The 57,431-nt window shown below is 64.7% G+C and carries 50 protein-coding genes and 1 tRNA gene (2 of these 51 cut by a window edge); 28 read left to right on the top strand and 23 right to left on the bottom strand.

Annotated features, from left to right (window positions below; translation table 11 throughout):
• Positions 1-124: the 3' portion of an anthranilate synthase component I family protein gene (locus tag ACP7BL_RS13110; protein WP_426258540.1), read on the top strand. The gene continues 1,391 nt to the left of window position 1, outside the view; the window shows 124 of its 1,515 coding nt (coding positions 1,392-1,515); its start codon lies beyond the left edge, outside the window; its stop codon occupies positions 122-124.
• A 148-nt stretch (positions 125-272) separates the two neighbouring features.
• Here ACP7BL_RS13110 and ACP7BL_RS13105 read toward each other — a convergent pair whose 3' ends face one another.
• On the bottom strand, positions 273-719 hold the full coding sequence (locus tag ACP7BL_RS13105; RefSeq protein ID WP_033966966.1) for a hypothetical protein: 447 nt from the start codon (positions 717-719) through the stop codon (positions 273-275).
• A 113-nt stretch (positions 720-832) separates the two neighbouring features.
• Here ACP7BL_RS13105 and ACP7BL_RS13100 point away from each other — a divergent pair, with 113 nt between their 5' ends.
• From ACP7BL_RS13100 to moaC, 4 genes are read left to right on the top strand one after another with little or no spacing between them, the layout of a single operon-like run.
• A complete protein-coding gene (locus ACP7BL_RS13100; RefSeq protein WP_033966964.1) occupies positions 833-1,405 on the top strand; it encodes an anthranilate synthase component II in 573 nt (190 codons plus the stop codon).
• Positions 1,402-2,397 (top strand): anthranilate phosphoribosyltransferase, encoded by a 996-nt coding sequence (gene trpD / locus ACP7BL_RS13095; protein ID WP_426258539.1) that lies wholly within the window; start codon positions 1,402-1,404, stop codon positions 2,395-2,397. Before ACP7BL_RS13100 ends, trpD begins: the two co-directional genes overlap by 4 nt.
• Complete coding sequence (trpC, locus tag ACP7BL_RS13090) at positions 2,394-3,179, top strand: indole-3-glycerol phosphate synthase TrpC (protein ID WP_126845288.1); 786 nt, start codon at positions 2,394-2,396, stop codon at positions 3,177-3,179. The genes trpD and trpC overlap by 4 nt, the downstream gene beginning before the upstream one ends.
• Positions 3,176-3,649, top strand: a complete 474-nt coding sequence (moaC, locus tag ACP7BL_RS13085) for a cyclic pyranopterin monophosphate synthase MoaC (protein WP_426258538.1) — start codon at positions 3,176-3,178, stop codon at positions 3,647-3,649. Before trpC ends, moaC begins: the two co-directional genes overlap by 4 nt.
• A 476-nt stretch (positions 3,650-4,125) precedes the next feature.
• Here the strand turns inward: moaC and ACP7BL_RS13080 are convergent, their stop codons facing one another.
• Positions 4,126-6,468 (bottom strand): TonB-dependent receptor, encoded by a 2,343-nt coding sequence (locus ACP7BL_RS13080; RefSeq protein WP_426258537.1) that lies wholly within the window; start codon positions 6,466-6,468, stop codon positions 4,126-4,128.
• A gap of 381 nt (positions 6,469-6,849) precedes the next feature.
• On the opposite strand from ACP7BL_RS13080, the gene ACP7BL_RS13075 reads away from it, so the two are divergent.
• The 5 genes from ACP7BL_RS13075 (at position 6,850) to ACP7BL_RS13055 (ending at position 10,697) form a co-directional block, all read left to right on the top strand.
• Positions 6,850-7,860, top strand: a complete 1,011-nt coding sequence (locus ACP7BL_RS13075) for a sensor histidine kinase (protein WP_426258536.1) — start codon at positions 6,850-6,852, stop codon at positions 7,858-7,860.
• Between the two features lie 30 nt (positions 7,861-7,890).
• Positions 7,891-9,075 carry a molybdopterin molybdotransferase MoeA gene (locus tag ACP7BL_RS13070; protein WP_426258535.1) on the top strand — a complete coding sequence of 395 codons (1,185 nt, stop codon included), beginning with the start codon at positions 7,891-7,893 and terminating at the stop codon, positions 9,073-9,075.
• Between the two features lie 71 nt (positions 9,076-9,146).
• Entirely contained in the window at positions 9,147-9,818 is a 672-nt protein-coding gene (lexA, locus tag ACP7BL_RS13065; protein WP_341203615.1) for a transcriptional repressor LexA, read from the top strand.
• Positions 9,819-10,000: 182 nt separating this feature from the next.
• Entirely contained in the window at positions 10,001-10,339 is a 339-nt protein-coding gene (locus ACP7BL_RS13060; protein ID WP_310066536.1) for a nuclear transport factor 2 family protein, read from the top strand.
• Between the two features lie 133 nt (positions 10,340-10,472).
• Positions 10,473-10,697: a hypothetical protein gene (locus ACP7BL_RS13055; RefSeq protein ID WP_426258534.1), complete on the top strand. Its 225-nt coding sequence runs from the start codon at positions 10,473-10,475 to the stop codon at positions 10,695-10,697.
• 154 nt (positions 10,698-10,851) lie between these two features.
• On the opposite strand, the gene ACP7BL_RS13050 is transcribed toward ACP7BL_RS13055, so the two are convergent.
• On the bottom strand, positions 10,852-13,098 hold the full coding sequence (locus ACP7BL_RS13050) for a ComEC/Rec2 family competence protein (RefSeq protein ID WP_426258533.1): 2,247 nt from the start codon (positions 13,096-13,098) through the stop codon (positions 10,852-10,854).
• Between the two features lie 28 nt (positions 13,099-13,126).
• Here ACP7BL_RS13050 and gltX point away from each other — a divergent pair, with 28 nt between their 5' ends.
• The 3 genes from gltX to ACP7BL_RS13035 are packed head-to-tail and all read left to right on the top strand — an operon-like array spanning position 13,127 to position 16,097.
• Positions 13,127-14,599, top strand: coding sequence for a glutamate--tRNA ligase (gene gltX, locus ACP7BL_RS13045; protein WP_426258532.1), 1,473 nt, complete (start codon positions 13,127-13,129; stop codon positions 14,597-14,599).
• Positions 14,600-14,619: 20 nt separating this feature from the next.
• Positions 14,620-15,906 (top strand): citrate synthase, encoded by a 1,287-nt coding sequence (locus ACP7BL_RS13040; protein WP_033967370.1) that lies wholly within the window; start codon positions 14,620-14,622, stop codon positions 15,904-15,906.
• A complete protein-coding gene (locus ACP7BL_RS13035) occupies positions 15,903-16,097 on the top strand; it encodes a hypothetical protein (RefSeq protein ID WP_126845282.1) in 195 nt (64 codons plus the stop codon). The genes ACP7BL_RS13040 and ACP7BL_RS13035 overlap by 4 nt, the downstream gene beginning before the upstream one ends.
• 30 nt (positions 16,098-16,127) lie before the next feature.
• Here the strand turns inward: ACP7BL_RS13035 and ACP7BL_RS13030 are convergent, their stop codons facing one another.
• From ACP7BL_RS13030 to ACP7BL_RS13010, 5 genes are all read right to left on the bottom strand, one after another.
• Positions 16,128-17,624: a globin-coupled sensor protein gene (locus tag ACP7BL_RS13030; RefSeq protein ID WP_126845281.1), complete on the bottom strand. Its 1,497-nt coding sequence runs from the start codon at positions 17,622-17,624 to the stop codon at positions 16,128-16,130.
• Between the two features lie 145 nt (positions 17,625-17,769).
• Entirely contained in the window at positions 17,770-19,164 is a 1,395-nt protein-coding gene (locus ACP7BL_RS13025) for a sensor histidine kinase (protein ID WP_426258531.1), read from the bottom strand.
• A complete protein-coding gene (locus ACP7BL_RS13020; RefSeq protein WP_033967369.1) occupies positions 19,161-20,276 on the bottom strand; it encodes a DUF2336 domain-containing protein in 1,116 nt (371 codons plus the stop codon). Before ACP7BL_RS13020 ends, ACP7BL_RS13025 begins: the two co-directional genes overlap by 4 nt.
• A gap of 35 nt (positions 20,277-20,311) precedes the next feature.
• A complete protein-coding gene (locus ACP7BL_RS13015) occupies positions 20,312-21,472 on the bottom strand; it encodes a hypothetical protein (RefSeq protein ID WP_137902630.1) in 1,161 nt (386 codons plus the stop codon).
• Between the two features lie 50 nt (positions 21,473-21,522).
• Positions 21,523-21,816: a hypothetical protein gene (locus tag ACP7BL_RS13010; protein ID WP_033967368.1), complete on the bottom strand. Its 294-nt coding sequence runs from the start codon at positions 21,814-21,816 to the stop codon at positions 21,523-21,525.
• An 82-nt stretch (positions 21,817-21,898) separates the two neighbouring features.
• On the opposite strand from ACP7BL_RS13010, the gene ACP7BL_RS13005 reads away from it, so the two are divergent.
• Positions 21,899-24,208, top strand: a complete 2,310-nt coding sequence (locus ACP7BL_RS13005; protein ID WP_426258530.1) for a hypothetical protein — start codon at positions 21,899-21,901, stop codon at positions 24,206-24,208.
• Between the two features lie 26 nt (positions 24,209-24,234).
• On the opposite strand, the gene ACP7BL_RS13000 is transcribed toward ACP7BL_RS13005, so the two are convergent.
• The 4 genes from ACP7BL_RS13000 to ACP7BL_RS12985 all read right to left on the bottom strand — a co-directional run bounded on the left by ACP7BL_RS13000 (position 24,235) and on the right by ACP7BL_RS12985 (position 27,853).
• Positions 24,235-24,648: an Hpt domain-containing protein gene (locus ACP7BL_RS13000; RefSeq protein ID WP_033967367.1), complete on the bottom strand. Its 414-nt coding sequence runs from the start codon at positions 24,646-24,648 to the stop codon at positions 24,235-24,237.
• 152 nt (positions 24,649-24,800) lie between these two features.
• Positions 24,801-26,198 (bottom strand): ribosome biogenesis GTPase Der, encoded by a 1,398-nt coding sequence (gene der / locus ACP7BL_RS12995; protein ID WP_033967366.1) that lies wholly within the window; start codon positions 26,196-26,198, stop codon positions 24,801-24,803.
• Positions 26,199-26,264: 66 nt separating this feature from the next.
• Complete coding sequence (locus ACP7BL_RS12990; protein WP_426258529.1) at positions 26,265-27,008, bottom strand: NUDIX hydrolase; 744 nt, start codon at positions 27,006-27,008, stop codon at positions 26,265-26,267.
• Positions 27,005-27,853: an oxygenase MpaB family protein gene (locus ACP7BL_RS12985; RefSeq protein ID WP_426258528.1), complete on the bottom strand. Its 849-nt coding sequence runs from the start codon at positions 27,851-27,853 to the stop codon at positions 27,005-27,007. The genes ACP7BL_RS12990 and ACP7BL_RS12985 overlap by 4 nt, the downstream gene beginning before the upstream one ends.
• Before the next feature lie 218 nt (positions 27,854-28,071).
• On the opposite strand from ACP7BL_RS12985, the gene ACP7BL_RS12980 reads away from it, so the two are divergent.
• Together ACP7BL_RS12980 and ACP7BL_RS12975 are read left to right on the top strand one after the other, a co-directional pair.
• Positions 28,072-29,874 (top strand): CocE/NonD family hydrolase, encoded by a 1,803-nt coding sequence (locus tag ACP7BL_RS12980; RefSeq protein WP_426258544.1) that lies wholly within the window; start codon positions 28,072-28,074, stop codon positions 29,872-29,874.
• A 64-nt stretch (positions 29,875-29,938) separates the two neighbouring features.
• Positions 29,939-32,746, top strand: a complete 2,808-nt coding sequence (locus ACP7BL_RS12975) for a bifunctional YncE family protein/alkaline phosphatase family protein (protein WP_426258527.1) — start codon at positions 29,939-29,941, stop codon at positions 32,744-32,746.
• A gap of 24 nt (positions 32,747-32,770) precedes the next feature.
• Here the strand turns inward: ACP7BL_RS12975 and ACP7BL_RS12970 are convergent.
• Positions 32,771-32,846: transfer RNA gene (locus tag ACP7BL_RS12970), tRNA-Ala, on the bottom strand.
• A gap of 155 nt (positions 32,847-33,001) precedes the next feature.
• On the opposite strand from ACP7BL_RS12970, the gene ACP7BL_RS12965 reads away from it, so the two are divergent.
• Positions 33,002-34,003 (top strand): NADP-dependent oxidoreductase, encoded by a 1,002-nt coding sequence (locus ACP7BL_RS12965; protein ID WP_426258526.1) that lies wholly within the window; start codon positions 33,002-33,004, stop codon positions 34,001-34,003.
• Positions 34,004-34,048: 45 nt separating this feature from the next.
• Here the strand turns inward: ACP7BL_RS12965 and ypfJ are convergent, their stop codons facing one another.
• Positions 34,049-34,966 (bottom strand): KPN_02809 family neutral zinc metallopeptidase, encoded by a 918-nt coding sequence (gene ypfJ, locus ACP7BL_RS12960; RefSeq protein ID WP_137902632.1) that lies wholly within the window; start codon positions 34,964-34,966, stop codon positions 34,049-34,051.
• A gap of 142 nt (positions 34,967-35,108) precedes the next feature.
• On the opposite strand from ypfJ, the gene ACP7BL_RS12955 reads away from it, so the two are divergent.
• From ACP7BL_RS12955 to ACP7BL_RS12945, 3 genes are all read left to right on the top strand, one after another.
• The gene (locus ACP7BL_RS12955; protein WP_033967362.1) at positions 35,109-36,272 is read left to right on the top strand and encodes a patatin-like phospholipase family protein; all 1,164 of its coding nucleotides are present in this window, start codon (positions 35,109-35,111) and stop codon (positions 36,270-36,272) included.
• A 20-nt stretch (positions 36,273-36,292) separates the two neighbouring features.
• A complete protein-coding gene (locus tag ACP7BL_RS12950; RefSeq protein WP_426258525.1) occupies positions 36,293-37,078 on the top strand; it encodes a 3-hydroxybutyrate dehydrogenase in 786 nt (261 codons plus the stop codon).
• 76 nt (positions 37,079-37,154) lie between these two features.
• A complete protein-coding gene (locus ACP7BL_RS12945) occupies positions 37,155-37,838 on the top strand; it encodes a DUF4893 domain-containing protein (RefSeq protein ID WP_126845270.1) in 684 nt (227 codons plus the stop codon).
• Here the strand turns inward: ACP7BL_RS12945 and ACP7BL_RS12940 are convergent.
• Positions 37,835-38,785 (bottom strand): cation diffusion facilitator family transporter, encoded by a 951-nt coding sequence (locus ACP7BL_RS12940; protein ID WP_426258524.1) that lies wholly within the window; start codon positions 38,783-38,785, stop codon positions 37,835-37,837. The two genes, ACP7BL_RS12945 and ACP7BL_RS12940, sit on opposite strands and share 4 nt — an antisense overlap.
• A gap of 324 nt (positions 38,786-39,109) precedes the next feature.
• Here ACP7BL_RS12940 and ACP7BL_RS12935 point away from each other — a divergent pair, with 324 nt between their 5' ends.
• Together ACP7BL_RS12935 and mgtA are read left to right on the top strand one after the other, a co-directional pair.
• Entirely contained in the window at positions 39,110-40,660 is a 1,551-nt protein-coding gene (locus tag ACP7BL_RS12935) for a polysaccharide lyase family 1 protein (protein ID WP_426258523.1), read from the top strand.
• Positions 40,661-40,738: 78 nt separating this feature from the next.
• Entirely contained in the window at positions 40,739-43,303 is a 2,565-nt protein-coding gene (gene mgtA / locus ACP7BL_RS12930) for a magnesium-translocating P-type ATPase (protein ID WP_426258522.1), read from the top strand.
• On the opposite strand, the gene ACP7BL_RS12925 is transcribed toward mgtA, so the two are convergent.
• The 4 genes from ACP7BL_RS12925 to ACP7BL_RS12910 form a co-directional block, all read right to left on the bottom strand.
• The gene (locus ACP7BL_RS12925) at positions 43,279-44,364 is read right to left on the bottom strand and encodes an AI-2E family transporter (protein ID WP_426258521.1); all 1,086 of its coding nucleotides are present in this window, start codon (positions 44,362-44,364) and stop codon (positions 43,279-43,281) included. The two genes, mgtA and ACP7BL_RS12925, sit on opposite strands and share 25 nt — an antisense overlap.
• A complete protein-coding gene (locus ACP7BL_RS12920) occupies positions 44,361-46,913 on the bottom strand; it encodes a cation-translocating P-type ATPase (RefSeq protein WP_426258520.1) in 2,553 nt (850 codons plus the stop codon). Before ACP7BL_RS12920 ends, ACP7BL_RS12925 begins: the two co-directional genes overlap by 4 nt.
• 179 nt (positions 46,914-47,092) lie before the next feature.
• On the bottom strand, positions 47,093-47,431 hold the full coding sequence (locus tag ACP7BL_RS12915) for a hypothetical protein (RefSeq protein ID WP_231565162.1): 339 nt from the start codon (positions 47,429-47,431) through the stop codon (positions 47,093-47,095).
• A gap of 17 nt (positions 47,432-47,448) precedes the next feature.
• Positions 47,449-48,204 (bottom strand): competence/damage-inducible protein A, encoded by a 756-nt coding sequence (locus ACP7BL_RS12910; protein WP_426258519.1) that lies wholly within the window; start codon positions 48,202-48,204, stop codon positions 47,449-47,451.
• Positions 48,205-48,267: 63 nt separating this feature from the next.
• Here ACP7BL_RS12910 and map point away from each other — a divergent pair, with 63 nt between their 5' ends.
• Positions 48,268-49,092 (top strand): type I methionyl aminopeptidase, encoded by an 825-nt coding sequence (gene map / locus ACP7BL_RS12905; protein WP_126845403.1) that lies wholly within the window; start codon positions 48,268-48,270, stop codon positions 49,090-49,092.
• An 82-nt stretch (positions 49,093-49,174) separates the two neighbouring features.
• On the opposite strand, the gene ACP7BL_RS12900 is transcribed toward map, so the two are convergent.
• Complete coding sequence (locus tag ACP7BL_RS12900; protein ID WP_426258518.1) at positions 49,175-49,570, bottom strand: DUF1842 domain-containing protein; 396 nt, start codon at positions 49,568-49,570, stop codon at positions 49,175-49,177.
• A gap of 468 nt (positions 49,571-50,038) precedes the next feature.
• Between ACP7BL_RS12900 and ACP7BL_RS12895 the strand changes: the two genes are divergently transcribed.
• From ACP7BL_RS12895 to ACP7BL_RS12880, 4 genes are all read left to right on the top strand, one after another.
• Positions 50,039-50,377 (top strand): P-II family nitrogen regulator, encoded by a 339-nt coding sequence (locus ACP7BL_RS12895; protein WP_033965448.1) that lies wholly within the window; start codon positions 50,039-50,041, stop codon positions 50,375-50,377.
• A gap of 95 nt (positions 50,378-50,472) precedes the next feature.
• On the top strand, positions 50,473-51,897 hold the full coding sequence (glnA, locus tag ACP7BL_RS12890; protein WP_033965426.1) for a type I glutamate--ammonia ligase: 1,425 nt from the start codon (positions 50,473-50,475) through the stop codon (positions 51,895-51,897).
• Positions 51,898-52,194: 297 nt separating this feature from the next.
• Positions 52,195-52,887, top strand: a complete 693-nt coding sequence (locus ACP7BL_RS12885; RefSeq protein WP_426258517.1) for a DUF4336 domain-containing protein — start codon at positions 52,195-52,197, stop codon at positions 52,885-52,887.
• A gap of 142 nt (positions 52,888-53,029) precedes the next feature.
• Positions 53,030-54,037 (top strand): alpha/beta hydrolase, encoded by a 1,008-nt coding sequence (locus tag ACP7BL_RS12880; RefSeq protein ID WP_426258516.1) that lies wholly within the window; start codon positions 53,030-53,032, stop codon positions 54,035-54,037.
• A gap of 18 nt (positions 54,038-54,055) precedes the next feature.
• Here ACP7BL_RS12880 and ACP7BL_RS12875 read toward each other — a convergent pair whose 3' ends face one another.
• A complete protein-coding gene (locus tag ACP7BL_RS12875) occupies positions 54,056-54,496 on the bottom strand; it encodes a DUF983 domain-containing protein (protein WP_426258515.1) in 441 nt (146 codons plus the stop codon).
• Between the two features lie 77 nt (positions 54,497-54,573).
• Positions 54,574-55,548 carry a quinone oxidoreductase family protein gene (locus ACP7BL_RS12870; RefSeq protein ID WP_426258514.1) on the bottom strand — a complete coding sequence of 325 codons (975 nt, stop codon included), beginning with the start codon at positions 55,546-55,548 and terminating at the stop codon, positions 54,574-54,576.
• Between the two features lie 117 nt (positions 55,549-55,665).
• On the opposite strand from ACP7BL_RS12870, the gene ACP7BL_RS12865 reads away from it, so the two are divergent.
• Complete coding sequence (locus ACP7BL_RS12865; RefSeq protein ID WP_426258513.1) at positions 55,666-57,090, top strand: aldehyde dehydrogenase family protein; 1,425 nt, start codon at positions 55,666-55,668, stop codon at positions 57,088-57,090.
• A gap of 41 nt (positions 57,091-57,131) precedes the next feature.
• Here the strand turns inward: ACP7BL_RS12865 and ACP7BL_RS12860 are convergent, their stop codons facing one another.
• Positions 57,132-57,431, bottom strand: the final stretch of a protein-coding gene (locus ACP7BL_RS12860) for a hypothetical protein (protein WP_033965428.1). 432 nt of this gene lie beyond the right edge of the window; 300 of the gene's 732 nt are visible here — the last part of the coding sequence; the start codon falls outside the window, past its right edge; it ends in the stop codon at positions 57,132-57,134.

Here is a 57,431-nt window from a genome sequence, read left to right as displayed (position 1 = left end):
GGGAATCGTTGCCGATAGCGAAGCGGCGTATGAACAACGCGAATGCGAGGCCAAAGCGGGAGCGCTTCTCGCCGCCGCGCGCGAGGCGATCGCGCGGGCGGCAGAGAGCGGGTTCGGGCAGTAATAAGCGTCAGCGCTGCGCTTACTTACCCCCCCTTTCGGGCTGAGCTCGTCGAAGCCCACCTCTCCACGGGAGCGGGCGTGCCCGTGGCGAGATGCCCTTCGACAGGCTCGGGGCGAACGGACGGGAAGCGTGTCGACGCGCCGCCTCGTTACGGAACCTGGCTCGCCTGACGCTTCGCATCGGCCTTTTCGGCGGCATATTGTTCGGCACGCAACTTGGCGCAGCCGGTCTGGCCGCCCGAGCCGGTCGGCGAGCAGGTATCGGGCAGGCCACCTGCACGGCGGCCGACATCGTCCATCAGGGCGGCGCGATTGACCCAGCTCTGGTTCTGCGCCGGGATCGGCTTGTCGTCGCGCAGCGCCTTGGGAATGCGGTAGGGTTCGCCGACGCGCGCGCACACGACGATTTCTTCATCGGGATTGTTGGACTGCGGGCATTTTTCGTTACCCGTCAGCGTGACCGAGCGAATCCGAAGCGGCGGCTTGCCCGACTCGGCCTGTTTGGCTTCGGTCGTCGAAGCCTGCGGCGCGGTCTGCGCAAACGTCGCGGTGGAGATTGTGGCCAGCAAAACGGCGACGGCGAGAGAGCGCAGCATGGGAAATTCTCCTTGGGACACGGCAACGTGTAGCACGTCTGGTTAGATCCAACCTGAACGGCGTCTTTATCACCGCGATTGTCGTATCAGCACAAACAGGTTAGCGGCGCGCCATGATCCTCGTTATCGACAATTACGACAGCTTCACCTGGAACCTGGTCCACTATCTGATGGAGTTGGGCGCGGAGGTAAAGGTCGTGCGCAACGATGCGCTGACCGCCGCCGAAGCGCTGGCCAGCAATGCGCAAGGATTCCTGATCTCCCCCGGCCCGAAGACGCCGACCGAAGCCGGCATCTCGCTCGACCTGGTCGCGGCCTGCGCCGTCGCCGGGCGACCGCTACTAGGGGTGTGTCTGGGTCATCAGGCGATCGGCCAGCATTTTGGCGGACGCGTGGTGCGCGGCGGGTTGATGCACGGCAAGACCTCGCCGGTGACGCATGACGGAACGGGCGTGTTCAAGGGGCTCCCCTCGCCCTTTACCGCGACGCGCTATCATTCGCTGATCGTCGAGGATTTGCCGGAGACGCTGCTGGTCAACGCGCGCGCGGATGACGGCTCGGTGATGGGCGTGCGCCATGCGACGCTGCCCATCCATGGCGTGCAGTTCCACCCCGAGAGCATCGCCACCGAACATGGCCATGCGATGCTCGCCAATTTCCTGGCGGATGCGGGGATTGTCGGATGACCACCCTCGCCCTCCTCCCCGATACGGCATCGCCGCTCAGCCGCGAAACCGCCGCGCAGGCGTTTGCCGACCTGCTCGACGCGCGGACGTCGGAAAGCGAAATCGAGGCCTTCCTGATCGGGCTGACCGAACGCGGCGAAACGAGCATCGAAATTGCCGAGGCAGCGCGCGCGATGCGCGCACGCCTGCTGCCGATCGATGCACCGCCGGGCACCGTCGACGTCTGCGGCACCGGCGGCGACGGGCATCATACACTCAACGTCTCGACCGCCGTCTCGATCGTCGTCGCCAGCACCGGCGTGCCGGTTGCCAAGCATGGCAATCGCGCGGCCTCGTCCAAGGCGGGCGCGGCGGATACGCTGGAGGTGCTGGGCCTCGACATGCACCGCGCCGGGTTGTGCGCGGAGGCGAGCCTGCGCGATATCGGCATCGCCTTCCTGTTCGCCGCCAATCATCATCCGGCGATGAAACGTATCACGCCAATCCGCCAGCGGCTGGGCCGCCGCACGATCTTCAACCTGATGGGTCCGCTCGCCAACCCCGCCGGGGTGACACGCCAGCTGATCGGCATCGCCCGCCCCGATTACGCAGCGACCTATGCCGCAGCGCTCGAACAGCTCGGCACCGAAGCGGCATTGGTCGTATCGGGCGAGGAAGGGCTGGACGAGTTGTCGAGTGCCGGGCGGAGCGTCGCGGTCAGCGTTGGACAGGTGGACTTGCCCGGCATCATCACGCCCGAAGACGCCGGATTGCCGCGCCACCCGGTCACCGCGATCCGCGGTGGCGACGCAGCGTATAACGCCGCCGCGCTCCGCCGCTTGCTTCAGGGCGAAGCGGGCCCGTACCGCGACGCTGTTCTCCTCAATGCCGCCGCCGCGCTGATCGTGGCGGGCACCAGCCAGAGCCTTTCCGAAGGCGTGGAGATCGCGCGCGACGCGATCGACAGCGGCGCGGCGAACGGCTTGCTCGATCGATGGATTGCCTATTCATGACCGACGTTCTCACCCGCATTCTCGAAACCAAACGCGCCGAGGTAGCCGCGCGCAAAGCGACGACGGCGATCGCCGAACTCGACGCCCGCATTGCCGCTCAAACCGCGCCGCGCGGCTTTCGCGCCGCGCTCGATGCGCGCGCCGAGACCGGCTATGCGCTGGTCGCCGAGATCAAGAAGGCCAGCCCGTCCAAGGGCCTGATCCGTGCCGATTTCGATCCGCCCGCCCATGCCGCCGCGTATCAGGCGGGCGGTGCGGCGTGCCTGTCGGTGCTGACCGACGAAGCGTGGTTCCAGGGGGCGGACAGCTATCTGACCGCCGCGCGCAATGCCTGTACACTGCCGGTGCTGCGCAAGGATTTCATGGTCGATCCGTGGCAAGTGCCCGAATCGCGTGGCCTTGGCGCTGATGCGATCCTGCTGATCATGTCGGCGCTCGACGACGGACTGCTCGCCGAGATCGAGGCGAGTGCGCTCGAATGCGGCATGGACGTGCTGGTCGAAGTGCATTCGCACAGCGAAATGGAGCGCGCGCTGAAGCTCAAGTCGCGGCTGATCGGCGTCAACAACCGCAATTTGCGCGATTTCACGGTGGATTTCGCGCGCACCTATGAACTCGTGTCCAAGGCGCCCAAGGGCTGCACCTTCGTCGCCGAAAGCGGGCTTACCACGCGCGCAGATCTCGATGCGATGGCCGAACATGACATTCGCTGCTTCCTGATCGGCGAATCGCTGATGCGCCAGAGCGACGTCGAAGCGGCAACACGCGCGCTGGTCGGATGAGCGAGCTCACCCATCTCGATGCCGCCGGTGCGGCGCATATGGTCGATGTCGGCGGCAAAACGCCGACCCGACGTGAAGCCGTGGCGACGGGGCGGATCGACATGATCCTCGAAGCCGCGCGCGCAATCCGCGACGGGACTGCGCTGAAAGGCGATGTGCTGGCGGTGGCGCGGGTCGCGGGGATCATGGCGGCCAAGCGCACCAGCGAATTGATCCCGCTGTGTCACCCGCTGCCGCTGACGCGCGTCGCGATCGATCTGGTGGTGGACGAGAGCGGCGTCACCGCGACCGCGACGGCGGCGACCGAGGGCAAGACCGGGGTCGAGATGGAAGCGCTGACCGCCGTTACGGTGACGCTGCTGACGATCTACGACATGGCCAAGGCAATCGACAAAGGCATGACGATCGGCGGCGTGCAATTGCTGACCAAGACCGGCGGAAAATCAGGCGATTGGGCGCGATTGGAGTGAGGCGCTGGCGCGCGCCTGGCCGAGCGAGTGGCTATCCAAAACCAAGTCTAATCGACGAGCAGCCGACCGCCCTGTCGCGACATGTCCACGTCTGCGTCTGGTGGTGAGCTGACGGACCGCTTACGGCCGTTTGAGCTTTGAAGCAGACATTCGCTTCCGTCGGATGATCGCCACCAAGACGAGCGGCGTAAGGTAGAACCACGCAGTGTAGATCGCCCAGACCGTCACACCCTCCACGGTGCTTTCCTCGCTGAACGAAGGCCAGAGCGGAAGCTCCAAAGTAAAAAGACTAAACATGATGACGGGGATGGCTGTCGCCAACCAGACAGCGAATACCATCCAGAACAGCCAATATTGCCACGTGAGTGATGCCCGCGCCATGCCACGGTGAATGGCGGCATTTCGGACGCAGGTCCAGATCGGTTAATGACCGAAGTTGGGCGCGGCCCGCCGTAGCAGGCCGCGCCTTCAGCCCCTTAGAACTTGCCGCTCAGCGACACGCCGATGATGCGCGGGTCGTTGAACACGGCGGCATTGTAGTTGTCGAGCACGCCCTTGAGGTTCTTCTCATTGGTCAGGTTACGCACGAACACGGCCAGTTCGTACTTGTTCTCAGGGGCGGCATAACCGGCCTTCAGGCCAGCCTCGAAGGTGCCGTCCGAGGTATACTCGACCGTCTTGTACGGCACGAAGCTGGTATAGCCCTGCAGCGTGACGTCGCCCGCGAGGAACAGCTTGCCGCCATTGCCCAGCGGATAGTCATACCGGGCATTGGCATCGAGCTGATATTTCGGCGCGTCGGGCAGGACGTTGCCATTGATCTGCGCCAGCGTCGCCGCGCCGACATTGATCGTCGGGTTGAGCACGGTGCAGGTAACGACGCCGTTGAGCTTGCAGACCGGCGCATACACGCGCGTGTCGTTGATCTCGGTGTGCAGCACGCTGCCACCCAGGCCGAGCGTGAACTCGGGCACCGGACGCCAGGTCAGCTCCGCTTCGCCGCCCCACGCCTGCGCCTGATTGGCGTTGAACAACAGGCCGTTATTGTTGGCGTCGTTGCCATTCAATTGGATGTTGTGGACCTTGTAGTAGAAGCCCGTCGCGTTGAAGCGGAGCGTGTTGCCGAACAGGTTCGACTTGATGCCGGCTTCATACGAGGTGATCGTCTCCGACGTGGCCGTCACGAAGGCCGAGCTGAACACCGCGTTACGACCCTGGATCGTCGGCCCGCGGAAACCGTGCGAAACGCGCGCGAACACGTTCACGTTCGGCTCGACCGCATAGTTGAGGCTGCCTTCCCAGCTCGGCTGGGTATCGGCCAGGCGCACATAGCTCGCGGCCGCAGCCGGGAAGGTCGACACGCCGGCTGCGTTGCGCGGCGGCGTGACGAGGCGCGTGGTCTTCTCGTCATAGGTCACGCGCACGCCGCCGGTCAGCGTCAGCTTGGGGAGCAGCTCGTAGCTCGCCTGGCCAAAACCGGCATAGGACGTGTTGACGTTGCGCAGCACGACGAAGTTGTTCGGGTTCGGGTTGGTCCCGAACGAATTGTCGAGCAGGAAGAAACCGCGCTGGTCAAATTCGGTCGTATCGCGCGATTCGAAGTAGATGCCGCCGATCTGCCACTTGAAACGCCCGGTGCCGTTGCTGGCCAGCCGCACTTCCTCGCTTAGCTGGTCGAGATCGCGCACGCGGCCCTGGCTCTCGCCGTAGAACTTGCCGCCCGCGAAATTGACCGCAGCACCGCCATCGGTGTCGCCGCGGCTATAGCCCGACGTCGATTCATACGCGGTGATCGAGGTCAGCGTGACCGCGCCGAAATCGTTCTTCGCGTTGAACGAGCCGCCATAGGTCCGGTACGCTTGTGGGTTGTTATGGCCCTCATCGAGCGCGATGCTGTCGCGCGGTTCGGCGCTGACATCATTGGTGCCGAGCTTGATCGCGCCGCGATGGAAGATCGTCGACGTGCCCGAGTAATTGCGCGCATGCGCCGAAACGATGCCGGTGAAGCCGGTTTCGGGCGGGGTCAGCATCAACTGGAGGCGGACATCCTTTTCCTCGAACCCGCCGAGCTTGTTCTTGCCGCCGACGGTGCCGTCGTCGCTCGGGCCGGTATAGCTGTTGTCGATCCAGTTATCGCGACGCTGATACAGGCCCGACACGCGGAACGAGAGCACGTCCTTCACGATCGGCCCGCCGACGCCGGCGTCGACCGACACCGTGTTGTAGCTGCCATAGGACGCCGTCGCACGGCCTTCATAATCGTTGGTCGGCTTGTTGGTGTCGAACTTGATGATGCCGGCCGTGGTGTTCCGGCCGAACAGCGTGCCCTGCGGCCCGCGCAGCACTTCGATCTGGTTCACGTCGAACACCGGGTTCGACTTCAGCACGACATGCTCGAGCACGACGTCGTCCTGGATGATCGACACGGGCTGCGACGCGCCGAGGTAGAAATCGATATTGCCGAGGCCGCGAATGTAGAAGCGCGGGAAGATCTTGCCGGTGGTCGTCTCGGCATAGAGGCCGGGGACGCGGTTGGCGAGTTCGAGCAGCGTATCGCCGCCACCCGCCGTGAAGTTGCGCAGATCGGCACCCTGCAGCACGCCGACCGAAACCGGCACCTTCTGCAGGTTCTCGCTGCGACGTTGCGCGGTGACGACGATGTCCCCGAGATTATCGTCGGCGGCGGGCGTCTGCACCGCTGCGGCTGCGGCAGGAGCATCCTGCGCGCTGGCAGCGCTGGCACCGGCAAGCGCGACAAACGCGGTGCCGAACAGGAGTGCGGACTTGGCGACGAGTGATTTGGACACGATGTTCCCCATTTGTGAGTTTAGCGTACTGCGGACATGACAACACGCGCGCAGCCCCCTTTGCGGGTGTCTGCGCGATGCGCTCTGAGCGGGCTTCGACTTGGTAAAGTCTGGTTGCTGAGGCGCGGCTAGGCCGAGATTATGTCGCGATTGTGACAGTTTGGACCGAAGGCCGGGATTGACCCACGACTGTGGTTTCCGTGCAACTACCCTGTGCGTGTGCGACCAATGGGCCCGTTTGCGGCAAGCGCGCGCCTTCGCGTAAGGAAGGACAAGCTGACCGAGGAGGATCATCCGAATCTTGATCGAGAGCACTGCGCAGCCCCGAGGGAACTGGTACCTGGCCGAATGAATCACATACGACCGAACCTGCTGGAACGATTGCCGCTCCTGATGGACCGCCCCATCGCGGCTTACGCCCTCGCTACGGTGTCGGCCGTTCTGGCGGGACTTTTACGTAGCGCGCTGAACCCGTATTTCCCGCCGGGCTTTCCGTTTCTCACCTTCTTTCCGGCGGTCATCATCTCGGCGTTCCTGTGGGGTCGGGGGCCGGGCGTGCTGTCGGCGATTCTGTGCGGGCTTATCGCCTGGTATTTCTTCATCCCGCCGCTGTTCAGCTTTCAGATCGAGGTGACAACCGCGACCGCGTTGCTCTTCTATATCGGCGTCGTCGCGGTTGATATTGCGCTGGTCGATATGATGCAAAAGGCCAACGCCCGCCTGCGCGAAGAACGCGAACGCACGCGTGAACTGGCGGCCCAGCGCCTGGATCTGGTCGAACGCAGCAATGTGCTGTTCCACGAATTGCAGCACCGCGTGTCCAATAATTTGATGATGGTCGCCGCATTGCTCAGCGTGCAGCGTCGCGCGATCGCCGATGAAGCCGCCAAACAAGTCCTCGACAACGCCGTCCACCGCGTCCAGCTGATCGGGCGAATCCAGCGGCAATTGTATGACGTGAGCGGGGGACAGGTCGCCCTTCATGCCGTGGTCACCACATTGGTCGCCGATCTCGCCGAGGCCGGCGGGAAGCCCGGAATCGCGTGTCGCGTCGACGCGCAAACCGATCTCGTGCTCGATCCCAATGCGCTGATCCCGCTGGCGTTGATCCTGGCGGAGGCCGTCGCGAACGCCTTCGAACATGGCTTTGCCGATCGCGAAACCGGGCGGATCGACGTGGTCGTACAGCGCACCGACGACACGCTCGACCTCAGCGTTACCGACGATGGTGCCGGTTTGCCCGATGGGTTCGACATGACCCGCACGACCAGCCTCGGCCTGACCATCGCCAGCACCCTGGCGCGGCAATTGGGGGGACGGTTCGATGTCGCGGCAACGCCGACTGGCGGTACGATCACCCGGCTGACGATCGAGCGGATTGCCCCACCCGCGACGACCCGCTGATACCCGCCAGCCTTACCGGAAAGCATGACGATGGCCTCTCCTCTGATCTCCGTGTCCCATGCGCAAGCGCGCCTGTTCGCGCTTGGTGCCGCAGTACCGAGCGAAACGCTTCCACTGGCCGCGGCCGCCGGACGCTGGCTGGCAAGCGAGGTCTACGCCTTGCGAACCCAGCCCTATGCCGATCTCTCGGCGATGGACGGCTATGCAGTGCGGTTCGACGATTTGCCGGGGCCGCTGCGCGTGATCGGCGAAAGCGCCGCCGGACGCCCCTTTACCGGGACGTGCGGCGCGCACGAAGCGGTGCGCATCTTTACCGGTGCCGCCGTGCCGCCGGGGGCCGATAGCGTGCTCGTTCAGGAAGAAGCCGCGCGCGAGGGCGACAGCCTTACTCTGTCCGGCGATGGCCCGGTGCGCGGCGGCAATATCCGCCGCAGGGGGCTCGATTTCGCCAGCGGTGAGGTGCTCATCGCGAAGGGCGAGCGGCTGACAGCAGCGCGCGTCGCACTGGCGGCGATCGCCGGACACGCCGAATTGACGGTCGCGCGGCGGCTGCGCGTCGCGGTCGTTGCGAGCGGGGACGAACTGGTTGCGCCGGGTGCCAGCGGGCCACCCGATGCGCTGCCCGAATCCAACAGCGTGATGCTGGCGACGTTGCTTGGTGATTTGCCTGTCGACGTCCTTCGGCTCGGCATCCTGCCCGACCGGCTCGATGCCATCGCCGCCGCCTTTGCGGCGGTGGAAGCCGACATTCTCGTCACCACCGGCGGTGCCTCGGTCGGCGACCATGACCTGATCCGTCCCGCACTGGAGGCGGCAGGCGGGAGGATCGATTTCTGGCGGATCGCGCTGCGGCCCGGCAAGCCCATGCTGGCAGGGCGTTTGCGCGGGACTACGGTGCTGGGCCTGCCCGGCAACCCGGTGTCGGCCTTCGTCACCGCGACGGTGTTCCTGCGCCCGCTGATCGCGCATCTGAGCGGCGCGCGCGATGCGATGCCGGTTTTGCGCACGGCGATCCTCGGTTCGGCGTTGCCCGCCAACGGCGTGCGGCAGGATTATCTGCGAGCGGAGACGCGCGACGGGCGGGTGTATGTCGCGCAGCGCCAGGACTCGTCGTTGTTGCGGACGCTCGCCGAGGCCGATTGCCTGATTGCCCGTGCACCGCATACGCCAGCCGCCGAGCCCGGCGACTCGGTGGAAATCCTCGCGCTCCCGTAAAGCGCGCGCTTGACGCGTGATTTTTCGTTCCGTATAGGTTCGTTGTCTGTTCCGACGAAAGGGCCCGAGCGATGCTAACGCGCAAGCAGCATGAGCTGATCTGCTTCATCAACGACCGGCTTGATGAGACCGGGGTGTCGCCGTCGTTCGAGGAAATGAAGGAAGCGCTCGACCTCAAATCCAAATCGGGCGTCCACCGCCTGATCAGCGCGCTCGAGGAACGTCAGTTCATCCGCCGCCTGCCCAATCGAGCGCGCGCGCTCGAAGTGCTGAAAATGCCCGAGCGTGGCACCAACACACCGACCAAAACCACTGCTGCGCCCGCCGCCAATCTCCGCGCGATGCCGGAGCCCGCCAATGACGTGATCGAGATCCCGCTGCACGGCCGCATCGCCGCCGGTGTACCGATTGAGGCGTTCGAGGGTGCCTCGATGCTTGCCGTACCCGCCGCCCTGCTCGGCAGTGGCGAGCATTATGCGCTGGAAGTCGCCGGGGATTCGATGGTCGAGGCCGGCATCCTCGACGGCGATTATGCGCTGATCAAGCGCCAGGAGGTCGCGCGCGACGGCGAGATCGTCGTGGCGCTGATCGAGGAAAGCGAAGCCACCCTCAAATATTTCCGCCGCGAAGGCGCGATGATCCGGTTGGACCCGGCAAACCGGGCGTATGACCCGCAGCGTTATGCGCCCGCACAAGTGCGCGTGCAGGGCAAGCTGGCGGGGATTTTGCGGCGGTACGATTGAGGGGGAGCTCTGACGGGTTTCGCCCGATGGTCACCGCTCAAGATCCTGATCAGCGGCTCGATAGCTCTCCTTCCTTTGGAAGGGCTTGAACAGGCTGAACAGTCTCGTCCCAGGGATGTTATGAACAGCCAACCGGATTAACGCGGGAGGAAATTGTGTCGGAAGCGCCAGAAGTCGATCTGTTGCACGCGAGCATCCAACGCGTCTGGAACGAGCGTGACGACGTCGTCCGGCTCGCTGCAATCGACGAGATCTACCACGCGTATGCAACAATATTCGAGCCGGCCCGCGCAGTCAGCGGCCATAAAGCCATATCCGAGGTGGTGGCAGGTGTTCTTGCCGATATGCCGCCCGGTTTCCGCTTCGAAATCGATGGGCCTGGCCTCGGCCATCACGGCGTCGCAACGGCGCGGTGGAAGGGTGGCCCGCCCGGTGAAATCACGGTGACCGGTGTCGATGTTGCCCGTGAGAAAGACGGGAAGCTGATCGAACACTATTTCTTCTTCAATCCGTCGCAGTGAGACGCCGCAGAAGCAATCTTGTCTAAGGAGAGAAAGGGGGCAGGCACGTTAAAAAGCCATCTGCTTTCCGCCAATTGCGTAGATAGCCATCTTCAAGCATTCTACTATGGGCAAGTCCGGTGGGAAACACGACTTGAAGCGCGAGATTTGGTTTAAAAAGGTTCTATGGAGCTACATGCCCTGTAATCTGACGGGCCTCTTATTAATTTGTGGACTCGTCTTTATCGGGGTTGGCGGGGTTTTTGTGGGGCAGTGGGCGCTGCGAGCCGCCGATGTAGACGGTGCGGACGACTGGCCCTTTTTGCTGATAATCCCGACCGTTATCTCTGGCTGGATCATCGCAGAACGCCATAGTTAAGTTCATAGTGAGCCGCAGTTTGAACGACCGCTTCCCACCAAAATTTGGCCGCGCCGGGCGGGGAGGATGATGTCGGGCCAATTCTATACCGGTCGGTGTTTCAGATATGCTGCCGTCCGACGGGCGCTCCGCCTTCGCGCAACCGAGAAGCCCGTCATCGACGCCCGGCCATCGCTTGATCCCTTCTCCCACTCCCACCAAAGCGTCCGTGCCGTACCCCCGGCAATACCGGCATCGTCACCCACGGATGCCGGTCGCCCGCATGGCGCACCGTGCGAACCGACGCCGTGCCAAGCGCGATCGCCACTCCCCCGCTGCGGGCCAGCGTCGCCCGGTCGAGCCGTAGCCAGCGCGGTGCGCAGCGGCGCGGCAGGCGGCGTTCGCTGATGACGATGTCGGCCTCTGCGCACGCCGCCATCAGATCGGGCGCGGGGACGAGATAGGCGCTGCGCGTCGCGAGGATGCGCCAGTCGCGGCCGCCGGCGCGGCGCGTCATCAGGCACAGGTCGCGGCTGCAGCGCGCTTCGGGCTGTTCGGACATCAGCACCGGTAGGTCCTCAATCCCGCCATTCTCCGCCAGCATGTCGGCGGTGTAATCGCCGGTACGGTCGCGCAGCAGCGCCAGATCGCCGCGTGCTGTGCGGATCGCGACGTGGCGGCCGTCGCCCGTCACCAGCACGTCTGGCGCGGGCGTCAGCAGCGCCCATACCGCGCCGACCGCGAGCGGCAGCAGCCCCAACCGCCGCCAGCGCGTGCGCCATAACGCCAGCCACAGGCCACCCACCACCATCAGGGCGTAAGCAGCACCGGGCATGGCGGGCAGCGGCGCGACCGATCCGGGAATGGCGGCGGTGGTGTGCGCGATCCACAGCAGTAGATCGAGCGAGCGCGCCGTCGCCCACCAGAACGGTGCCCCCGCGCCGATGCAATCAAAGAGCAATGCCAGCGCCTCCAGCGGCATCGTCACGAAGGTGGTGAGCGGAATCGCCACGATATTGGCGACCGCGCCGTACACCCCGGCTTTCTGAAAGTGGAACAGCGAGATCGGCAGCAGCGCCAGTTCCACGACAAGGCCCGTCAGCAACAACGAAGCGAGCTCGCGCGCCAGCTTTGCCAGCCGAGATTGCTCGCGCGGGCCGAACCAGCCGCGGACCGCGGGGTGCTCGTTGAGCGCGATGATCGAGGCGACCGCGGCGAAGGACAGCTGGAAGCTCGGCCCCGCCAGCGCCTCGGGATAGAGCAGCAACACCACCACCGCGCCCGCCGCGACCAGCCGCAGCGTCAACGCCTCGCGCCCCAGCGCCAGCGCGATCAGCACGAACAGCGCGGCGACGCACGATCGGATCGTCGGCACTTCCGCCCCGGTCAGCAGCGTGTAGCCGATCGCCGCGAGCGCCCCCGCCCCCGCTGCAATCAGCGGCAAGCGCCAGCGCAAGGCCAGCCACGGGCTGAGCGCGAGCAGCCGCATCACCAGCACCATCACTGCGCCCACCGCCGCCGTGATGTGCAAGCCGCTGACCGAGAGCAAATGCGCAAGACCAGAGCGGCGCATCGCCTCATTATCGGCCATCGGAATGCTGCCCTGGTCGCCTGTAGCCAGCGCGGCGGCAATGCCCCCAGCCCCGCCCCCGCCCGCTTGCGCCTGAATATGCTGCGACAGCCGCACGCGCAGCCCTGCCGCCGCCGCTGTACCACCGCCCGCGACGATACGGATCGGCGCGAAGCCGCGCCCGGTCGCACCGATTCCGTCAAACCAGGCGGTGCGGGCATAATCATAGGCTCCGGGCACGGCGGGTTCGGGGGGCGGCATCAGCCGCGCCGACAACAACAGCGTGGCTCCCGGCGCCAGCCCGACTGGAACATCGGCGTCGGTCAAATTGACGCGCAGATGCGCGGGGAGCGTTGGCAGCGGCTGGGGCGGCCCGCGCCGTTCGGGCACCGCCAGCACCCGGATCGGCGCGAGCCGCACACGCACGAGCCCCCGCGCCACCAGCGGCTCCACCCGCTCGACCCGCGCGGAGAAGGTTGCGATCGTCGGGCGCGCCAGCACGCCCGCCGCGACTCGCTCGGCGCGGCCCCAGATCAGTGCCAGCCCAAGCAGGACGCAAAAACCGCCGACCGCAACCACCCGCGCCGCCCGCCCATGCCGCGCGAACGCCACGCCGCCAAGCGCCACCGCCACCGCAAGACACCCCACCGCACGCCACGCCACCGGATCGGGCAGCACGAACCACAGAGCGATCCCCGCCCCCAGCGCCACCGGCACCCACAAGGCCAGTTGGTCGCGCTCCGCCTCCAGCCACCGCTCGAGTCGGGCATTGACGGCGGCAAACCCCCGAAGCACGCCGATTTGAAGCGCGGGAAGGTGCGTGCTAGGGGCGCTGAAGGCTGATCCGGCCATCCATCCTCAAGTCTGGGAGCATGCGCGATTGAGCGCAATATCTGATCCCGCCACGGCCCCCGCCGTCGGCGCCACCACCACCCCCACCGACGCCACGGTCGTCACCCGGTTCGCGCCGTCGCCGACTGGCTTCCTGCACATTGGCGGGGCGCGCACCGCCTTGTTCAACTGGCTCTATGCGCGTCACCATGGCGGCAAGTTCCTGCTGCGCATCGAAGATACCGATCGTGCGCGCTCGACCCAGCCGGCGATCGACGCGATCCTGACGTCGATGCGCTGGCTCGGGCTCGATTGGGACGGCGAGGAAGTGTTCCAGTTCGCCCGTGCGGCGCGCCATGCCGAGGTCGCTTATCAATTGCTGGCGGCGGGCCAGGCGTACAAATGCTTCGCCACCGCCGACGAGCTGACCGAAATGCGCGAGGCGCAAAAAGCGGCAGGCAAGCCGATGCGCTATGACGGCCGCTGGCGCGACCGTTCGCCCGACGAGGCCCCCGAGGGCGCGCCGTTCGTCGTGCGACTGAAGGCCCCGCGCGAGGGTGCCACCACGATCGAGGATCGCGTCCAGGGCAGCGTCACCGTGCAGAATGCCGAGCTCGACGATTTCGTCCTGCTGCGCTCGGACGGCACGCCGACCTATATGCTGGCGGTGGTGGTCGACGATCACGACATGGGCGTCACCCACATCATCCGTGGCGACGACCATCTCAACAACGCCTTCCGCCAGCTTCCCATCATGCGTGCCATGAATGCGATCGAGGGCGGCTGGCCCGACCCGGTCTATGCGCACATTCCGCTGATCCACGGGTCGGACGGTGCCAAGATGTCCAAGCGCCACGGCGCGGTCGGCGTCGAATTCTATCGCGACGAACTTGGCATTTTGCCCGAAGCATTGGAAAATTATCTGCTGCGGCTCGGCTGGGGGCATGGCGATGACGAAGTCATCAGCCGCGACCAGGCGATCGCGTGGTTCGATCTGGACGGCGTCGGCAAATCACCTGCACGTTTCGATTTGAAGAAACTCGAGAATTTGAACGGCCAGTATATTCGCCAGGCCGACGATGCGCGCCTGGCTGAGCTGGTTGCGCCACGACTCGAGGTCACGCCGAACTCGGAACAGCTCGATCTTCTGCGTCGCAGCATGGCATCGCTGAAACCGCGCGCGGCCAATCTCAATGAATTGGCCAGCGGTGCTGGCTTTCTTTTTCGCACTCGCCCCCTTGAGATGGATCACGATGCGACAGCGCTGCTGTCGGGTTCTGCCCCCGCATTGCTCGCCCAGCTGCACGCGGCGCTTGACGCGGTCGAAGACTGGGATACGGAGGCGCTCGAAGCTGCGGTTCGGCAGGTCGCCGACGATGCAGGGGTCAAGCTCGGTCAAGTCGCGCAACCGCTGCGCGCCGCACTGACCGGACGCAAGACCTCGCCTGGGATCTTCGACGTGCTCGACTTGCTCGGGCGCGACGAGAGCCTGGGGCGTATCGCCGACCAGATGGCCGCATAGACGTCACGAAAGGACGACCGATGACTGACACTGTCAAGCTGAACGCCGCGGACAAGGATCTCGATTTGAAGGTCCTGCACGGTAGCGTGGGTCCGGACGTGATCGATATTCGAAAACTCTATGCCCAGACTGGTATGTTTACCTACGATCCGGGCTTCACCTCGACCGCAAGCTGCGATTCGGCGATCACCTATATCGATGGCGATGAGGGCGTACTGCTCCACCGCGGTTACCCGATCGGGCAGTTGGCCGAACAGTCGAGCTTCATGGAGGTGTGCCACCTCCTCCTGAACGGCGAGCTGCCGACCAAGGACGAACTCGACAAGTTCACCTACACGATCAGCCGCCACACGATGCTGCACGAGCAGCTCGCGACCTTCTATCGCGGTTTCCGGCGGGACGCGCATCCGATGGCGATCATGTGCGGTGTCGTCGGCGCGCTTTCGGCCTTCTATCAGGATTCGGCCGACATCACCGATCCGCAGCAGCGCATGATCGCGAGCCACCGGTTGATCGCCAAGATGCCGACGATCGCGGCGATGGCGTATAAATATTCGATCGGCCAGCCGTTCATGAGCCCCAAGAACGACCTCAGCTACACCGGCAACTTCCTGCGCATGACCTTCGGCGTGCCCGCAGAGGAATATGTCGTCGATCCGGTGATCGAAAAGGCGATGGACCGTATCTTCATCCTCCACGCCGACCATGAGCAGAACGCGTCGACCTCGACCGTCCGCCTCGCGGGTTCGTCGGGTGCCAATCCCTTCGCGTGCATCGCGGCGGGCATCGCCTGCCTGTGGGGCCCGGCGCATGGCGGTGCCAATGAAGCCGCGCTCAACATGCTGCGCGAAATCGGCACGGTCGACCGCATCCCCGAGTACATCGCGCGCGCCAAGGACAAGAACGATCCGTTCCGCCTGATGGGCTTCGGCCATCGCGTGTACAAGAATTACGATCCGCGCGCGACCGTGATGCAGCAGACCGTGCGGGAAGTGTTCGCCGCGATGAAGGTGTCGGACCCCGTGTTCGACGTCGCGCTGAAGCTCGAGGAAATGGCGCTGAGCGACCCGTACTTCATCGAAAAGAAGCTGTTCCCGAACGTCGATTTCTATTCGGGCGTCATCCTCTCGGCGATCGGTTTCCCGACGACGATGTTCACCGCGCTGTTCGCGCTCGCGCGCACCGTCGGCTGGGTCGCGCAGTGGAACGAGATGATCGCCGATCCGGAGCAGAAGATCGGCCGTCCGCGTCAGCTCTACACGGGCCCGACGCAGCGCGATTACGTGCCGCTCGACGCCCGCTCGTGAAAGCGGTGAAGGCGCTCGCCCTGGTGGCGGGCGTCGTCCTGCTGGCCTTCGGGCTGCTGTTTGCGGGCCAGGGCCTTGGCATCATCCTGTGGCCCGCGTCGAGCTTCATGCTCGCTCAGCGCGAATGGGCGGTGTACGGCGCGCTTATCGCGCTGGCGGGCGTTGCGCTGCTGTGGTGGTCGCGGCGCTGAGCGTTGGTCGCACGCAGGCATATTCGGCGTTTATTGAACCGAAGTACTGCCTGCGGCATTAACGGCGCGGCCGTTCGCACGAGATGGGCGACGAGCGGCGGGGCGTGCCGTCTCCCCGGTATTTCCCGTCTTGAACCGCTCGGTCTGCTGCGCAAGCGATCCCACCTCGGCGGTCAGGTTGCGCGCCGCTGCCGACGTTTCCTCGACCATCGCGGCGTTCTGCTGCGTTGTGCGATCCATCGAGCTGATCGCGCTTGAGATTTCGCTGAGCGCCGACGACTGTGCGGCGGCATCGTCCGCCATCGAGCCGAGCAGATGGTGCACCTTCTCCACATCGCCCGAGATGTTGGTCAGCGACGTATCGACATTTTTCACGGCATGGACTGCGGTTCCGATATCGGCCTGAGTCACGGTCAACTGATCGCGGGCGCGCTTCGCCTCTTCCTCGGCGCGCATCGCAAGGGCCGAAACCAGATCGGCAACGACCGCGAAGCCCCGCCCGGAATCTCCGGCGCGCCCCGCTTCGACCGCCGCGTTCATGGCCAGAACGCGCGTTTGAAACGCAATCTTGTCGAGGCCTTCGATTACGGAATCGATGCCCTTGGCGCTTTCACCGACACGGATCATGGCTTGGACCGCCTGGTCTGCGGTCGCGCGACCGTTGGCGACAGTGTCGGTCGCCTGCTGCGCACGGTTGACCGTCTCGGCCGTCGCGGCGGCGGTAGCCCTGAGCCGCGAGTCGATCTGCACAAGCGATGCCGACGTCTGCTCAAGACTGGCGGCAGTGCCCTCGGTCCGCCGCGCAAGGTCTTCCGACGCGTGGGCGATTTCCGAAGAGCCGGTACGAATACCAGCGCTGCTCGCCACCACGCTACCGATCAATCCACGCAAGGACGTAAGCGCCTGGTTGAAGCTCGTCTCGATCGCGGCAAAGGCCGACGGCATGTTTGCAATGTCGTTGCTCAGATCGCCGTCGGCAAGCGCGGCCAAAGCCTGCGACAGGCTTTCGATTGCTCTGTTGCGCTCTGCTTGCGCTTCTTCGAAGTAGATCGAAACCGACAATTCCATGTCGAGTAAGGCGGCCTTGACGATCGCGCTGCTGGCATCGGCTGCGCTCGGACCGCGGAAGAGCGACAACAGGCGCCGCCACGGCGACAAATGGCGCGCGATTCCGGCGATCAGATTTTCCAGGACGAGCCCGTAGGCACCGATATACCAGCGCGGCTCAAGGCCGATGCGGGCATGGACCGCGCCGATGCGGCGGACGCTGGCGTGAAAATCCTGATCGAACGTGCCCGTCGCGATACGCGTCCAGTGGCTTTCCTGTGCCCGCTTGGCATGAGCCATATGCTGGTCGTCGCGGAAAAAAGCCGCGGTTTCCGGGGTCCTTCGGGCAGTGTGATAGAAACGGTCCAGTGCCGGACCAAGCAAAGTTCGAACTACCGGTTGTAGCTCCGCCAATACGGCCCGCTGCTGTTCGTCAATCGCCATGAAATCCAGGCGGGTTTGAACATCCTTGTCAATCATGTAGAATTGTCCCGATGTATTGGCACCGTTCGGCCCCTCATCGCTTTATAGACTACGAAATTAGACAATCGGACTCGACAGGCGCATTTTTGTGCGACCTTTCACTAGGCCAATAATGCGAGTGTCGCCAAAGTCCGCGGGTTTATCAGCGGCCCGGCAGGGTGAATACAAACCGTGCACCTTGCCCTGGGGCCGAATCCACCGTCACGTCGCCGCCCATCGCGCGCGCCAAACGGCGCGCTATGTAAAGCCCGAGCCCGCTGCCACCGACCTCGCGCGGATCGACGCGTTCGAACTTTTCAAAAATGCGGGCCTGATCCGCTAGCGCGATGCCCTTCCCCTGATCCGCGACGATCACCGCTGCAACTGTGCCTTCGCGCTCCGCGCGCACCCAGACCATCCCGTCGGTCGGCGAATAGCGAACGGCGTTGCCGATCAGATTGACCAACACTTGGAGGGCGCGACGGAATTCTCCGGTCGCGGCCAGTGTCTCGCCCAGCGACGGGCGGTCGATCCGCACCTTCGCTTCGGATGCGCGGACCTGCAGCAATCCTGCGGCGCGGCGTGCCACGTCGGCCAGGTCGATGGCTTCCTTGGCCACCACGAAATCGGGCCGCTCGATCGCCTGGAGATCCACCAGATCGTCGACCAAGCCCATCAAGTGCCGCCCGGCGCTGGCAATGTCGGCGGCATAATCGGCGTAGTCCTGCCGCAAAGGCCCTTCCGACTGGGCATGAATGCTGTCGGCATTGGCGATGATGCGATCGAGCGGCGCGCGCAGCGCTTGATCCAGCCGCATCGCAAAAGCGGTGGTGACGGCATCCGCAGCTGCGGGCGCAGCGGGCGGGATCACCGTCGGCGGAACGCTGTCGTCCAGCGCATACGCTGCACCGACAAAGCCGGAAAAGGCCCCATGGGCGTCGGTCCGTGGCGTGGCGGCAAGACGAACGCGATGCCCGGTCGCGCGAATCGTCGCCACTTGATCGTCGAAGCGTTGCTGCAACGCCAACCCGCCGAGAATCGGGAAGACCCCGCCATCCCCCTCCCCCAGTACGAACAAGCGGGTGACCGGCTGGCCCAGCATTGCTCCGGCATCGAAGCCATAACGTGCCCCGGCCGACAGCGACAGGAAGGTCAGCCGCAACGCGCTGTCGGTTTCCCACAGCCAATCGCCCTCGCTTCGCAGAAAGTCGGTGGCGCGCTCCTCGGCCGCCGCCGCCGGATGCCATGCCGCGCGACTGCGCCAGCCGGTGATGTGCAAACGGACATTGCCCGACGTCGCAGCGGATTCGGGCTCGGCCCGGACCCACAATTCCAGATCATCCGGCCCATCCGCCGCAACCACGCCGCGCGATACCAGAATACCAAGCCGCTGCGCCAACCGCGCGAGCGCGGCGATTTGGGGCACCGCCAGCGGCTGCCCGATGTCGCCACCGGCGCGCGCGTTGAGATCATGAAGGCGCTGATCCGCCTCGACCAGACGCCCGTCCCGATCGACCATGCCGCGCACCGGCGGCAACATTGGCTCACTCACGTTCATTGGTGCGTCCTCCGCCCCAGTGCCACCAGGGCCGCACGATAATCGCGATGCAGCAACAATGGGGCAAGGGCGTGGCGGGCCGTCGCGGGGGAAATCGCCAGAATGTCGTCAATCCCGTCGGCGAAACGATCGAGGTTTCGAGCCGGGTCCGCCTCGCAAAGCGCAAGCCCGATCCGCGCGATCGCCGCACGATCCAGTTCCAGCGCCCGTAACACCAGCCAGAACCGGCTGCCGTCGCGATCGAGAACGATCTCGCGCGCGTCGCTATAATCAAGCCCCAGCGCGCGCGCGAGCAACGCGATGAACAGCGAGAGACGCCGATCGGCCAGCGCCTCGACCAGGAGGATCGCCAATTCGCTCGCCTGTGGATCGAGCGCGCTGGCCAGGCGCAGCGCTGTGGCTTCCAGCCGATCGCCCTCATCATGCGCGGCGATGCTGCGAAGCGCGGCATCGACCAATGCGCGATCAAGCAGCGCTTGCGATTCGCTTTCCAGCGGCCCCATGCTCTCGCGGATCGCCGCCGCGACCCACCAGATGACTCGGTGATGCAGCTCGGCGGGAAGATCGGTAACGGCAGGCTGGCCGGGGGTGGGCGCAACCCGGCGACGGCTTTCCGCCGTCATCAAGGCGACGGCACTGGCCGAGATAACGCGATCTGCCGCACCGGCAAGACGTGGCAACAGGCTCGGACGGTCGGGATCGTCGGGCGATTCACCTGACAATGCATCGGTCAGAAGATCCTGTTGGACGCGGCCAAGCAGCTCTCGCATCAGTTCGGGATCGCGCAAAACGCCGGCTTGCGCCAGGCGCTGAAAAATCGACGGTTCCTCCGCTTCAATGGCGGCGGACAGGGGCGCTGCCTCGCGCGCCAGCAGCAAACGAGCGGCGTGGTGGCGCAACGCGCCTTCTACCGCCTGGACCAGATCGCCGAGCGTCGCCGCCATCGCGATTCGCGTGCGATCGTCCAGTCGCGCGGCATCTGCCAGGAAAAAGTCTGCAATGGCCACGCGCAGCCGATCGTCGGCGTGCGAATCCGCCGTCGCTGCCCGTGTGAGCAGTGCCGTGACGGCCCGATCGGCCGCGTCATCCTTGTCGCCACATTCATTCGACATGATCTCGGCAATAAGGGGTTGTCGTTAAAGCGAGACTAAGGCTTTTCGAGAAAGCCCTCAATGGCGACCGCCAGCGTCACGACAGCGTATAGTGCGGCAGCGCCTAGCGCGAACAGCGGCTGCCCCACCGCCAACAGCGGCAGCATAACCAGCGGATAGGCGACGGGGCTGGCCCATAAACGCCGGACCGGTGCCGATCCGGCGATCCGTTCGAGCAGAGCCGCAATGATAATGAAGGCAAATGCGAGGATCAGACCGGCCGGTCGATCTGCGCCATAGCCGACCAGCAGGGCGGCCACCGCGACAATTGCCGGGGTGGCATGCGTCGCGAGGCGCGCCACCGCGCCCTCGTCGCGGACCCAGGCCAGCGCCGCTGCGATCGCGGCGATGGCAATGGCAAGGTACGTCACTGCCATCCCGGCCGCAGCGTGCCCAAGAAAAATCGTCAACCAACCGCCAAGCGCAACGGCCACGCCCCCCGCCAGCAACGCGATCGATCCGACGCCGCGCGTCATCAGCGGTGGCAATATCAGGCGAACGAGCGGCGACAGCAAAAAGCGTTCGGCCCAACGCGCCGGTTTGCTGACCAGCGCCGCGACTGTTCCATTGCCACGCGCGGCCAGAGCCTGCGTACTGCGCTCGATACTGTGCCCGGGGGCCATATGCGGATCGAGCCGGACCTGATCCGCCGCCGCCTGCGCCGCAACCCGCAGCAAGGTCGACTGAAAATCGTAATCCCGCGGCAAGGCGGCGACTTCGGCAATGCGCTTGCAATCCAGCAAGGCGAGGCCCGCCCACGCCACATTGGCCCCGACACGTTCATAATGCGGATCCATCTGGTCGGTGACCAGCAGCGTATCCTGCGGCGCGGCGGCGATCGCCTGGACGACGTCGCCCGTGGTCACCACGCCGTCCGCGACGACAAGCACGCGCGCGAGCGGATGGAGTTTTTCCAGCACTTCGCGCGCACTGCGCACAGCGTCGACCGATACGCCGCGCCGCCCGATGCGGCTGATCGCGCCCAGCAATTCCGGCGTCATCCGCGCGACGACAAGAATGATGTGGGTCGCGCCCGCCGCCACCAATAAGCGCGCCTGGAACTCGATCAGCGTCAACCCGCCAAAAGGCAGTGTCGCCGCGAGTACACCCGCGCGATCATCGGCATCTTCGGTCGCAAAAATCAATCCAGCCAGCATCGCCTAGCTGTTAGGGGCTCGACTCGATTAAGGCAAAGCCCGCAAAACGATCACAGCCGCTCCACTGCGCGGCGCAAGCGCCGCATCAGCGCGGGGTCATGCGCAGTCGCCTCTGCCGCCTCGGTCGCGATCGCCATCAGCCGGATTGCCCCGAAACTCGCCGCGAGGCCGCGCATCCGCCATGCCGCAGCCCGCCATGCCTCGTCACCCTGTGCCGCGTCGAGCACGCCCAATCCGCGCTCGACGCTCTCCAGAAATGCGCCGCGCAGTTCCGCGATCAGGGCGGGCTCATCGCCCACCGCTGCCGCCAAGGTCGCATCGATTGCACCGGGATCATAGGCCATTGCGCCCGTCTAGCGGGGGAAGCGTTAAGACAAGGTTTCGCTATTCGCTTTGAACTGGCGACTTTCGTGATAAACAAGCATGATGAACGGGGGTTCTCGCATCATAGACCTGCGGCCGCACAGCGCCGCGCCACCCGCCGAAGCCGACGCGGAAGAAGCTGTGGCAATGGCGGAGTTTGCGCCCATGCCGGAGGATCCCATCGAACTGACCGAAGCGATTGACGATGAGCTACCGTCGCGGTCGGTGCCGTGGCTCCCGATTTTGGGGATGCTCGCATCGCTGGGGTGGATCGGCGCGATGCTGTGGTTGTCGCGGGACAGCTTGGCCACGCTGACGCCGCCTGCGCTGGTCAATTTCGTGGCCGGGCTGTGCGTGCCGCCGGCATTGATCGCGATTTTACTGGTACTGGCGCTTCGCACCAGCACCGCCGAGGCGCGTCGCTTCGGACAGACGGCACAGGCGATGCGCGCCGAGGCCGCCAGCCTCGAACGCACCGTCGCGGCCCTGGCGCACAGCATCGAGAGCAACCGCGCGAACCTGGCCGAGCAAACCGGTGCCCTGATGGCGTTGGGCGACGGAGCGGTTGCGCGGATGGCCTCGATCGGGTCGGGCCTGACCGCGCAAATCACGACCGCCGACGCCCATGCGGCAACCTTGGCTACGGCGGCCGACCAGGCGCATACGCGGCTCGAAGTGCTGCTGGCGCTGTTGCCGCGCGCGCATAACGAGACCGACGGGCTGGCGCAGTTGCTCAAGGAGACGGGCGTTACCGCGAGCGAACATGCCGCCGCGCTCGACGCCCAGCTCACCGCGCTGGCGGAGCGCGGGCGTGAGGCCGATGCCGTGGCAAACGGGGCTGCCCAGAAGCTCGCGGCGCATATCACGCGGATGGAAGTGACCAGCGAGACCGCCGGCGCGCGGCTGGAACAGGTCACCGGCGACATGTCGCATGCGGTGGACGGGCTGCTCGGTCGCACTGCCGACGCCGTCGACGAAGCTCGCAAGGGGATCGCTGCGCAGGGCGAAGCCATGCTGGCGATGCTTGGCACCAACCAGGCCGCGCTCGAGCGCGCCGCACACGACAGTGCCGAAGGCCTGGCGGCGCGCATCGCCGAGATCGAAACCCTGATCGATCGCGTCGCCGCCCGCCTCGCCGATCAACGTGCGGCCAGCGACACCATCGTCGAAGAGATCGACCAGGGACTCGTCCGCGTTTCCGAAACCTTCGAGACGCTCCATGACCGGGGTATTCAACGGACCCAGTCGCTGGCAGCATCGATCAGCGCGCTCGGCGGATCGGCCGATGCGATGACCGAAGCGCTCAAGACCGGCGACGAAATGGCGACACATGCCATCGCCTCGACCGAACATTTGCTGATGGCGCTCGATTCCGCCGCCCGCGAGATCGACGAGACCCTGCCCGAAGCGCTGGCCCGCCTCGACGACCGCCTTGGCGTCAGCCGCAAGATCGTCGGCCAGGCCAAGCCCGAATTGCTGTCGCTGGTGACGGCTGCGGAGAGCACGCACGACGCGATCGAATCGATCGCCCATGTCATCGCGCTCCAGCGCGACACCGTCAACGAACTGGCGAGCACGCTGCTCGACACGCTGTCCGACGGCAAGATCAAGGCCGATGCGCTGGGCGAAATGGTCGACGATACGATCGGGCGCACGCATCGCTTTGCCGAAGACGCCGCCCCCCGGCTGGTCGAGGCACTGCTGCGCGTTCGCGATACCGCCAGCGCCGCGGCCGACCGTGCGCGCGAAACGCTCGCAACCGTCATCCCCGAGGCGGCGCACGCTTTGGAACAGCAAAGCGCCGCCGCGATGGAACGCGCGACCCGCGTCGCGGTCGAACGTCAACTCGCCAGCATCGGAGAAGCGGGCGAAGCCGCCGCCGACGCCGCCGCGCGTGTATCCGAACGGCTTACGCAGCAAATGCTCGCCATCGCCGATTCAACCGCTTCGGTCGAAAGCCGCCTGCAGGATGCGCGCGCCGAGCGTGAAAATGCCGATCAGGAAACGCTGGCGCGCCGTGTTTCTTTGCTGATCGAATCGCTCAATTCCGCTTCGATCGACATCGCCAAGACCTTCTCCACAGACGTGTCGGACAGCGCCTGGTCAGCCTATCTCAAGGGCGATCGCGGGGTGTTCACGCGCCGCGCAGTACGCCTGCTGGATAGTGCCGAAGCGCGCGAGATTGCGCGCCTGCACGAAGAGGATCCGGCCTTCCGGGAGCAGGTCAATCGCTACATTCACGATTTCGAGGCGATGCTCCGCACGATCCTGTCGCAGCGCGATGGCTCCCCGCTTGGGGTTACGATCCTGTCGTCCGACATGGGCAAGCTGTACGTCGCGCTGGCACAGGCGATCGAACGCCTGCGTGCCTGATCTGCTCTGCCGGGCAGTCTAGGCCGTCAATTTGCCCGACGCCCAAAGGTCGGGCGGCGCTCGACCAACGGATTGGACTCCCGCTCCAGTTTCGCCAACGTCTGCTCGAACAGCGGCCGCAGCGCGACAATATCCTCGAGGGCCTCGTCGGGCGTGTCGCGGTTTTCCACGCAATCGCGCGCAATCGCTTCGATCCGCTCGGCAAGGATCGCCAGCGGCTCGGCCCCGAACTGACGCGCTTCGCCTTTCAGGGTGTGCGCCGGAATCACCATCGCTGCCGCATTGCGCGCGCGCATCGCGGTTTCGATCGCGGCGACGGACTTGACCCCGTCTTCCCGGAAATAGCCCAAAATGCGGACGAAGCCCGCACCCAGCTCGGCACGGGCCCGCGTAAACACGTTCCAGTCGATCAGGATGGTCTCATCGAGCGTCACCGTCATCTCCTCCAAGCCGCACTCTCAGTCGAAAGTACCACTTGCTTCTACGCGCGCGAAGTAAACGAGCCGTTGACGCGGGGCAGAATCATTTCGGGCGCGTGACTACCAAGTGGCTGGCGTTACGCGATAAGTCGGCTGCAGTGCCGACTCCGGGATCAGCGGTCGAACGGGTTCTTCGGTGCCCGTAAAGTTAGCCGCACCGGCACCGCACCAAAGCCCAGATCGCGGCGAATGCCGTTGATGAGATAGCGCTGATAGCTGGTCGGCAACTGGTCCACCCGCGTGCCGAACAGCACGAAGCCGGGCGGACGCGTCTTGGCCTGCGTCAGGTAGCGCAGCTTGATGCGCTTGCCACCGGGTGCGGGCGGCGGATTGGCCTCGACCGCCTTTTCGAACCAGCGGTTGAGCTCGCCGGTGCCGACGCGGCGCGACCAGGCGTCGCGCGTCTCGAACGCGACTTTCAGCAGCACGTCGATGCCCTTGCCGGTCGCGCCCGACACCGTGAGCACGGGCATGCCCTTGATCTGGCTGAGCCCTTCTTCCAGCGCGCCACGAATGCCGTTGAACAGGCTGGAGCCGTTTTCGGCGATATCCCATTTGTTGATCGCGACGATCAGCGCGCGGCCTTCCTGCAGCGCGGCATCGGCGATGCGCAGATCCTGCGATTCGAGCCCGCGCGTGGCATCGAGCAACAGCACCACGACTTCGGCAAAATCGATCGCGTGGAGCGCATCGGCGACCGACAGCTTTTCGAGCTTGTCCTGCACATTGGCGCGCTTGCGCATGCCCGCCGTGTCGATCAGGCGCACCTTGCGGGCATTTTCACCCGGCTCGCGCTCGGGATCGTGCCAAACCCAGTCGACCGCGATCGAATCGCGCGTGATCCCGGCTTCGGGACCGGTGATCAGGCGGTCTTCGCCGAGAATGCGGTTTATCAGCGTCGATTTGCCGGCATTGGGGCGGCCGATGATCGCCAACTTGAGCGGCGCTTCCGGGCTATACTCGCCCTCGTCATCCGCATTGGGGATATCGGCGCCATATTCGTCCTTGTCGGGCTCGATATAGGGCAGCAGCGCGTCGAACAGTTCGACCAGCCCCTCGCCATGTTCGGCCGACAATTCAACGGGATCGCCAAAGCCAAGCGACAGCGATTCGAGGATGCCGTCGGCCCCTGCCTTGCCCTCGGCCTTGTTGGCGACGAGGATGACGGGCGTGGTCGATCCGCGCAGCCAGCGTGCGATTTCCTCGTCGAGCGGGACGATGCCGACGCGCGAATCGAACAGGAACAAGGCGACATCGGCTTGCGCGACCGCAGCCTCGGTCTGCGCGCGCATGCGGCCGGGCAGCGACGCGGCATCCTGATCCTCATAACCCGCAGTATCGATGACGCGGAAATCGAGGCCGACCAGCGTCGCATCGCCTTCGCGGCGATCGCGTGTCACGCCGGGGCGATCGTCGACAAGCGCCAGCTTTTTGCCGACGAGACGGTTGAACAGGGTCGATTTGCCGACATTGGGCCGGCCGATAATCGCGACCACGGGAAGATTGGGCATGGCCGCTCCATACGCCAGACGGGCGCTTTCGTCACCCCCGCGCGATTCGGGGCCGGAAACGGGGTTCTAGCCGCGCATCGCTCCGGCAATCGGTTCCGAGGTGACCGGATAGCCAAGGTCGTCGGGAATGCAGAGATGCTCGCCCCCATCGCGTTGCTCGATCCACGGCGTGACCGCGCGGATTTCGTGCGCGGCGGCGTGCGCGGCAGCGGCGGCGAAGCTGTCAAATTGCGCCAGCCGCTCCAGATTTCGGCGCGTCGGGAAGATGATACGCGCGCGTCCCGCATCGGCATCGTCGAGCACGCCTTGCGCGGTCGACCAGAAGACGCGGACATTCTCGGTATCGTCGACCACCGCCTCGGGGCCATCGAGCGGAGCCTGCGCCAGATAGAAGCGCGTATCGAAAATACGCGCGGGCGCGTGCGACGGCAGCCAGCGCGCGAACGGCACGAGCTGCGCAGGGTCGAGCGCGAGATCGAGTTCGCGCAGCACCGCGCCCAGCGCCTCGCCCCGGTGGAGCGCCGCGCGCAACTCGGCAAAGATGGCGTCGGGCATCGGCGGCAAGCCGATGGGCAACCCGACTTCCTCGATCGTCTCGCGGATCGCACCGATGCGGGCGGCCATGTCCTCAGGGTCGCCGCCGAGTTCAAGCGCGAGCGCGCGGTCGCCGGGGTCGATCCGCCCGCCGGGAAAGACCAATGCGCCGCCTGCAAACACCATCGCTTTGGAGCGTTCGACGAAGAGGAGCTCCGGCACCCTCCCGCGCTGCCGGAACAGCACGAGCGTGGCGGCGGGGATAGGTGCCGTCATGCGCGGAACGCCCAGCGCAAGGTGCTGGCAATGCCGAAGGTGCCTGCGCGCAGCAACGGTCGGCCGAACTCCGGTTGGGCGAGACCATGCATCGTGCGCGCCCAGCCCGGCAGCAGGTCCACCCCCGCTTGCAACGTCATCGCCTGAAACGGCCCCGCCGCCAGCGAGGGCGCTGGCTGATCGAGCAACACGCGCGCCACCTCGCGCGTCCGGGTATCGACCCGCAATTGAGGACGCATCGCAGTCATGATCGCCTCCGCCTCGGCGCGGGTGTGCGGCACGGGCGACACGCCCAGCGGCTCGGCAATGCGGGCCATTTCGGCGACATAGCGATCCTGATCGGCACGGCTCATTGTGGGCTCGCCATAGCGAATCCAGCCGTCGAGAAAGCACAGCACCTCGCACACATGCACCCAGGCGAGCAGATCAGGGTCACTCGCCAGATAGGGCGTACCATCGGGCAAGGTTCCGCCGACATGATCGTGGATTCGCCGCACTTTGGCGAGCATCGCCCGTGCGTCGTCGGGCGCGCCAAAGGTGGTGACCGCGATGAAGCGCGCGGTGCGGCGCAAGCGCCCCTGCATGTCCTCGCGAAAGCCCGAATGGTCCCACACCCCCGCCAGCACCTTGGGATGGAGCATCTGCAGCAGCAGCGCGGCAATGCCGCCGACCAGCATCGACGTCACGTCGCCATGCACGCGCCAGGCGACCGAATCCGGCGGGAACAGCGCGTCCGGGCTACGCACAACCGGTGTTTCGCCCCGCGCCTTGTCGTTGAACAGCGCGCGCACTTGCCCGACGATGAGCCCTTTCAGCGGACGAGTCAGGCGATCGGTTGGCGACATAAGTGGCATCGTGCCTGAATGGTTGGGATGACGATAGGGTCCGTGTCGATCCACAATCGCCCTGCCCGCCCTCTTCCCGCGAAATCGCTTCCCCGGTTTCGTGGCGCGTGATTATACCGTGCCATCGTCTGTCATTTCGCGAGGCCCCATTGCGCATTCTTCCGCTCACGCTTGCCCTGCTCGCCACGCCCGCTTTGCTGTCGGCGCAAACCGCGCCGATGACACCCGACACCGTCGCGGTGTATCAACAGGTTCGCCCGCAAGCCGATTACATCCGCCGCGAAGTGATGGTGCCGATGCGCGACGGGACCAAGCTGTTCACCGTCATTGTGATGCGCAAGGGCACGCACGGCGGCCCGATCCTGCTCAGCCGCACGCCCTATGACGCCGGCAAGGCGACCTGGCGCAACCCCAGCCAGAAGATCGAGGAAATCCTGCCGATCGCCGATGCCGAATTCGTCAATGACGGCTATATCCGCGTCTATCAGGACGTGCGCGGGCTGGGCAAATCCGAAGGCGACTATGTCACGACGCGCCCCTTGCGCGGGCCGCTCAACCCGACTGCGGTCGACCATGCCACCGATGCCTATGACACGATCGACTGGCTGGTGAAGAACGTGCCCGAGACGAACGGCAAGGTCGGCATTACCGGCTCTTCCTATCTCGGTTTCACCTCGCTGATGGCGCTGATCGATCCGCATCCCGCGCTGAAGGCGGCGGTGCCGCAAAGCCCGATGGTCGATGGCTGGGTCGGCGATGACTGGTTCCACAATGGCGCGTTCCGCCAAACCAACTTCGACTACATCGTCGGCCAGACCGCCAAGAAGGGCGGCGCGATTGCCGATGGCACCGGCGACGATTACGACGCCTATCTGAAGGCGGGGTCGTCGGGCGATTTTGCCCGCGCTTATGGCATCGACATCTTCCCGGCGATCCGCAAGCTGATGGAACATCCCGCTTACGACCAATTCTGGCAGGAACAGGCGGTCGATAAACTGCTCGCCAAGCGCAAGCTGACCGTACCGACGATGGTCGTGGTCGGCGAATGGGACCAGGAAGACAGCTATGGCGCGCCTGCAGTATTCAAGGCGCTGAAGGACAAGGACCCGAATGCGCCGATTTCGCTGGTGATCGGGCCGTGGCGGCATAGCGGCGTCAATTATGATGGCACCAGTCTTGGCGCATTGCAGTTCGAGGGCGATACCGGGCTGCAATTCCGCCGCAACACGATGAAGCCCTTTCTCGACCGCTATCTGAAGGACACCCCCGCCGACACCGCGCCGACCCCGGCGGCGATCACCTATGCCAGCGGGATCAACCAATGGCAGTCCTTCACGCACTGGCCTGCGGGCAAGGCGACGCCGCTCTATCTCCAGGCGGATAACAGCCTCAGCTTCACCGCCCCGGCCACGGCTGGCCAGGAACGCTACATCTCCGATCCGGCCAAGCCCGTGCCGTTCGTCACCCAGCCGGTGCATATGAAGGATCGTTCGGTGTGGACGACGTGGCTGGTCGCCGACCAGCGCTTCGTCTCCAGCCGTCCCGACGTGCTGAGCTATCAGACCGGCGTGCTCGACAAGCCGGTGCATATTGCGGGCGCGCCGCAAGTCGATCTGTTTGCCGCCACCAGCGGCACCGACAGCGATTTCGTGGTCAAGCTGATCGACGTCTACCCGGATGAGAACAGCGCCCATCCGGCGCTGGCGGGGTATCAATTGCCGATCGGCATCGAAATCTATCGTGGGCGCTATGTGCATGGTCGCGCCACCCCCGCCGCGCTGAAGCCGGGCAAGGTTGAGAATTACAAATTCGGCCTGCCTAATGTGAATCATGTGTTCCTGCCCGGCCACCGCATCATGGTGCAGGTGCAATCCACCCTGTTCCCGCTCTACGACCGCAACCCGCAGACCTTCGTGCCCAACATCTTCAACGCCAAGCCGGGCGACTATCATGCGGCGACGCAGACGATCGTCCACGCGCCGGGTGCCGCGAGTGCAGTGTGGCTGCCGGTGGTGGAGTGAACGGCACCGCGTCTTTTTACCGTAGCATCATGTCGCTAGGCCACGCTCACTAGGAGACCCAGTAATGCGCCGCGCCCTGATCCTCGCCTCGTCCGCCCTTGCCCTGTGGGGCGCAGGGAGTGCCACGGCGCAGGATCGGGGAACGGCGCTGCCGACCGGGCAAGCGCTTACCCCGCTCGCAGCGCCCGGTGCGCGCTTCGCGCCGCTGGTGGCACGAACCGGCCCCAACCCCGCGTACATCGCCGATGGCGCAGCGGCGATTGCAGTCAGCCCCAATGGCCGCGAGATGCTGGTGCTGACCAGTGGTTTCAACCGCTATAATGGCCCCGACGGCAAGCTCGTCCTGGCCCAGTCCGGCCAATATCTGTTCCGCTACCGCATCGACGCCAAGGGCCCGACCTGGCTGCAGACGCTGACCATGCCCAACAGCTATTCGGGCGTCGCCTGGTCGCCCGATGGCACGCGCATTGTGGTGGGCGGCGGGGTGGATGATGTTGTCCATGTCTTCGAAAAGGGTGCCAGTGGCACTTTCGCCAGCGTCGGCAAACCGATCGCGCTCGGCCATAACAAGACCGGCAACGGGGCCGATGTGTTGCCGCAGGCGGCGGGCATCGCGATCAGCCCCGATGGCACGCGCGCGCTGGTCGCCAATTACTACAATGACTCGGTCAGCCTGATCGACCTGAAGCGCGGCACTGTGCTGGTCGAACAGGATCTGCGCCCCGGCAAGATCGACGCCGCGCAAGCCGGTGTGGCGGGCGGCGAGAACCCGTTCGCGATCTTGTGGCGCGATGCGACCCATGCCTATGTTTCGGCCCCGCGCGACCGGCAGATCGTCGCGCTGGAGGTGACGGACGGCGCGATCAAGGTTGCCACGCGCATCGCGACGCTGGGGCCGCCGACGGCGCTGTTGCTCGATGGCAAAGCCCGGCGGCTGTATGCGACCGAGGACAATGCCGACCGGCTCGCGGTGATCGACACCGCGCATGACCGGCTGGTGATGGAACCCCGGCTCGGCCTGCCAGACGCGCTGGGGCCCACCCCGGGCAAGGGCGTCAACCCCAATGGCCTGGCGCGCCTCGCCGACGGGCGGTTGCTAGTGACCTTTGGCGGGATCAACGCGCTGGCGGTGGTGGCACCGGTCGATCAGGGGATGCAAGTCCAGGGGCTGATCCCGACCGGCTGGTATCCCAGCGCCGTCGCGGTCAGCGCGCAGGGCAACCACGTCTTCGTCGTCAACCGCAAGAGCCCGCCCGGCCCCAACCCGCTCGGCTGCGCGCCCAAGCTGGCGGTGCAAAAAGCGCAGCCAACCGCGTGCGGGGCCGCCAACCAATATATCTTCCAGCTCGAAAAGGCCGGGCTGCTCGATTTCCCGCTGCCCGCCCCCAAGGCGCTGGTCGCGACGACGCTGCAAGTCGCGCGCAACATCGGCCTCGACGCGGCCCCGGCGCGCGCCGCCGCCGAAGCGAAACTCGCGGCACTGCGCGCGCACATCAAACATGTCGTGTTCATCGTGAAGGAAAACCGCACCTACGATCAGGTGCTGGGCGATCTCGAAAAGGGCAATGGCGACCCCACATTGGCGATCCTGGGGCAGGCGTTGTCGCCCAACCATCATCAGCTTGCGCGCCAGTTCGTCACGCTCGACAATTTCTACGACAGTGGCGAGCAATCGAGCACCGGCTGGACCTGGACCACGGCAGCGCGCGTGCCCGATCTGCTCGAAAAGAACGCGCCGGTGAACTATGCGCAGCGCGGCCTGGCCTATGAAGCCGAGGAAGCCGACCGCTCGATCTACACCGCGCTGACGCCAGCCGAGCGCCGCGCGGTCAACCCCAAGGCCCCGACCGACCCCGATGTGCTGCCCGGCCCCGCCTTGCTGACTGCGCCCGATGGCGATGATGATGCCAGCGCCGGCCAGGGCTTCCTGTGGAGCGCAGCAATCCGCGCCGGGCTGAGCGTGCGCAATTACGGTTTCTCGGATGCGTCGATCTATGACGCGGGCGAGCCCGGCGCGAAGCCGCTGGAGCGCGAACCCGCCAAGACCGGCACGCGCATCTACACCCCCGGCGACCGCCTGCTCGCCAGCCGCAGCGACCCGTATTTCCGCGGCTTCGACCAGAAAATGCCCGATTACTGGCGGATGCTCGAATGGCAGCGTGAATTTGACGCCGCCGACACGGCGGGCACGGTGCCCGCCCTCACGCTGTTGCGCCTGAGCCATGACCATTTCGGCGACTTCAAGGACGCGATCGACGGGGTGAACACGGTCGAGACCGAGATGGCCGACAATGATTATGCCATCGGCCGCGTGATCGAGCGGATCGCCGCCAGCAAGGTCGCCGATTCGACGGTAGTATTCATCATCGAGGACGATGCCCAAAACGGGGCCGACCATGTCGATGCACGGCGCAGCATCGCCTTTGTCGTTGGAGCGCATGTGACGCAGCAGGCGCTGGTATCGACCCGTTACACCACCGTCAGCCTGTTGCGGACGATCGAGGCGCTGCTGGGGCTGAAGCCGCTTGGCCTGAACGATGCGCTGGCGCTGCCGATGGCGGATGTGTTCGACATGGCCGCAACGCCGTGGAGCTACCGTGCGACGGCGGCTTCGGTATTGAAGACCACGGCCTTGCCGATCCCCGACGACCGTTATGCCGTCGCCACGCGCGCCTGCCCCACGCACACCGCGCAATATTGGGCGGACGCGATGCGGGGCCAGAATTTCGCGCAGGAGGACCGGCTCGATACCGCCGCGTTCAACACCGCTTTGTGGCGCGGGCTTGGCAGCGGACCGGAGCCGGTGGTGCGTAGCGGGGCGGACTTGCGGCAAGGCCGCACCGCGACGGTGGCCGCCGCGAGCTGCTCATAAGGCAGAGAAATCAAAGGGATGGCGTGGTGGAGCTGAGGGGAATCGAACCCCTGACCTCTGCAGTGCGATTGCAGCGCTCTCCCATCTGAGCTACAGCCCCGCACCACGCCCCGGCCCTCTTTTCAGGCGGGAATGCCGCCTTAACGGGGCTTTCTTGGCGATGCAACCTACAGCGATCGCACCCGTACCCTTTTTCGTTGCCAAAGCGCCTGGCACGGCATACCCCACCTTCGAAAACACAATGGAGGAATGCTGATGTCCCGCGCCTGGAGCCTGAAATCCCGCCCCAACGGCATGCCCGTGGCGAGCGATTTCGAACTGATCGATCTGCCCGCGACCGCTTTGAACGAAGGCGACGTGCGCATTGCCAATCGCTGGCTGTCGGTCGATCCTTATATGCGCGGGCGCATGAACGACGTGAAATCCTACGTTCCGCCCTTTGCGCTCGGCGAGCCGATGCAAGGCGGCGCGATCGGCGAAGTGATCGAGAGCCGCGCCGAGGGGTTTGCTGTCGGCGATGTGGTGCAGCATTTTCTGGGGTGGCGCGATGAGGCGGTGCTGCCTGCGGCACAGGTCCAGAAACTGCCTGCACTCGGCGTACCGCCACAACAATTTCTGGGTTTGCTGGGGATGCCGGGGATGACCGGCTATTTCGGCCTGCTGCATGTCGCCGAGGCCAAGCCGGGCGACGTGGTGTTCGTCTCGGCGGCGGCAGGTGCGGTCGGTTCGACCGTGGTGCAAGTCGCCAAGGCGAGCGGGATGACGGTGATCGGCTCGGCCGGCGGTGCCGACAAATGCGCGCTGGTAAAGGGGCTCGGTGCCGATGCGGTGATCGATTATAAAAGCGACGGCCCGTTGCTGAAGAAGCTGTTGGCGGCACTGCAGGGGCTCGGCAAGGACGGCATCGACATCTATTTCGACAATGTCGGCGGGGAGCATCTCGATGCCGCGCTGGCGACCGGCAATCTGCACGCGCGCTTTGCGATTTGCGGAATGATCGACATCTACAATTCGTCCAAACCCACCGAGCTGCGCTATCTCGCGCGGCTGATCGGGATGCGGATGCGGATGACCGGGCTGCTGGTCAGCGACCATATGGGCAAGGCGGCCGAATTCTACCGCGTGATGGGCGGCTGGCTCGCCGAGGGCAAGTTGCAGAACGAGGAGACCGTGTTCGAGGGCCTCGACGCGATGCCCGATGCCTTTTTCGGCCTGTTCACCGGCGGCAACACCGGCAAGATGCTGGTCAAGCTGTGAGCTGACGCCCTCTCCCGCAGGCGCGGGAGAGGGCCTTGGCTGGCTTTAGAGTGCGCCCGAGAAGGTGTCGCACTGGTTGGGGTCGCCCGTTTCCATCCCCTTGCGCAGCCACGCCATGCGCTGCGCCGAGGTGCCATGGGTAAAGCTGTCGGGCACCACACGCCCTTGCGATTCCTGCTGCAACGTATCGTCGCCGATCGCGTGTGCGGCGGTAAGACCTTCCTCGAGATCGCCTGGATCGAGCCGATCCTTGTTCTGCGCGGCCCACACCCCGGCATAGCAATCCGCCTGCAACTCCAGTTTGACCGAGGCCTGATTGCCCTGAACTTCGCTGCCGCGCTGCTGGATCGCCGCGACCTTGTCCGACGTACCAAGCAAATTCTGGATATGATGACCGAATTCATGCGCGATCACGTAATCCTGCGCGAAATCGCCCTTGGCCCCGAAGCGGTTGGCAAGTTCGTCGAAGAAGCTGGTGTCGAGATAGATGCCCTGGTCGCGCGGGCAATAAAACGGCCCCATCGCGCTTTGCGCCGCGCCGCATCCCGAGCGACCGTCGCGCGCATAAAATACCAGCTTGGGCGGCTCGAAGCGTGAGCCCAGCAGCTTTGCCCAAGTCTTGTCCGCCGAACTGAAGGCATTGCAGGCGGCGAGGCTCTGCGCGTTTAGGCGGCAGCTCGACGCCGTGTCCGTGCCCGCCTGCTGTTGGCCGACTTGCGCGCTCGGAGCGGACAGTTGCCCGCCGCCGCCACCGCCGCCGAGCATCCCCAGCCCACCGCCGAAGAAGAACAGCACCGCCAGCAATACAGCAACGCCGCCGCACCCGAATCGGCTGAACACCAGCGGCAGCAGGCCAAAAATCAACCCGCCGCCACCGCCACCGCCAAAACCGCCAAAACCACCACCGCCCTGCCCGCGCTGATCCTCGACATTGATATTGGGGTCGAAATCGTCGAGGCGCATCGCAAGGGATCCCGAGGTCGTTACCGTTGCCGCATGAATGCGCGGGGACGACGCTGGTTGCAACGGCTATGGCGCGCCTGGATGACGTCCATTTCATCAAACTGTCGTTGATCCCGCATCACAACGCGCGCATGTCCGGCGCATGGCCGATTCCGAGACGATCACGCCCAAACGCCGCGCCAAGGCGCTTCCTCTACCCGATTGCGTGGCGTTGGTATTGCAGGGCGGCGGCGCGCTCGGCAGTTATCAGGCGGGCGTAATCGAAGGGCTCGCCGCAAGCGAGATCGAGATCGACTGGGTCGCCGGTATTTCGATCGGGGCGATCAATGCGGCGATCGTGGCGGGCAACCCGCCCGAGCGGCGCGTGCAGCGGCTGAATACCTTTTGGGACCTGATGACTTCGGCACTGCCGAGCTTCCCGATCTTCCCCAATGACCATATCCGCGAATTCATCCACGAATGGTCGGCCGGATTCGTGCTGGCGGCGGGTGTGCCGGGGTTCTTCACCCCCCGCTTCCTTTCGCCCATGCTGGCGGTGCCGGGCACGCCGGAGGCGGTCAGCTTCTACGACAGCGCCCCGCTGAAAGAGACGCTGAACGACCTGATCGACTGGGATCTGCTAAATAACGGTCCGGTGCGGTTGTCGGTCGGCGCGGTCGATGTCGAAAGCGGCAATTTCAACTATTTCGATACGACGCAAACCAGGATCGACGCCCGCCACATCATGGCATCGGGCGCGTTGCCGCCGGGACTGCCGCCGATCGAGATTGACGGGCGACTGTGGTGGGACGGCGGGCTGGTGTCCAACACCCCGCTGACACACGTGCTCGACCATCAGCAAGGCCCGCTGCTCGCCTTCCAGATCGACCTGTTTGCGGCGGCGACGGAGCGCCCCCGCACGATCATGGACGTAATGGCGCGCGAGAAGGAAATCCGGTTTTCCAGCCGCACGCGGCAAGTGTCCGACCAGGTGATGCGCATCCGCAAGGACCGCGAGCTGGCGCGGCGGGTGCTCGCCAAACTGCCGCCGGAACTGCGCGACGACCCTGACGTTGTCGCGCTCAGGGCGCAATCGAACGAAGATCCCGTCAACCTCGTTCACCTGATTTACCGCGCCAATGCCTGGGAGGGCGGCAGCCGTGATTTCGAATTTTCCGCCCGCACGATGCGCGAGCATTGGGAAGCGGGCCAGGCGGCGGTGGCCGAAACGATGGCCAATGCCGAGTTGGTCGCCGAGAATATCGAAACGGGCCGAAGCGCCGCGTTCGACTTGACCGTGAAACACCCCCCTTTACCAACCCTTTGATTCGCAACGGAGACTCCGCCATGTTCCTCAAGGGCAAGACTGCCATCATCACCGGATCGACCTCTGGCATCGGGCTGGAATATGCCAAGGTGTTTGCCGCCGAAGGCGCGAGTGTCGTCATCAACGGATTCGGCGATGCCGCCGCGATCGAGACCGAGCGCGCGAAGCTCGAAGCGGCAAGCGGTACCAAGGCGCTGTACGATGCCGCCGACATGACCAAGCCCGAGGAAATCGCAGCGATGGTCAAGCGCTGCCATGAGGAATTGGGCGGCCCCGACATCATCGTCAACAATGCCGGCATCCAGCATGTCGCCAAGATCGAGGATTTCCCGGCCGACAAGTTCGAAGCGATCATCAAGATCAACCTCAATTCGGCCTGGTACATGATGCAGGCGGCAGTGCCGTTCATGAAGGCCAAGAAATGGGGCCGGATCATTTCCACGGCGTCGGCGCACTCGCTGGTCGCCAGCCCCAACAAATCGGCCTATGTCATGGCCAAGCACGGCCTGGCCGGCTTGACCAAGACGATCGCGCTGGAAACCGCGACCGACGGCATCACCGTCAATTGCATTTCGCCAGGCTATGTTTGGACGCCTTTGGTGGAAAACCAGATCCCCGACACGATGGCCTCGCGCGGGCTCACGCGTGAGCAGGTCATCAACGATGTGCTGCTCGAAGCGCAGCCGACCAAGGAATTCGTGACGGTCGACCAGGTGGCCGCACTCGCCCTATTCCTGTGCCGCGACGAGGCGAAATCGATCACTGGCGCAAACCTTTCGGTCGATGGCGGCTGGACCGCAGCCTGATCGGGTAGCCCTACCCTTGGCAACCCTTTGCTGGCGTGGTTAGGTGTCGGGCTATCGCAATAGGGGATCGGTCGCTTTGAAGGTTTTAGCCCGAATCCTGGGGTCGATCTTGTGCGCTTTGCCCGCTGCACTGCTCGCTGGGTGCGGCGGCAAGGCAAGCAAGACGATCGAGGTGCGCATCGCCGAGCCGCGATCGTTGCGCGCCGCGCCAAGTACCGAAATCGACTGGCGACGCGTGGCGACTGCAGAAGACCGGACGCGCTTGCGCAACTGGCGACAGGCGTGGGTCGATGCCCTGGCCAAGGCACAAGGCAGCGCAAAGGCGACGGTTGTCGCCTCGGATTCGCTACTCTTCGACCCGGACCGCGCGCTGAGCGGGGCAATGCCGCCTCCCGGCAGCTATCTGTGTCGCGTCATCAAGTTGGGCGCGAACGGAACCGCCATGCACGACGTGACCACCTATCCTCCGGTCGATTGCAAGGTCGACGATGAGGGTGAGGTGTCGAGCCTGTACAAGGTTTCCGGGGCGCAGCGTCCCGTCGGGCTGCTGTTCCCCGAGTCTCAAGCGCGGGCCGTCTTCTTGGGAACGATGGTTCTCGGCGACGAGACCAAACCGCTCAGTTACGGGCAGGACAGCAATCGCGACATGGCAGGCTATATCGAACGGATTGGCGACAAGCGCTGGCGGCTGGTGCTCCCTTATCCCCGCTTCGAATCGCTGCTTGACGTCGTCGAGATTGTCCCTGCTCCCAAGCGCTAACGAGGCGGCCCCGCAGGAAGCGTTGCCGCATTCTCGCGCTTTTCCGGGCGGATATAGATGGACGACAGCATCGGCTCGGCCGCCTTCAACTCGGTCTCGATCGTTTCGATCAGCGTCTCCGCGTCGCCCATCGTGATCTGATCGCGAAAATCGGCGCTGATCGCGACGAAGATGCTGTCAGGCGCGGTGTGGATGGTGCGGACATGGTTGACCGCAGTGATTTCGGGCCGTGATGCGACGATCGCGCGGACCTTGGCCACCACCGCCGGATCGGCCCCCTCGCCGATCAGCAAGCCCTTCGCCTCGCGCGCCAGCAACGCCGCCACGATACCAAGGATGACGCCGATCACGATGGACGCCGCCCCGTCGATCCGCGGGTCGCCCCAGGCCTGACTGGCCCAAACGCCAACCCCGGCGACGATCAGGCCGGCGATTGCGGCCGAATCCTCGAACAGCACGATGAAGCCCGCCGGGTCCTTGGACTTGCGTACCGCCGCCCACCAGCCCTTGCCGCGATTGGCGGCGGCGAATTCGCGCACCGCGACGAACCATGATCCCCCCTCCAGCGCAAAGGAGACGCCGAGCACGATATAATTGACCAGCGGATCGTGCAGCGGCTCGGGCTCCAGAATGTGGACCCAGCCCTCGTAGATCGACACGCCCGCGCCGACGCCGAAGATCAGGATCGCGACGACGAAGCTCCAGAAATACAGCTCACGCCCATAGCCGAACGGATGCGCCTCATCGGGCGGACGACGTCCGCGATGCTGGCCGTACAGCAACAGGAGCTGGTTGAAACTGTCGACGACCGAGTGGAAGCCTTCGGTCAGCATCGCCGACGATCCCGTGATCGCCGCCGCCACGAATTTGGCGAGCGCAATGCCGAGATTGGCGAAGAGCGCCGCGATAACGACGAAATTGGCTCCGCCCTGCTTGGTTGCCGACATGGATTTCCCTATTTTTGGCCCCCGACCGTTGGAGGTTACCAGCACATAGCGTGAAGGCTCGACACCAAACAGCCCAAGCAGCCAAGCCCTTTATTGACACCGGTATCAACGTGGCTAATCTCCCCTTCCTAAACAAGAATCCGGCGCGACGGATCGATGGAGGATGCCGGGAGGAAGGGGCCTAGCGACGCGAGGGCAGAGACTTCGCACGCTTAACGTTCCGGATCACCCGCAAGTCAGGAGTGCGACGAAGACCGGCATGCGGCAAAAATCCGTATGACACCGGTGTCTACAGCATAGGTTGATACACAGGGGAGAGTGATCATGACCATGAAAGCGGTGTTTTTGATGACGTCAGCAGCCTTGGTGCTGGCGAGCTGCGGAGATTCCAATAACGGCGGTGGGGTAACCGTCGTCAGTGGCGGCACGACCGGGAGCACGCCGACGCCCAGCCCCGCCACCCCAGCGCCAACGCCTGCTTCCTCGCTCGGTGCCGATGGCTGGGCAGCGACCGGCACCGGCACCACCGGGGGCGACGGCGCGGTTGCGGCCAAGACCTATACCGTTACCAATCGCAACGAGTTGATCCAGGCGCTGTACGGCAACACCGCTACGATCGCCGCCGATGGCAGCTATACGGGCACGCTCGATCCGGCGAAGAAGCTGATTTACGTGAAGGGGCAGATCAGCCTCAACATGAACCAGGCGCTGACCGAACAGACCGCCGACGATTACATCAAGGGCAGTTGCGCGAGCACGACCTATGGGTTCACCGCCGAGGCCGCGCTGACCACCGCCTATCTCGCCGCCTATCGCCCGAGCGTATACGGCAATGCCAGCTTGCCGGTCGGCAATCCCGAAAACGCGCGCGTCTGTGCAGCCGCGCTGCAAAAGAAGGTCGTGCAGATCTTCGTGCCGTCGAACACCTCGATCATCGGCCTGGGCAGCGATGCCAAGCTCGTCCACGGCAATCTGATCCTCGGCACCAGCAGCGCGCCGATCGACAATGTCGTCGTGCGCAACATCACCTTCGAGGATGCCTTCGACTTCTTCCCGCAATGGGACCCGACCGATTCCACCACCGGGCGCTGGAACTCGGCCTATGATCTGATCTCGGTGCTGTATGCGACGCATGTCTGGATCGACCACAGCACCTTCAGCGACGGCGCGCGGATCGACCGCCTCTATCCCTCGGTATGGACCGAGACGGTCGGGGCGGTGAATTACACCGGCGGCGACTTCAAGGTGCAGCACCATGACGGGCTGATCGACGTGACCAAGCTCGGCAATCTCGTCACGATTTCGAAGAGCTATTTCTTCGGCCATGACAAATCGTTCCTGATCGGCGGCACCGATACGGCCAGCAAGACGGCGGAAAACCCGAGCGTGCTGAAGGTGACCTTCCACGACAATTACTTCCAGGGCCTGCGCCAGCGGATGCCGCGGGTGCGCTTTGGCCAGGTCCATGTGTACAACAATTATTATGAGGTATCGCTCGATCAAACCGCCGACGAACCCTTCCTGGTGGCCTGGACCGTCGGGCAAAGCGGCAAGATCATTGCCGAAAACAACGCCATCATCACGCCGGGAACTGCGGGGACCGTCAGCAATCTGTGGGGCATTTCGGTCAGCGCCGCGCGCACCAGCGGGTGCATCACCACGGGCTATACCGCCGACGATTGCGCGTCGACCTTTGCCGATTCGGGCACGCAGTTGAACGGCGTTACCGTCGATGTCACCACCCCGCTGCGCGCCTCCAACGCTGCCGTTACCGCCAGCACCTGGTCGCCCGCCGCCAATTACAGCTATGTGCTCAAGCCGACCACCGGTCTGATCGGCACCGTTATCGCCAATGCGGGTGCCGGCAAACTCTGACAGCGGCACGATTCACCACCGGGCGCGTGCGTAGTTTCCGAAGCTACCGCGCGCCCACCGCCGACGGATAGTGGCAGGATGCACGCCCCCGCCCCCGGCTCCCCCACCGCGCCGTTTTGGACGCGCAGCGCCGACGCAGTATCGATTGAGCTTGATTGCGGCCATGACGGGCTGACCACAGCGCAGGCCGACGAGCGGCTCGCGCATTATGGGCCCAATGCCGATGCGATCGCGCGCCAGACCGGCGTGTTTCCCGCAATCGTCCGCCGCCTGTTCGAACCGCTATCGCTGATCCTGCTCGTCGCGGCGATCGTGTCGATTTCCACCGGCGACTCCGTGGGCGGGACAATCATCGTCGCCATTCTGTCGATCTCGATCGGGCTGGAGGCGGTGCAGGAACGGCAGGCGCTGGGCGCGGCGGCGGCGCTGCGCCGGACGGTGGCGCTGAAGGCCGAAGTCAAGCGCGACGGCCAGTTCGTGCAGATTGCGGTCGAGGGCGTGGTGCCCGGCGACGTGATGCGCGTGCGCGCGGGCGACATCATCCCGGCCGACGGGCTGGTGCTCGATAGTGATGCCTTTACCGCCAATGAGGCGGCGCTGACCGGCGAGCCGTATCCGGTGGAAAAGCGCCCCGGCACGGTCACCGGTGAGACGGCAGGCGAGGCGTCGAATGCGCTGTTTCGCGGCGCGGTCGGCCAGACCGGCGAGGCAATCGCGTTGGTCGTCCATTGCGGGGCAGCGACCGTGTTTGGCGGCGCGGCGGCGGCGCTGGACGAAGCGACCGAACTTTCCCCCTTTCAGCGCGACTTGCGCAGTTATGGGCTGCTCACCGCGCGGCTGACGATCGTGCTGGTCGTGGTGGTGCTGGCGACGAGTGTGTTCTTCGGGCGACCGGCGCTGCAATCGCTGATGTTCGCGGTCGCGCTGGCGGTGGGGCTGACGCCCGAATTGCTGCCGATGATTACCACCGTCACGTTGTCGCGCGGTGCGATGCGAATGGCCAGGCGCAAGGTGATCGTGAAGCGGCTGGCGTCGATCCATGACCTCGGCGCGATGACGGTGCTGTGTACCGACAAGACCGGCACGTTGACCTCGGCTGAAATCACGCTCGCGCGCAGCCTCTCGCCCACCGGGGCAACGGACCCGCGCGCGGCGCGGCTCGCCGCCATTGCCGCCGCTCTCGGTGGAGACCGCGGCGCGCTCGACGCGGCGTTGCTCGCCGCCGCGCCCGATGCGGATGCGGGCTGGACGCTGCTCGGACGCCACGCCTTCGACTTTGCGCGGCGGCTGGGATCTGTGGTCGCGACTGGCCCCGATGGCACGATCCTCATTGCCAAGGGTGCGCCCGAAGCCGTCCTCGCCTTGTGCACGTCGAGTCATGGGGGCAGCGTGATGGGTCCGAAGGAACGCGCCGCCGCGCTGGCGCAAGTCACGGCATTGGCCGGGCAGGAAGGCTTGCGCACGATCGCCGTGGCGTCGCGCGTCTGGACCGCCCCTGCGCAAACCGTGTCGGCAGCGGATGAAACCGGCCTCGTCTTCGAGGGTCTGTGTGCCTTTGCCGATCCGCCCAAGGCAACCGCCGCCGCAGCCATCGCCCGCCTGGCGGCAGCGGGAATCCGACTGAAGATCCTGTCGGGCGACGATCCGGTGGTGGTCAAGCGGCTGGCCGCGCTGGTCGGCATGAAGGCCGACCGCGTATTGTCGGGCTCGGACATCGCGCATCTGTCCGACGACGCGCTCGCGGTGCAGGTGCGGCATGTCGATGCCTATGGGCGGCTCGCGCCCGACCAGAAATCCCGCATCGTGCGGGCATTGCAGGCGCGCGGAGCGGTGGTCGGCTATCTGGGCGATGGCATCAACGATGCCCCGGCGCTCAAAGGGGCCGATATCGGCCTGTCGGTCGCGGGCGCAACCGGCGTCGCGCAGGCGGCCGCCGACATGATCCTGCTCGACAGCGATCTCGCGGTGGTCGCGGACGGCGTGGAAGAAGGGCGGCGGACCTTCGCCAACATCCTGAAATACATCCGCATGGGGGCCAGTTCGAACTTCGGCAACATGCTGTCGATGGCGGTGGCGTCGTTCTTCCTGCCGTTCCTGCCGATGTTGCCGACGCAGATCCTGCTCAACAACCTGCTCTACGACGTGTCCGAAATCGGCATTCCGTTCGACACCGTCCGCGCCGAGGCGATTGCGAAGCCACAAGTGTGGAATTTGCGCGACCTCGTAAAATTCGCCGCGATCATGGGGCCGCTCTCCTCGTTGTTCGACTTGCTGACCTTTGCCGGGCTGGTGCTGCTGTTCCATGCCGCACCGCCTGAATTCCGTACCGCGTGGTTTCTGGAATCGATGGCGACACAGGTGCTGGTGATCTTCATCATCCGCACCAATGGCAGGCCGTGGGCAAACCGCGCGAGCCCGATCCTGACGATGACGTCGCTCGGCGCGTTACTGGTGGCGCTTACCCTGCCCTTCACGCCGCTGGCGCACTGGCTGGGCTTCCAGACGCCGCCGCTGGCAATGACGGGCGGAATCCTTGTGGTGGTGGTCGCCTATCTGGCCTGTGCGGAGGTGCTGAAAGGCATTGCGATCAGGCCCAGCCGCCCATCACGCCATGCGCATCAGCGGACGTCGATACCCCGGTGAGCGTCGCGCGCTCGCGAGAAAATCTCCCAGGTCGCGATGAACATCGCCGCGATTACCGGGCCGACCACCAGCCCGTTAAACCCGAACAGTTCCAGGCCGCCAAAGGTCGAAATCAGCACAACATAATCGGGCATTTGCGTGTCGCGGCCAACCAGGATCGGCTTCACCACATTGTCGACGCTGCTGATGATGAAAAACCCGCACAGCGCCAGCGCAATCCCCTGCCAGATCGCGCCGGTTGCGAGCAGATACAGCGCCATCGGCACCCACACGATGCCCGTACCGATCGCCGGCAGCAGCGAGAACGCGCCCATCAGCACGCCCCACAGCAGCGCGCCGCCAATGCCGAGCGCCCACACGATCAGCCCGCCGATCATCCCCTGCAACACCGCGACGACCAGGCTGCCCTTGATCGTCGCGCGCACGACGGCGGCGAATTTGTCGAACAGCGCGCGGCGATATTCCGGAAGCAGCGGAATGGCATGTTCGACCTTGGCGACGATCTCGCGCCCGTCGCGCAACAGGAAGAAGCAGAGGTACAACATGATGCCGAGCGTCGCCAAAAGCCCGAACACGCTCTGCCCGAGGCTGAACGCGCGCCCCGCCAGCGAATCAAAGCTCTTGACCGCTCCGTCCGCGATCCGCGCGCGCACCGCGGCGAAATCGGTGAGGCCATAGCCCGCCAGTTGCTGTTGGACCCAGTTCGGCAAGCGCCCCTCGACCTGGAAGAACACGAGATCGAAATCGATCTTGCCCGACTTGATCTTGGCGTAGAGCCCCGCCGCCTGTTGCAGCAGCGCGCCGCCCAGCAGCACCGTAGGCAAGATCACCGCGAGCAGGATGACCAGCAGCGTCAACACCGTCGCAAGGCTGCGACGGCCGCCAAGCGCGGCGGTCAGCCAATCGGTCAGCGGCGCGAATACGATCGCGGCGACCACCGCCCACACGATCGCCCCGAAAAAGGGCGCGATGAGCCATGCGAAGACCAAGGATACGAGGATGAGGAACGCCAGGAAGAACCCGCGTTCGAGCGAGAAGCCGCGTGAGTCGGGTGCGATCATGCCGTCGCCGGACGCGCGATTGCGCCACGCCGCATGATCGAGCGCACGACCGGCTTGCACAGTTCGAGCAGCACCAGCAGCCCCGCCCCCAAACCGACTGCGAACACCATGTCGATCCACGCGATCGACCCGAATTTCAGCAAGATTTGCGCGGCGGGCAGGAAGAAGATCAGACTGGCGATGACGACGATCGCCGCCAGCACGGCGCGCAGCGCGCTATTGTGTCGCGCAAAGGCCTCGATGATCGACGCGCCGAACGAGCGGTTGACGAGAATGAGTGCCAAAATTTCGGCGATCAGCGCGAAGAACACCAGCGCGCGGACCTCCACTTCGGGCATACCGCCGCGCACTTCCAGCAGGAACACGGTTGCCAGCATGGCAAAGGCCAACCCGCCCTGAAACACGCCCCACGCGATCATCGTCACGGAGAAGAGCGGTTCGTTCGGGTCGCGCGGCGGGCGTTGCATGATGTCTCTTTCCCCGCGCTCGGCCTCGAACACAAGCGCGCAGACGGGATCGATCACCATTTCCAGCAAGGCGATATGGATTGGCCCGAACAGAATCGGCATGCCAAACACCAGCGGCAGCAACGCCAGCCCCGCGATCGGCACATGCACCGCGAAGATGAACGCCATCGCCTTGCGGATATTGTCGTAAATCCGTCGACCGAGCGCCACTGCCTGCACGATTGCGCCGAAATCGTCGTCGAGCAGCACGATCGCCGCCGCCTCGCGCGCGACATCGGTGCCGCGCTTGCCCATCGCGATGCCGATGTGCGCCGCCTTTAGCGAGGGCGCGTCGTTGACCCCGTCCCCAGTCATTGCCACCACTTCGCCATCGGCTTTGAACGCCTGAACGATGCGCAATTTCTGTTCGGGCATGATGCGGGCGAACACCGTTACCGTCTTCAACCGCACGGCAAGCGCGGCATCGTCGAGCGCCGCCAGTTCATCGCCGGTCAGCATGTCCCCATCGGCGATTCCCGCCTGCGCCGCGATCGCCTTGGCGGTGGCGGCATAATCCCCCGTAATCATCGCCACGCGGATTCCCGCTGAGCGGCATTCGGCAACAGCCGCCTTCACCGTCGGGCGCAGCGGATCGGCCAGCCCGACCAAACCGACCAATTCGAACGCAAAGCCCGCCTGCGTTTCCGGCCAATCGGTATTGGCGGCGACCGCCGTCGCCACGCCGAGCACGCGAATGCCGCGCGCGGCCATCCGATCCACCGCCAGCGTCATACGGTCGCGTTCACCGGGTGCCAGCTTGCACAAATCGGCAATCGCCTCGGGTGCGCCCTTGGTCGCGACGATCAGCCGGTCGTCATCGGTGCGCCAGACATTGGACATGGCGAGCAGATCGGGCCGCAGCGCATAACCGTGGACGTGCGTCCAGTCAGGCCCCGTCGGCGCGCAGACTTCGACATGCGCCTGATGCAGCGCGATTTCCATCGGGTCGGACGGTTCCACCGCGCTGGCCAGCGCGGCCATGCACACGATCGGCCCGTAATCGGCAAAGGCGCAAGGTGCCTCCCCCAGCGTCGCATCCTCGCCCGAGGCCAGCCACAAAGCGACCACCGACATGCGGTTTTCGGTCAGCGTACCGGTCTTGTCGGTACACAGCACGGTTGCCGACCCCAGCGTCTCGATCGCCGCCGCGCGCCGCGTCAGCACGCCGACCGCGCCGATCCGCCACGCCCCCATCGCCAGGAAGATAGTGAGCACGACCGGAAATTCCTCGGGCAGCATCGACATGCCGATCGCGATCCCGGCGAGGATCGCCTCGATCCAGCCGCCGCGCAGCAGGCCGAACAGCACCACCACCGCCAGCGCCACCGCGCCCCCGCCGATCGCGCACCAGGTGACGATGCGAGTGGTTTCGCGCTGGAGCCGCGGCGCTTCGGTATCGAGCGTGGCGAGCGACTGGCCGATCTTGCCGATTTCGCTGCGAGGGCCCGTCGCGGTCACCTCGGCGATGCCGCTGCCCCGCGCGACCAGCGTGCCCGAATAGACATAGGGCTGATCCTCGCCGCCCGGACGGTGATCGGCTGATGGAGCGTCGGCTTGAACCGCCTTGCCGACCGCCAAAGACTCGCCGGTCAACAATGATTCATCGGCCTGAAGATCGTCCGCGCTGAGCAAGCGTCCATCGGCGGCGATGCGATCCCCCTGCTCCAGCACCAGCAGATCGCCGCACACCACCTCGCGCCCCGGAATGCGCAACCGCTCGCCCCCGCGAACGACCAGGGCGCTGGGTGCGGAGAGATCGCGCAGTGCCTCCAGCACCCGTTCAGTGCGGGTTTCCTGCACGACGGTGACGACCACCGAAAAACTGGCAAAGGCCAGCAGGATCAACGCCTCGGTCAAATCGCCCAGCAACAGGTAAGCCATGCCGCCTGCCAGCAGCAACGCGAACATCGGCTCCTGCACCACCTCAAACGCGATATGAAAGGTCGAGCGCCGCCCGGCGCGGGGCAAGGCATTGGGCCCGTCGCGCACCAGACGATCGACGGCTTCGGCAGGCGAGAGACCAGCGGGTCCGGGCGTCATCATGATGGCTTTCCCCGACACCGTGTCACCGGCGACACGATCCTGCCGACAGCGCAGGGTGCGCGCGCGATGACAGGAGCAATGCCGCGCCGCCCCAGCTTCTGCTATGCGTGCTTTCCCCTAGACGGAACCATGCCGAGCATGGCCGCTATGCTTCATCCGTTCACGCAATATGGTCTTTTCTAGCGCTTCTTGGGCTGGGGTACGCCGCTTACCCAGAAGATGCCGCCTGGCTGCAAGGCGATGACATATTGGCCGTGGTCGTCGCATTCGGCGATCCAGGTCGCCTTGCCGTCGATCGGCGCGTGCTTCTCCATCCGCACGATCTTCTGGCAGGTATAGCCGCCGTCGCGGATCGCACGGAACATCGTCGTCTGCTGTAACGAGGGCGACAACGCGTCGATCTTCGCTTCCATCGGATCATGCGTCGCTGCGGCGGCGGGCTTGTCGCTGCCGCTGGGGCTGCCATCGCACGATGCCAGCGCCGCCGTCAGGATCATCGCCACACAGATACGTTTCATCATGTCGCTCCTGTCCTTCAAATCCCGCCCGCCACAACCGTCCGCCCGGTCGCCTCCAACGCGCGCGTCAAGTCCGCGATACAGCGGTCGGCCAGCGCGGCGTCGGTCGCGCGCACCACGAAATTGGCACCGGTGCGCCCCTCGCGAAAGAAGGGATAACTCCCAATTGCCACGCCCTCATGGCTTTTTTCGGCCTCGCGCAGCAGGTCGGCGATTTCGCTTTCGCCAACCCAGCAGCCGATCGTGCGCGACAGCACCGGCAACCCGCCCTCCAGCGTGCCGGTCAGCGCGTCGAGCATCCCCGCCGTTATGTGCGGTACCCCGGCCATGATGAAAATATTGCCGACGCGGATGCCCGGCGCGCCCGACATGCGGTTCTCGATCAGGTCGGCCCCTTCGGGCACGCGCGCCATGCGCTTGCGCGCTTCGGTCAGGCCGCCGCGCGTGGTGTAATAGGCCTCCAGCACCGCCACCGCTTGCGGGTGGTGGACCACCGGGACGCCGAGCGCCTCGGCAATGGCATCGACGGTGATGTCGTCATGCGTCGGGCCAATGCCGCCTGTCGTGAACAGATAATCGTTGCGCGCGCGCAGCACGTTGACCGCCTCGACGATCGCTGCGGTCTTGTCGGGCACAACGCGCACCTCGGCCAGCCGGATGCCCTGCACGTTCAGCCAGGTCGCGATTTGCGCGATATTCTTGTCCTGCGTGCGGCCCGACAGGATCTCGTCGCCGATCACCGCCAGCGCGGCCGTCCAGATGCGTGTCGTCATGCTTCCCGCATAGCCCGCATCGTGGCCCTCGCAAAGCCCAAGCGGCTTCGCTATATCGCGGGGATGACCGAATATGTAACCGTAACCGCCGACGCGCCCACCGCCCGTACCGGTGCCATCAAGCTTCATGGGCCCGAAGCCTTTGCAGGTATGCGTGCCGCCGGAAAACTCGCCGCCGAAGCGCTCGACATGATCGTGCCGCACATGGTGCCCGGCATGGCCACCGCCGAACTGGACGCGATGATCCGCCGTTTCATCGTCGAACGCGGCGGCGTGCCCGCAACGCTGGGCTATCGTGGCTATACGCATTCGAGCTGTATCTCGACCAATCATGTCGTGTGCCACGGCATTCCCAGCGACAAGACGTTGAAAAATGGCGACATCGTCAATGTCGACGTCACCCCGTTGCTCGACGGCTGGCACGGCGATAGCAGCCGCATGTATTTGATCGGCGACGTGCCGATCAAAGCGAAGCGGCTGGTCGAGGTAACCTATGAATGCCTGATGCTCGGCATCGAAGCCGCCAAGCCGGGCAACCATCTGGGCGACATTGGCGACGTGATCCAGCGCCACGCCGAAAAGCACCGCTATGGTGTGGTGCGCGATTTCTGCGGCCACGGCGTCGGCCGCCTGTTCCATGATGCGCCCGAAGTGGTCCATGCCGGTCGCCCCGGCACCGGCCCCGAACTGAAGCCCGGCATGATCTTCACGATCGAGCCGATGATCAACACCGGTCGCCCCGACGTGAAGGTGCTCGACGATGGCTGGACGGCGGTGACGCGCGACCGTTCGCTGTCGGCGCAGTTCGAACATTCGATCGGCATCACCGAGGACGGCTGCGAGATCTTCACGCTCAGCCCCGGCGGGTTCGACAAGCCGCCTTATTGAAATTTGATCCCCGATCGGTCTTAGCGAGACATCCGAAAGGCAGCATGGGGCGAGGCGGCCCCGCCCCACGCTGCCGCTAGGTTCAGCTGACTTTGCTTACCGTGCCGTGCGTAATGGTGTGGTTAACATAGGTATAAGTGCCAACGCCGTTCCATTCCGCATCGACGGCCAGCGCCGCCGAGAAGTGCGCCAGATAGCTGCCGATCGCGGGCGGCGGCACCGACACGACATATTCCCCATGCAGCGCGATGAGCCGTGTATCGTGCCCGAAACCGGTATGATGCAGCACGCCGCTGACGGGAAATTCGATCGATCCGTAGGGCGGCGGCAGCGACTGCGTAATGTGCGCCGTGCCATGGATTTGACCAGAAACCGCATTGACCAGCAGCGACAAATGCAAGGTGGGAGCACCGACGATCGGCTCAACGCCGAGCTGGACCAACAGCTTTACTTGATAAAGACCTACTGCTTCAGACATGGTTTATCTCCTGCTTCTTGAGAGAATAAAACAACACGTCGAGGATTGAGTCGTTACGCGCATCGTACATTTTCGGTATAATTTTTACACTGACGCCCTTGAACGCCCTTCAAGGGTATAATGCACGACTCCCGACTCGACCTCCGAAGAGTATCATTTCTCTCTTTGAGTCCAAAGCCGCTTTTGTCGCGTAAGCAGCTGAACCAACATCACTCCTTCGGTAAATTTCTTGCGGGTGCAGAAGTTTTTATTTCATCTTTTTTTGGTTCAATCGAACCGACACGACCACGCGCACTCGCATGCGCGACGGCATCGTCGTGCCTGCCAATCCGGCAATTCCCCCGCCTCCTGCCCATTTGTTGAGCATCGTGACATGGGTGCCGACCGGGTCCGCCCGCGCTTTTGCGCCCCTCGCGCGGCTGGCACGGTTGTTGTAAGGTGAACCGACATAATGGGAGTGCGTGCTGCGTGAAAAAGATCGAGGCGATCATCAAGCCGTTCAAACTCGATGAGGTGAAGGAGGCGCTGCACGAGGTTGGCGTCAGCGGCATCACGGTGACCGAAGCCAAGGGGTTCGGTCGTCAAAAGGGGCATACCGAACTGTATCGCGGCGCGGAATATGTGGTCGACTTCCTGCCCAAGGTAAAACTCGAAGTGGTGGTGGAGGATTCGCTGGCGGAACGCGTCGTCGAAGCCATTGCCGCGGCCGCGCAGACCGGGCGCATCGGCGACGGCAAGATCTTCGTCATTCCGGTCGAAACCGCGCTGCGCATCCGCACCGGCGAACGCGACGAGGATGCCATTTGACGCAGCGCAACATCTTGTGACAACGCGATCATCCTAGTGGAATGTGATTCCCGAATTGCTCGGGCTATTGATCGATAACGAAAGGGCGTGGGGACATGGCGAATTCGGCTCCAAACACTGCGAGCGACGTACTGAAGATGATCAAGGAGCAGGAGATCGAGTGGGTCGATCTGCGCTTCACCGATCCCAAGGGCAAATGGCAGCATTTGACGATGGTCGCCGGCGTTGTCGGCGAAGATGAGCTGACCGACGGCTTCATGTTCGACGGCTCCTCGATCGAGGGCTGGAAGGCGATCAACGAATCCGACATGATCCTGAAGCCCGATTTGGACGCGGTGTGGACCGATCCGTTCTCGGCCACGCCGATGCTGATCCTGGTGTGCGACATCGTCGAGCCCTCGACCGGCGAACTCTATGCGCGCGATCCGCGCTCGACCGCCAAGCGCGCCGAGGCGTATCTGAAGACCACCGGCATCGGCGACACCGTGTATATCGGGCCGGAAGCCGAATTCTTCATGTTCGACAACGTCCAGTTCGAGAACAGCTATTCGACCAGCTATTACAAGATCGACGATATCGAGCTGCCCACCAACACCGGCACCTCGTATGAAGGCGGCAACCTCGGCCACCGTCCGCGCGCCAAGGGCGGTTACTTCCCGGTCGCGCCGGTCGACAGCGCCGTCGACATTCGCGGCGAAATGGTTTCGACCATGCTCGAAATGGGCCTGCCGTGCGACAAGCATCACCACGAAGTGGCGGCTGCCCAGCACGAGCTCGGCCTCACCTTCGGCACGATGACGCTGACCGCCGACCGCATGCAAATCTACAAGTATGTCTGCCACAATGTCGCGCAGGCGTACGGCAAGACCGTCACCTTCATGCCCAAGCCGATCAAGGAAGATAACGGCTCGGGGATGCACACCCATCTGTCGATCTGGGACAAGGGCCAGCCGCTGTTCGCGGGCAATGGCTATGCCGGCCTGTCGGACACCTGCCTGTATTTCATCGGCGGCATCATCAAGCACGCCAAGGCGGTGAACGCCTTCACCAACCCGACCACCAACAGCTATAAGCGCCTGGTGCCGGGTTACGAAGCCCCCGTGCTGCTCGCGTATTCGGCGCGCAACCGCTCGGCCTCGTGCCGCATTCCCTATGGCACCGGCCCCAAGGCAAAGCGCGTCGAAGTGCGCTTCCCCGACGCGATGGCCAACCCGTATCTGTGCTACGCGGCGCTGTTCATGGCCGGCCTCGACGGCATCCAGAACCGCATCCACCCGGGTGAGGCGATGGACAAGAACCTGTACGACCTGCCGCCGGCAGAACTGGCCGAAGTGCCGACCGTCTGCGGTTCGCTCCGCGAAGCGCTCGAAAGCCTGGCCGCCGATCACGACTTCCTGCTCAAGGGCGACGTGTTCTCGAAGGACCAGATCGAATCGTACATCGAGCTGAAGATGCAGGACGTGGCGCGTTGGGAAATGACGCCGAGCCCGGTCGAGTTTGATATGTACTACAGCTACTGAGGCTGCCGTGCCGGCAGCCGGTGGGGACAAGGCGAAGCCAAAGTCCCCACAGGAGCTGTCGGCCGGCCTCGCTCTAGCGAGGACCGACGGCGTGGCTTTGCCACGACGTGATCTAGGAAAAGGCGTCCGGAGCGATCCGGGCGCCTTTTCTCTTTCGTGAACATCGCACAACCGTCCGGCAGCGCGCTCCAACGGCGCGTTCCCCGCCCCTTCCGGCCGTTGCACGAATGCAGTAATGCCGAGGCAAGCATCCTTGAGGGGCTCGGCGGTGTCTTTAGCGAACTCGGGGGGGGTGAGATGCTGCAACGCTTCGGTGAAGAGATATGGACGGCCAATGGCCCGACGGTATCCGTCGCGGGCTTCGACTATCCCACCCGCATGATTGTCATCCGCTTATCCGATGGCGGACTCTTCCTCTGGTCGCCGACGGCCTTCTCCAGCGAGCTTCAGCGTGCCGTCGATCTGCTCGGACCGGTGCGCCACATCGTCGCGCCGAATACCTTGCATCACACCTTCATCGCCGACTGGCAGCAGGCCTACCCGGACGCAAAATCCTATGCAGTGCCGCAATTGCGCGCCAAGCGCCCGGACCTGAAGTGGGACAGCGACCTCAAGGATACGCCCGCAGCGGCGTGGTCGAAGGATATCGACCAGGTGGTCGTTCGAGGAAATCGCATCACGACCGAAGTCGTCTTTTTCCATCGTCACAGCCGAACCGCGATCTTTACCGATTTGATCCAACACTTTGAGCCGGAATGGTTCAAGGGCTGGCGCGCCCTAATAGCGAGGCTGGATTTGCTGACTGCGCCCAAACCGACCGTCCCCAGAAAATTCCGGGTTACCTTTTACGATCGAACTATTGCTCGGCAGGCGCTGCAAAGGATCATGGCTTGGCCAACCGAGGCGGTGCTGGCAGCGCACTCCGCGCCGGTAACGCAAGGTGGCCGAGACGCCATCGCCCACGCCTTCGGATGGTTGCTCGGTCGATAGCGTTTGCCAAAGACCGCCACCGCTCAACTTTGCCAATCGAGAAGGTTGGCGTTGGCGTAAAGGGCAACGGCGGCTACCATCCGTTCGCGCAACCACGCTGACCTTGAACCACGGGCTGCGCATTCAAATCAGGAGATACGGTGTGTCGCGGTTACGGTTCTTCGCACTCTCGCTCCTCACCTTCTGCATCGCAGGAGTAGCCGGAGGCCAGACTGCCAAGTCCGATAGCACGCCAGCCCGCGTCCAGATCTCAAAGGACGAACGCGAAGGCGTATGGCAAGCCCCCGCCGAGGGTGTTCAGATACCACTATGGCCTGCGAACGTCGCGCTCGCCAAACCCGACAGCGGGGATCGTCCTGAAGCAACGGGCAATGGCACCGGTCTGGTTGGCGGGCGCAAATGGCATTGGGCGACCTATGTCACTCGACCGACCATGACGCTCTATCGCCCCAAGGGCCAGAACAACGGCGCAACGATGCTGGTCCTGCCGGGCGGTGGGTTTGAAGTCGTCGCGACGGATTTGGAAGGCACCGAAATCTGCGAATGGGTGGTGCAGCAGGGCATGACCTGCGCAATGCTCAAATACCGGACTCCGCAAGCCTGGCCAGCGGAAAATGGACAGCAACAGCGGCCGAAGGTGCTGTTGGCGTTGGAAGATGCCCAACGCGCGATGGGATTGCTACGACAGGATGCCGCCAGATACGGTATCGATCCCCATAAGATCGGCGTGATCGGGTTTTCAGCCGGTGCCTATCTCGCCGCGAATATGAGCAATACGGAAGTGCGTACCTATCCGCCAGCAGACGCGGCCGACCGACAATCGCCACGGCCCGACTTCGCGATCATCGCCTATACGGCGCGCATGGTGGACACCAGCAAGGGGCGGAACAGCCTGGACTTGCAACCTTGGGTGACGATCAGCCCGAAGGCCCCGCCGACGCTCATCCTGCACGCCATGAACGATCCAATGGACAATATCCGGCAGCCAATGGCCTATGCGCTGGCGCTGAACGACGCAGGCGTACCGGTCGACCTACGGCTCTATGCGAAGGGCGGCCACGCTTTCGGGATGCGCCCAACCGCCGATCCGATCACCACCGAATGGCCTGGGCAGGTCAAGCAATGGCTGCACGACATCGGCGTTCTTTAATGCCGAACACCCACCCCCTCACTCATCAAACGCCGTCCCACCCTTCTCCACCGTCCGCCCGTTCAACTGCCCCCACAATTGCGCGGTCCCCGCTTCATGCGCCTTATTCACATATTGCGAGGCGACCAGCCATCCTTTGAGCGGGCGGAGCGGCAGCAGGCATCCCGCCAGCATCAGCGGCAGCGAGGTGACGGCATGGACCCAGAAAGGCGGGCTGAACGCCACCTGGAACCACACCACCACGAACAGCAGCGGAAACGCGACGATGCACAACGAGAAGAAGGCGGGGCCGTCATCGGGCGAGGCGAAGCTGTAATCCAGCCCGCACACCTCGCAGCGATCGACCACCTTCAGCCATGACCGGAACATATGCCCCTTGCCGCAGCGCGGGCACAGGCCCTTGGCACCGGATTTGAGGATCCAGCGCCATTTTTCGCCCTCGGTCTGTGTGTCCGCCATGTCTGATCCAACCTTTTCGCTGCCGCCTAGATAGGAACCCGCGCCCCGACTGCGATGAGACAAAATGCCCAAGGCGGTTACACGGTCAGCACGGTCGCTCCACACGTCTCCCCGGCTTCCAGCGCGCGGTGCGCGGCGGCAGCGTCTTCCAGTGCGAAGGTCTGGCCGATTTCAGGGGTGATCGCGCCTGAGCGCAGCATCGCGAACACGCGGTCGATCCCGGCCTGGCGCTCCTCTGGCGTGACATAATAGCTGAAAAGCGTCGGGCGGGTGACGAACAGCGATCCGCGTGCCGACAGGATGCCGAGGTCGACCCCGGTCACCTTGCCACCGGCATTGCCGAAGCTGACGATCAGCCCGCGCCGCGCGGCACTCGCCAGCGAAACCTCCCAGGTCGCCATGCCGACACCGTCGAAAATGATCGGCACACCCGCGCCGTCGGTCAACTCGCGCACGCGCTGCGCCACGTCTTCGCTCTTGTGCAGCAAGACGTGGTCGGCCCCCGCCGCCTTGGCCTGTACGGCCTTTTCCGTGCTGCCAACGGTGCCGATCACGGTCGCACCGATCGCCTTCAACCAGCCGACCAGCAAATGCCCGGTGCCACCTGCCGCCGCATGAACCAGAACGGTCTGTCCGGCCTGTACGCGCGCGCAGCGCTCGACCAGAAATTCGGTGGTGCACCCTTTGAGCAACACGGCGGCAGCGGTCTGATCGCTAATATCGTCGGGCAGTTTCAGAAGGATCTTGGCGGGAACGTTACGCTCGGTCGCATAGGCACCAAGCGCGGGGCCGAACGTGCCGACGCGGTCGCCCGGCGCAAAATCGGTAACCCCCGGTCCAACCGCCACGACCACCCCCGCCGCTTCGGAGCCAAGGCCGCTCGGCAGGTTGACCGGATAAACGCCCTTGCGGTGATACACGTCGATGAAGTTCAGGCCGACTGCGGCATTGCGCATTCGCACCTCGCCAGGGCCGGGATCGGGCAAATTCACATCGCCCCATTCGATCACTTCGGGGCCACCAATGCGGTCGATCCGCGCAACGCGTGCCATTTGCCTATCTCCTTATCGAACCGCCCTAACCGACGACGTACGTTTCGGGTTGCAACCTATTTCGTCCCGCTCCATTTGTCGTCGCGTACCAGAAATTCAAGACGGTGGAGAGCGGCGATGAAGAGCTACCTCAAACAGTATATCAACGGTGCGTGGGTCGACAGCATCGGCGGCACGCGCCACGCGGTGATCAACCCCGCAACCGAGCAGGCCTGCAGCGAAATCGCGCTCGGCACCGCCGCCGATGTCGATGCCGCCGTCGCCGCCGCGCGGACAGCGTTCGAGACCTACTCGCAGACCACCGTCGCCGAACGCGCCGCCCTGCTTGAGCGGATCATCGAGGAATATAAGAAGCGCATCCCCGATCTGGCGCAGGCGGTCAGCCAGGAAATGGGCGCACCGATCGGCTTTGCCACGGCGGCGCAAGTGCCTGCGGGGCTCGGGCATTTCATCTCCACGCTAAAAGCGCTCAACGCCTTCCAGTTCGACGAACAAATCGGCCGCGCGCGCGTGGTGCATGAGCCCCTCGGCGTCGTCGCGATGATTACGCCGTGGAACTGGCCGCTCAACCAGGTCACCGCCAAGGTCGCGCCTGCCCTCGCGGCGGGCGACACGATGATCCTGAAGCCAAGCGAGGAATCACCCGGCTGCGCGGTGATCCTGGCCGAAATCCTCGATGCCGCAGGCGTGCCGGCGGGCGTGTTCAACCTCGTCAATGGCGATGGCGCGGGCGTCGGCTCGGCGCTGTCTGCGCACCCGGACGTGGATATGGTCAGCTTCACCGGATCGACTCGCGCCGGAATCGCGATCGCGCAAAATGCGGCGGCGACGGTCAAGCGCGTGCATCAGGAACTGGGCGGCAAGGCGGCCAATCTGGTGATCGAAGGGGCAGACCTGGCAGCGGTGCTCCCCCCGACGGTGCAGGGCGTGCTCGCCAATTCGGGCCAAAGCTGCATCGCGCCCACGCGCCTGCTGGTGCACAAAAGCCAGGTCGCGGACGCCACCGGCATCGTCAAGGCGATGATGGAGGGCACACCAGTGGGCGACCCGGCCGAAATGGGCGCGCATATCGGCCCGGTCGTCAACAAGGCGCAGTTCGACAAGATCCAGGGCCTGATCCAGTCGGCGATCGACGAAGGCGCGACGCTGGTCACCGGCGGTACCGGGCGGCCCGACGGACGCAATGTTGGCTATTTCATCAAGCCGACGTTGTTCACCGACGTAACCCCCGCCATGCGCATCGCGCAGGAGGAAGTGTTCGGCCCGGTCGCCACGATCATCGCCTATGACACCGAAGACGAAGCGGTGAAGATCGCCAACGGCACGCCCTACGGCCTGTCCGCAACGATCTCGGGCGATCCCGCCAAGGCCGCCAAGATCGCACCACGGCTGCGCGCCGGGCTGGTGACGATCAATTCGTGGAGCCCCGACGGCAGCGCGCCGTTCGGCGGCTACAAGCAATCGGGCAATGGACGGGAAAACGGCAAGTTCGGGCTGACCGATTTCATGGAAGTCAAGACCGTGATCGGCGAGCCTGCCTGACCCCAAGCGCGGGCGGCTCCTAGCCGCCCGCGCATGATCGGTTAAGGCGTTACGCCGGTTTGCGGGCGGGCGGGCTGAAGCTTTTCAGCGTGAAGCTCGCGCCCTCGCGCACGATATGGTGCTTGGGCGGCAGCGGCTTTTGCGGGGGCCGCTGCGTTTCGGCAGTTTTGGGCAGATCCGGCATTGGCTTTACCTCCAGGGCGGCACCGCTCGCTCGGAGTGGTGAACGCCTCTGCCAGCAATATAGTCGCTTCCGCGCAGAATGCGAGCAGGAAGCCGGTCATCACGAATAGCAGTACCTGGCTCCGAGCCTTTGCCTTCGCAACGTTGTTTCGCCTGTT

Source organism: Sphingomonas sp. DC1600-2 (assembly GCF_049897605.1).
In the GTDB taxonomy this organism is placed as follows: domain Bacteria; phylum Pseudomonadota; class Alphaproteobacteria; order Sphingomonadales; family Sphingomonadaceae; genus Sphingomonas.
The sequence above is the reverse complement of the archived record's forward strand: the minus strand, read 5'-3'. Positions and strand labels throughout refer to the sequence as shown.

Coding starts and splice junctions, on each gene's coding strand:
- ACP7BL_RS13040 (WP_033967370.1), top strand. CDS start 14,620: ATGACTGACACTGTCAAGCTGAACGCCGCGGACAAGGATCTCGATTTG.
- ACP7BL_RS13070 (WP_426258535.1), top strand. CDS start 7,891: ATGGCCTCTCCTCTGATCTCCGTGTCCCATGCGCAAGCGCGCCTGTTC.
- mgtA (WP_426258522.1), top strand. CDS start 40,739: ATGCACGCCCCCGCCCCCGGCTCCCCCACCGCGCCGTTTTGGACGCGC.
- moaC (WP_426258538.1), top strand. CDS start 3,176: ATGAGCGAGCTCACCCATCTCGATGCCGCCGGTGCGGCGCATATGGTC.
- ACP7BL_RS13100 (WP_033966964.1), top strand. CDS start 833: ATGATCCTCGTTATCGACAATTACGACAGCTTCACCTGGAACCTGGTC.
- der (WP_033967366.1), bottom strand. CDS start 26,198: ATGCCCAATCTTCCCGTGGTCGCGATTATCGGCCGGCCCAATGTCGGC.
- glnA (WP_033965426.1), top strand. CDS start 50,473: ATGGCGAATTCGGCTCCAAACACTGCGAGCGACGTACTGAAGATGATC.
- lexA (WP_341203615.1), top strand. CDS start 9,147: ATGCTAACGCGCAAGCAGCATGAGCTGATCTGCTTCATCAACGACCGG.
- ACP7BL_RS12900 (WP_426258518.1), bottom strand. CDS start 49,570: ATGTCTGAAGCAGTAGGTCTTTATCAAGTAAAGCTGTTGGTCCAGCTC.
- trpD (WP_426258539.1), top strand. CDS start 1,402: ATGACCACCCTCGCCCTCCTCCCCGATACGGCATCGCCGCTCAGCCGC.
- ypfJ (WP_137902632.1), bottom strand. CDS start 34,966: ATGCGCCTCGACGATTTCGACCCCAATATCAATGTCGAGGATCAGCGC.
- map (WP_126845403.1), top strand. CDS start 48,268: ATGACCGAATATGTAACCGTAACCGCCGACGCGCCCACCGCCCGTACC.
- ACP7BL_RS12920 (WP_426258520.1), bottom strand. CDS start 46,913: ATGATGACGCCCGGACCCGCTGGTCTCTCGCCTGCCGAAGCCGTCGAT.
- ACP7BL_RS13025 (WP_426258531.1), bottom strand. CDS start 19,164: ATGAACGTGAGTGAGCCAATGTTGCCGCCGGTGCGCGGCATGGTCGAT.
- ACP7BL_RS12925 (WP_426258521.1), bottom strand. CDS start 44,364: ATGATCGCACCCGACTCACGCGGCTTCTCGCTCGAACGCGGGTTCTTC.
- ACP7BL_RS12980 (WP_426258544.1), top strand. CDS start 28,072: ATGACACCCGACACCGTCGCGGTGTATCAACAGGTTCGCCCGCAAGCC.
- ACP7BL_RS12935 (WP_426258523.1), top strand. CDS start 39,110: ATGACCATGAAAGCGGTGTTTTTGATGACGTCAGCAGCCTTGGTGCTG.
- ACP7BL_RS13075 (WP_426258536.1), top strand. CDS start 6,850: ATGGACCGCCCCATCGCGGCTTACGCCCTCGCTACGGTGTCGGCCGTT.
- ACP7BL_RS13020 (WP_033967369.1), bottom strand. CDS start 20,276: ATGTCGAATGAATGTGGCGACAAGGATGACGCGGCCGATCGGGCCGTC.
- ACP7BL_RS12985 (WP_426258528.1), bottom strand. CDS start 27,853: ATGTCGCCAACCGATCGCCTGACTCGTCCGCTGAAAGGGCTCATCGTC.
- ACP7BL_RS13050 (WP_426258533.1), bottom strand. CDS start 13,098: ATGGCCGGATCAGCCTTCAGCGCCCCTAGCACGCACCTTCCCGCGCTT.
- trpC (WP_126845288.1), top strand. CDS start 2,394: ATGACCGACGTTCTCACCCGCATTCTCGAAACCAAACGCGCCGAGGTA.
- ACP7BL_RS13030 (WP_126845281.1), bottom strand. CDS start 17,624: ATGATTGACAAGGATGTTCAAACCCGCCTGGATTTCATGGCGATTGAC.
- ACP7BL_RS13015 (WP_137902630.1), bottom strand. CDS start 21,472: ATGCTGGCTGGATTGATTTTTGCGACCGAAGATGCCGATGATCGCGCG.
- ACP7BL_RS12955 (WP_033967362.1), top strand. CDS start 35,109: ATGGCCGATTCCGAGACGATCACGCCCAAACGCCGCGCCAAGGCGCTT.
- ACP7BL_RS13105 (WP_033966966.1), bottom strand. CDS start 719: ATGCTGCGCTCTCTCGCCGTCGCCGTTTTGCTGGCCACAATCTCCACC.
- ACP7BL_RS12990 (WP_426258529.1), bottom strand. CDS start 27,008: ATGACGGCACCTATCCCCGCCGCCACGCTCGTGCTGTTCCGGCAGCGC.
- ACP7BL_RS12915 (WP_231565162.1), bottom strand. CDS start 47,431: ATGAAACGTATCTGTGTGGCGATGATCCTGACGGCGGCGCTGGCATCG.
- ACP7BL_RS12875 (WP_426258515.1), bottom strand. CDS start 54,496: ATGGCGGACACACAGACCGAGGGCGAAAAATGGCGCTGGATCCTCAAA.
- ACP7BL_RS12870 (WP_426258514.1), bottom strand. CDS start 55,548: ATGGCACGCGTTGCGCGGATCGACCGCATTGGTGGCCCCGAAGTGATC.
- ACP7BL_RS12940 (WP_426258524.1), bottom strand. CDS start 38,785: ATGTCGGCAACCAAGCAGGGCGGAGCCAATTTCGTCGTTATCGCGGCG.
- ACP7BL_RS12965 (WP_426258526.1), top strand. CDS start 33,002: ATGTCCCGCGCCTGGAGCCTGAAATCCCGCCCCAACGGCATGCCCGTG.
- ACP7BL_RS13000 (WP_033967367.1), bottom strand. CDS start 24,648: ATGACGGTGACGCTCGATGAGACCATCCTGATCGACTGGAACGTGTTT.
- ACP7BL_RS12910 (WP_426258519.1), bottom strand. CDS start 48,204: ATGACGACACGCATCTGGACGGCCGCGCTGGCGGTGATCGGCGACGAG.
- ACP7BL_RS13010 (WP_033967368.1), bottom strand. CDS start 21,816: ATGGCCTATGATCCCGGTGCAATCGATGCGACCTTGGCGGCAGCGGTG.
- ACP7BL_RS12950 (WP_426258525.1), top strand. CDS start 36,293: ATGTTCCTCAAGGGCAAGACTGCCATCATCACCGGATCGACCTCTGGC.
- ACP7BL_RS12975 (WP_426258527.1), top strand. CDS start 29,939: ATGCGCCGCGCCCTGATCCTCGCCTCGTCCGCCCTTGCCCTGTGGGGC.
- ACP7BL_RS13005 (WP_426258530.1), top strand. CDS start 21,899: ATGAACGGGGGTTCTCGCATCATAGACCTGCGGCCGCACAGCGCCGCG.
- ACP7BL_RS12885 (WP_426258517.1), top strand. CDS start 52,195: ATGCTGCAACGCTTCGGTGAAGAGATATGGACGGCCAATGGCCCGACG.
- ACP7BL_RS13080 (WP_426258537.1), bottom strand. CDS start 6,468: ATGGGGAACATCGTGTCCAAATCACTCGTCGCCAAGTCCGCACTCCTG.
- ACP7BL_RS12865 (WP_426258513.1), top strand. CDS start 55,666: ATGAAGAGCTACCTCAAACAGTATATCAACGGTGCGTGGGTCGACAGC.